This is a genomic window from Pseudoalteromonas sp. SR41-4 (assembly GCF_014163985.1).
In the GTDB taxonomy this organism is placed as follows: domain Bacteria; phylum Pseudomonadota; class Gammaproteobacteria; order Enterobacterales; family Alteromonadaceae; genus Pseudoalteromonas; species Pseudoalteromonas rhizosphaerae.
In genome coordinates, this window is sequence record NZ_JACJEI010000008.1 from 1 (window position 1) to 57,449 (window position 57,449).

The 57,449-nt window shown below is 40.2% G+C and carries 50 protein-coding genes and 4 tRNA genes; 19 read left to right on the top strand and 35 right to left on the bottom strand.

Translation table 11 applies throughout. From position 1 onward, the window contains the following. Positions 1-103 precede the first annotated feature (103 nt). Positions 104-188: transfer RNA gene (locus tag H5180_RS08230), tRNA-Tyr, on the bottom strand. 49 nt (positions 189-237) lie between these two features. After that, positions 238-322, bottom strand: a tRNA-Tyr gene (locus H5180_RS08235). 112 nt (positions 323-434) lie between these two features. On the opposite strand from H5180_RS08235, the gene H5180_RS08240 reads away from it, so the two are divergent. The 3 genes from H5180_RS08240 to H5180_RS08250 all read left to right on the top strand — a co-directional run bounded on the left by H5180_RS08240 (position 435) and on the right by H5180_RS08250 (position 2,569). Then, entirely contained in the window at positions 435-956 is a 522-nt protein-coding gene (locus H5180_RS08240; protein WP_182758044.1) for a VC2046/SO_2500 family protein, read from the top strand. Positions 957-1,115: 159 nt separating this feature from the next. Beyond that, a complete protein-coding gene (locus tag H5180_RS08245; protein ID WP_145241408.1) occupies positions 1,116-1,418 on the top strand; it encodes a DUF6172 family protein in 303 nt (100 codons plus the stop codon). A gap of 206 nt (positions 1,419-1,624) precedes the next feature. After that, positions 1,625-2,569: a general glycosylation pathway protein gene (locus tag H5180_RS08250; protein WP_145241406.1), complete on the top strand. Its 945-nt coding sequence runs from the start codon at positions 1,625-1,627 to the stop codon at positions 2,567-2,569. Between the two features lie 45 nt (positions 2,570-2,614). Here the strand turns inward: H5180_RS08250 and H5180_RS08255 are convergent, their stop codons facing one another. Together H5180_RS08255 and H5180_RS08260 are read right to left on the bottom strand one after the other, a co-directional pair. Continuing rightward, positions 2,615-4,234 (bottom strand): M28 family metallopeptidase, encoded by a 1,620-nt coding sequence (locus H5180_RS08255; protein ID WP_182735576.1) that lies wholly within the window; start codon positions 4,232-4,234, stop codon positions 2,615-2,617. A gap of 233 nt (positions 4,235-4,467) precedes the next feature. Further along, positions 4,468-4,707, bottom strand: coding sequence for an RNA-binding protein (locus H5180_RS08260; protein WP_145241401.1), 240 nt, complete (start codon positions 4,705-4,707; stop codon positions 4,468-4,470). Positions 4,708-4,840: 133 nt separating this feature from the next. Here H5180_RS08260 and H5180_RS08265 point away from each other — a divergent pair, with 133 nt between their 5' ends. Together H5180_RS08265 and H5180_RS08270 are read left to right on the top strand one after the other, a co-directional pair. After that, positions 4,841-5,368: a YdcF family protein gene (locus H5180_RS08265; protein ID WP_220493068.1), complete on the top strand. Its 528-nt coding sequence runs from the start codon at positions 4,841-4,843 to the stop codon at positions 5,366-5,368. A gap of 187 nt (positions 5,369-5,555) precedes the next feature. Next, entirely contained in the window at positions 5,556-7,220 is a 1,665-nt protein-coding gene (locus H5180_RS08270; protein ID WP_257325537.1) for an esterase-like activity of phytase family protein, read from the top strand. Positions 7,221-8,269: 1,049 nt separating this feature from the next. Here the strand turns inward: H5180_RS08270 and lipA are convergent. The 13 genes from lipA to leuS all read right to left on the bottom strand — a co-directional run bounded on the left by lipA (position 8,270) and on the right by leuS (position 21,026). After that, the gene (gene lipA / locus H5180_RS08280; protein WP_145240533.1) at positions 8,270-9,235 is read right to left on the bottom strand and encodes a lipoyl synthase; all 966 of its coding nucleotides are present in this window, start codon (positions 9,233-9,235) and stop codon (positions 8,270-8,272) included. Continuing rightward, complete coding sequence (gene lipB / locus H5180_RS08285) at positions 9,232-9,885, bottom strand: lipoyl(octanoyl) transferase LipB (protein ID WP_145240535.1); 654 nt, start codon at positions 9,883-9,885, stop codon at positions 9,232-9,234. Before lipB ends, lipA begins: the two co-directional genes overlap by 4 nt. 19 nt (positions 9,886-9,904) lie before the next feature. Next, positions 9,905-10,183 (bottom strand): DUF493 family protein YbeD, encoded by a 279-nt coding sequence (ybeD, locus tag H5180_RS08290; RefSeq protein ID WP_145240537.1) that lies wholly within the window; start codon positions 10,181-10,183, stop codon positions 9,905-9,907. Between the two features lie 221 nt (positions 10,184-10,404). Next, positions 10,405-11,565 carry a serine hydrolase gene (locus H5180_RS08295; protein WP_145240539.1) on the bottom strand — a complete coding sequence of 387 codons (1,161 nt, stop codon included), beginning with the start codon at positions 11,563-11,565 and terminating at the stop codon, positions 10,405-10,407. Between the two features lie 54 nt (positions 11,566-11,619). Beyond that, a complete protein-coding gene (locus H5180_RS08300; protein ID WP_145240541.1) occupies positions 11,620-12,393 on the bottom strand; it encodes a septal ring lytic transglycosylase RlpA family protein in 774 nt (257 codons plus the stop codon). Next, positions 12,393-13,499, bottom strand: coding sequence for a rod shape-determining protein RodA (gene rodA, locus H5180_RS08305; protein WP_145240543.1), 1,107 nt, complete (start codon positions 13,497-13,499; stop codon positions 12,393-12,395). The genes H5180_RS08300 and rodA overlap by 1 nt, the downstream gene beginning before the upstream one ends. Next, positions 13,496-15,364, bottom strand: a complete 1,869-nt coding sequence (gene mrdA / locus H5180_RS08310) for a penicillin-binding protein 2 (protein WP_145240545.1) — start codon at positions 15,362-15,364, stop codon at positions 13,496-13,498. The genes rodA and mrdA overlap by 4 nt, the downstream gene beginning before the upstream one ends. Positions 15,365-15,373: 9 nt before the next feature. Beyond that, entirely contained in the window at positions 15,374-15,844 is a 471-nt protein-coding gene (gene rlmH / locus H5180_RS08315) for a 23S rRNA (pseudouridine(1915)-N(3))-methyltransferase RlmH (RefSeq protein ID WP_145240546.1), read from the bottom strand. A 36-nt stretch (positions 15,845-15,880) separates the two neighbouring features. After that, entirely contained in the window at positions 15,881-16,198 is a 318-nt protein-coding gene (gene rsfS, locus H5180_RS08320) for a ribosome silencing factor (protein ID WP_145240548.1), read from the bottom strand. 53 nt (positions 16,199-16,251) lie between these two features. Then, positions 16,252-16,887: a nicotinate-nucleotide adenylyltransferase gene (gene nadD, locus H5180_RS08325; protein ID WP_182758045.1), complete on the bottom strand. Its 636-nt coding sequence runs from the start codon at positions 16,885-16,887 to the stop codon at positions 16,252-16,254. Positions 16,888-16,903: 16 nt separating this feature from the next. Beyond that, positions 16,904-17,941, bottom strand: a complete 1,038-nt coding sequence (gene holA / locus H5180_RS08330) for a DNA polymerase III subunit delta (RefSeq protein WP_145240552.1) — start codon at positions 17,939-17,941, stop codon at positions 16,904-16,906. Further along, positions 17,941-18,435, bottom strand: coding sequence for an LPS assembly lipoprotein LptE (lptE, locus tag H5180_RS08335; RefSeq protein ID WP_145240554.1), 495 nt, complete (start codon positions 18,433-18,435; stop codon positions 17,941-17,943). The genes holA and lptE overlap by 1 nt, the downstream gene beginning before the upstream one ends. Before the next feature lie 2 nt (positions 18,436-18,437). Then, positions 18,438-21,026, bottom strand: a complete 2,589-nt coding sequence (gene leuS / locus H5180_RS08340; RefSeq protein WP_182758046.1) for a leucine--tRNA ligase — start codon at positions 21,024-21,026, stop codon at positions 18,438-18,440. Between the two features lie 175 nt (positions 21,027-21,201). On the opposite strand from leuS, the gene H5180_RS08345 reads away from it, so the two are divergent. The 3 genes from H5180_RS08345 to H5180_RS08355 all read left to right on the top strand — a co-directional run bounded on the left by H5180_RS08345 (position 21,202) and on the right by H5180_RS08355 (position 24,629). Beyond that, a complete protein-coding gene (locus H5180_RS08345) occupies positions 21,202-21,660 on the top strand; it encodes a zinc ribbon-containing protein (RefSeq protein WP_145240558.1) in 459 nt (152 codons plus the stop codon). Positions 21,661-21,741: 81 nt separating this feature from the next. Further along, positions 21,742-24,150 carry a Lon protease family protein gene (locus tag H5180_RS08350; protein WP_145240561.1) on the top strand — a complete coding sequence of 803 codons (2,409 nt, stop codon included), beginning with the start codon at positions 21,742-21,744 and terminating at the stop codon, positions 24,148-24,150. A 2-nt stretch (positions 24,151-24,152) separates the two neighbouring features. After that, complete coding sequence (locus H5180_RS08355) at positions 24,153-24,629, top strand: FKBP-type peptidyl-prolyl cis-trans isomerase (protein WP_149980730.1); 477 nt, start codon at positions 24,153-24,155, stop codon at positions 24,627-24,629. Between the two features lie 46 nt (positions 24,630-24,675). Here the strand turns inward: H5180_RS08355 and H5180_RS08360 are convergent, their stop codons facing one another. The 3 genes from H5180_RS08360 to H5180_RS08370 are packed head-to-tail and all read right to left on the bottom strand — an operon-like array spanning position 24,676 to position 27,820. Next, complete coding sequence (locus H5180_RS08360) at positions 24,676-26,115, bottom strand: sugar porter family MFS transporter (RefSeq protein WP_220493069.1); 1,440 nt, start codon at positions 26,113-26,115, stop codon at positions 24,676-24,678. Positions 26,116-26,145: 30 nt separating this feature from the next. Further along, positions 26,146-27,255, bottom strand: a complete 1,110-nt coding sequence (locus tag H5180_RS08365; RefSeq protein WP_145240565.1) for a FecR family protein — start codon at positions 27,253-27,255, stop codon at positions 26,146-26,148. After that, positions 27,248-27,820, bottom strand: a complete 573-nt coding sequence (locus H5180_RS08370) for an RNA polymerase sigma factor (RefSeq protein ID WP_182758047.1) — start codon at positions 27,818-27,820, stop codon at positions 27,248-27,250. Before H5180_RS08370 ends, H5180_RS08365 begins: the two co-directional genes overlap by 8 nt. Positions 27,821-28,336: 516 nt before the next feature. On the opposite strand from H5180_RS08370, the gene H5180_RS08375 reads away from it, so the two are divergent. The 4 genes from H5180_RS08375 (at position 28,337) to H5180_RS08390 (ending at position 34,759) form a co-directional block, all read left to right on the top strand. Beyond that, positions 28,337-31,627, top strand: a complete 3,291-nt coding sequence (locus H5180_RS08375) for a TonB-dependent receptor (protein WP_182758048.1) — start codon at positions 28,337-28,339, stop codon at positions 31,625-31,627. Between the two features lie 78 nt (positions 31,628-31,705). Beyond that, the gene (locus H5180_RS08380) at positions 31,706-33,262 is read left to right on the top strand and encodes a tryptophan halogenase family protein (protein ID WP_182758049.1); all 1,557 of its coding nucleotides are present in this window, start codon (positions 31,706-31,708) and stop codon (positions 33,260-33,262) included. A gap of 35 nt (positions 33,263-33,297) precedes the next feature. Beyond that, on the top strand, positions 33,298-34,044 hold the full coding sequence (locus H5180_RS08385; RefSeq protein WP_182758050.1) for a SapC family protein: 747 nt from the start codon (positions 33,298-33,300) through the stop codon (positions 34,042-34,044). Further along, the gene (locus tag H5180_RS08390) at positions 34,037-34,759 is read left to right on the top strand and encodes a DUF6445 family protein (protein WP_259399555.1); all 723 of its coding nucleotides are present in this window, start codon (positions 34,037-34,039) and stop codon (positions 34,757-34,759) included. Before H5180_RS08385 ends, H5180_RS08390 begins: the two co-directional genes overlap by 8 nt. Before the next feature lie 165 nt (positions 34,760-34,924). Here H5180_RS08390 and H5180_RS08395 read toward each other — a convergent pair whose 3' ends face one another. After that, the gene (locus H5180_RS08395; RefSeq protein ID WP_145240576.1) at positions 34,925-35,554 is read right to left on the bottom strand and encodes a response regulator transcription factor; all 630 of its coding nucleotides are present in this window, start codon (positions 35,552-35,554) and stop codon (positions 34,925-34,927) included. Continuing rightward, positions 35,551-36,714: a sensor histidine kinase gene (locus tag H5180_RS08400; RefSeq protein ID WP_145240578.1), complete on the bottom strand. Its 1,164-nt coding sequence runs from the start codon at positions 36,712-36,714 to the stop codon at positions 35,551-35,553. Before H5180_RS08400 ends, H5180_RS08395 begins: the two co-directional genes overlap by 4 nt. 267 nt (positions 36,715-36,981) lie before the next feature. Between H5180_RS08400 and H5180_RS08405 the strand changes: the two genes are divergently transcribed. The 3 genes from H5180_RS08405 to H5180_RS08415 all read left to right on the top strand — a co-directional run bounded on the left by H5180_RS08405 (position 36,982) and on the right by H5180_RS08415 (position 39,654). Further along, positions 36,982-37,395 (top strand): DUF2141 domain-containing protein, encoded by a 414-nt coding sequence (locus tag H5180_RS08405; protein ID WP_145240580.1) that lies wholly within the window; start codon positions 36,982-36,984, stop codon positions 37,393-37,395. A gap of 10 nt (positions 37,396-37,405) precedes the next feature. Beyond that, the gene (locus H5180_RS08410; protein WP_182758051.1) at positions 37,406-38,902 is read left to right on the top strand and encodes a carotenoid oxygenase family protein; all 1,497 of its coding nucleotides are present in this window, start codon (positions 37,406-37,408) and stop codon (positions 38,900-38,902) included. A 224-nt stretch (positions 38,903-39,126) separates the two neighbouring features. Then, positions 39,127-39,654 carry a hypothetical protein gene (locus tag H5180_RS08415; protein WP_182758052.1) on the top strand — a complete coding sequence of 176 codons (528 nt, stop codon included), beginning with the start codon at positions 39,127-39,129 and terminating at the stop codon, positions 39,652-39,654. Between the two features lie 34 nt (positions 39,655-39,688). Here the strand turns inward: H5180_RS08415 and H5180_RS08420 are convergent, their stop codons facing one another. After that, positions 39,689-40,216, bottom strand: coding sequence for a CIA30 family protein (locus tag H5180_RS08420; protein ID WP_310736491.1), 528 nt, complete (start codon positions 40,214-40,216; stop codon positions 39,689-39,691). A gap of 202 nt (positions 40,217-40,418) precedes the next feature. Between H5180_RS08420 and H5180_RS08425 the strand changes: the two genes are divergently transcribed. Continuing rightward, complete coding sequence (locus H5180_RS08425; RefSeq protein ID WP_182758053.1) at positions 40,419-43,670, top strand: S41 family peptidase; 3,252 nt, start codon at positions 40,419-40,421, stop codon at positions 43,668-43,670. Between the two features lie 132 nt (positions 43,671-43,802). On the opposite strand, the gene H5180_RS08430 is transcribed toward H5180_RS08425, so the two are convergent. The 4 genes from H5180_RS08430 to H5180_RS08445 form a co-directional block, all read right to left on the bottom strand. Beyond that, positions 43,803-44,456: an NAD-dependent epimerase/dehydratase family protein gene (locus H5180_RS08430; protein ID WP_145240592.1), complete on the bottom strand. Its 654-nt coding sequence runs from the start codon at positions 44,454-44,456 to the stop codon at positions 43,803-43,805. 111 nt (positions 44,457-44,567) lie between these two features. After that, complete coding sequence (locus H5180_RS08435) at positions 44,568-45,239, bottom strand: hypothetical protein (protein ID WP_145240594.1); 672 nt, start codon at positions 45,237-45,239, stop codon at positions 44,568-44,570. Further along, positions 45,236-45,979 carry a hypothetical protein gene (locus H5180_RS08440; RefSeq protein WP_259397362.1) on the bottom strand — a complete coding sequence of 248 codons (744 nt, stop codon included), beginning with the start codon at positions 45,977-45,979 and terminating at the stop codon, positions 45,236-45,238. Before H5180_RS08440 ends, H5180_RS08435 begins: the two co-directional genes overlap by 4 nt. A gap of 26 nt (positions 45,980-46,005) precedes the next feature. After that, positions 46,006-46,590 (bottom strand): hypothetical protein, encoded by a 585-nt coding sequence (locus tag H5180_RS08445; RefSeq protein ID WP_182758054.1) that lies wholly within the window; start codon positions 46,588-46,590, stop codon positions 46,006-46,008. A gap of 227 nt (positions 46,591-46,817) precedes the next feature. Here H5180_RS08445 and H5180_RS08450 point away from each other — a divergent pair, with 227 nt between their 5' ends. After that, positions 46,818-47,534: an enoyl-CoA hydratase/isomerase family protein gene (locus H5180_RS08450; RefSeq protein WP_182758055.1), complete on the top strand. Its 717-nt coding sequence runs from the start codon at positions 46,818-46,820 to the stop codon at positions 47,532-47,534. A 67-nt stretch (positions 47,535-47,601) separates the two neighbouring features. Next, positions 47,602-48,588, top strand: a complete 987-nt coding sequence (locus H5180_RS08455) for an RDD family protein (protein WP_145240600.1) — start codon at positions 47,602-47,604, stop codon at positions 48,586-48,588. Between the two features lie 85 nt (positions 48,589-48,673). Here H5180_RS08455 and H5180_RS08460 read toward each other — a convergent pair whose 3' ends face one another. From H5180_RS08460 to miaB, 6 genes are all read right to left on the bottom strand, one after another. Next, entirely contained in the window at positions 48,674-49,900 is a 1,227-nt protein-coding gene (locus H5180_RS08460; RefSeq protein WP_182758056.1) for a hypothetical protein, read from the bottom strand. Between the two features lie 81 nt (positions 49,901-49,981). Continuing rightward, positions 49,982-51,562 carry an apolipoprotein N-acyltransferase gene (lnt, locus tag H5180_RS08465; RefSeq protein ID WP_145240604.1) on the bottom strand — a complete coding sequence of 527 codons (1,581 nt, stop codon included), beginning with the start codon at positions 51,560-51,562 and terminating at the stop codon, positions 49,982-49,984. Next, entirely contained in the window at positions 51,543-52,424 is an 882-nt protein-coding gene (gene corC, locus H5180_RS08470) for a CNNM family magnesium/cobalt transport protein CorC (RefSeq protein WP_145240606.1), read from the bottom strand. The genes lnt and corC overlap by 20 nt, the downstream gene beginning before the upstream one ends. A gap of 22 nt (positions 52,425-52,446) precedes the next feature. Continuing rightward, positions 52,447-52,905 carry an rRNA maturation RNase YbeY gene (gene ybeY, locus H5180_RS08475; RefSeq protein ID WP_145240621.1) on the bottom strand — a complete coding sequence of 153 codons (459 nt, stop codon included), beginning with the start codon at positions 52,903-52,905 and terminating at the stop codon, positions 52,447-52,449. A gap of 4 nt (positions 52,906-52,909) precedes the next feature. Continuing rightward, positions 52,910-53,971: a PhoH family protein gene (locus H5180_RS08480; protein WP_145240623.1), complete on the bottom strand. Its 1,062-nt coding sequence runs from the start codon at positions 53,969-53,971 to the stop codon at positions 52,910-52,912. A 50-nt stretch (positions 53,972-54,021) separates the two neighbouring features. Beyond that, a complete protein-coding gene (miaB, locus tag H5180_RS08485) occupies positions 54,022-55,467 on the bottom strand; it encodes a tRNA (N6-isopentenyl adenosine(37)-C2)-methylthiotransferase MiaB (RefSeq protein WP_145240625.1) in 1,446 nt (481 codons plus the stop codon). A 253-nt stretch (positions 55,468-55,720) separates the two neighbouring features. Here miaB and H5180_RS08490 point away from each other — a divergent pair, with 253 nt between their 5' ends. Continuing rightward, positions 55,721-56,890 (top strand): FAD-dependent oxidoreductase, encoded by a 1,170-nt coding sequence (locus tag H5180_RS08490; RefSeq protein ID WP_182735560.1) that lies wholly within the window; start codon positions 55,721-55,723, stop codon positions 56,888-56,890. 319 nt (positions 56,891-57,209) lie between these two features. Here the strand turns inward: H5180_RS08490 and H5180_RS08495 are convergent. Continuing rightward, positions 57,210-57,284 (bottom strand) — tRNA-Gln (locus H5180_RS08495). Between the two features lie 38 nt (positions 57,285-57,322). After that, positions 57,323-57,407, bottom strand: a tRNA-Leu gene (locus H5180_RS08500). Between the last annotated feature and the right edge of the window lie 42 nt (positions 57,408-57,449).

Consider the following 57,449-nt stretch of genomic DNA (forward strand, 5'->3'; position numbering starts at 1 on the left):
GAATAAAGTTCGAAGAATGAAGTTAGCGAGAATAAAGTTAGCGAGAATAAAGTTAGCGAGAATAAAGTTCGAAGAATGAAGTTTTGCTGATAGATAAGAAAAGTGGTGGAGGGAGCTGGATTCGAACCAGCGAAGGCTGAGCCGTCAGATTTACAGTCTGATCCCTTTGGCCGCTCGGGAACCCCTCCACACTAATTTTGTCGCATTTGGCCGCACTTAACTTAGCGGTAAGAAAAGTGGTGGAGGGAGCTGGATTCGAACCAGCGAAGGCTGAGCCGTCAGATTTACAGTCTGATCCCTTTGGCCGCTCGGGAACCCCTCCAATGCAACGGCGCTGATAATAGCAAAGTGAGCATTTAAGTAAAGAAAAAAGCTAAAGAAATATTAAATAAAGCCGATAAATATCTATTACTAACTGCAATCGGCTAAAGTCTATGCAAATCGATGATTTGTTAATCACAGAGAGTCAACTTAACAATCGTCTTGCCAAAAGTGTCTCAGAACACCGTCGTGGCGAGTTTGCATTATTATTGGCAATGCTTTCTCATGACGTGTTAGATTTTAGTCAATTTCATCTCCCTAAAACCCCATTTGATGCACATGCTTCAACACCAAATGAAGCGCAATTACGTGAACAATTAGGGGCAGGGCCTGAGCAAGCATTGGCTCCAGATGAATTTGATATGCTCATTGGCCAACATAATGCACAGCTATTACAACAAGGCAGCATGGCAGATATTCGTTTACGCTCGTGCCTTGCGCCGGAACCATTAGTGATCAGAGATGATAAAAACCATATTCCACTAATGGTGATTGATAATTGCGAACTTGTCGTGCGAAAGCGTCATTTAGATAAAGAAACACAGCTGGATCATCCGCAAATGGATGCGGCTGCATTTTACGATAGCCTTAATAATGCTGAGCTTCATCAACCCTTACACCTTGCCCAAGCGTGATATTAAGCTGTAATAATTATCGGTAAAAATATTTTATTTATTTTAGTGTAAAAAAAGCATCCACAAACTAAATGCAATTGCTATAATGACCCCAAATGGCATTTCCAATTTACTTGGTATTATTGCCATCATCATTAAATCAAGGTAATTAGGAACGTAATGAAGAAAACATTCACGCTGAATCACGAGAAAATCAAATACCCTCGCATGGTAGATGCTGCAAAGCATGAAGTAAAAAAGTATTTGAAAAGAGAGCGTAACAAAACGTTGCCAATTGATGCGGATTACTGGGCATTTGATTGTAAATTTGGTAACACTGCTGAAGATGCCCAAGTGGTGCACGTTGCTGAAATTAGCAACTCAATCAGCGAAATTGAAAAACAAGGCTTAGAGTCGTTTTATGTTGAAATCATTGCTAGAGCTGCACAACGTCAAGTGCAAGACTCTGATGATGAAATTTAAAAGTAATTGATTTAATGAAAGAATGGGCTAAGTAGCCCATTTTTTGTGCTTGCAAAAAAGTAAGTCCAGCACTTTATTTTGCACCTGGTTGGTGCGAAATAGATTTTTTATTTTATTTAAATAATACAACTAATTGATTTATAAGTTTTTGTAAAGTTGGTTCTGTAATTGCTATTACTTTTAATTATGCAGTTAGGAGCAAACACATGGCAAGAATGAGTTATATCAGTAGCGTCGAACGTTACCAAGAATACCAAACCGTGATCCACGACTTACTTGACTCAGTGCTAGCAAGCTTAGAAGACGGTGTTAAAAAACAACAAGATAATCGTTACTTAATCGCTCAATACCCATTTTTAGAATTACAATACTGTTTAGATAAAAATGGCGTGCAGCTAGGTAATAATGTCTGCTTTAAACGTCAGTATATGAAAACCTTAAATAATCGTGGCGATTCACAGGATTTGAGTGAAAGGCCGTATTTTCAAGGTATCCAACAGCAGCAACATACTCGTTTTACGCCGCCCTATATTTCGATCGCGACCAATCACTTATGTATTTCAGCAATAAAATCGTTACATGCTTCATATGGCGAAAATCGCTATTTAGTGATTGATGTATGTCTAACGCAATTAATCGAATTTATTATGGGGGATCGTACTCGCGCCACGATGACGCCATTTTTTAAAGCGGGTTATGGCATTATTGTCAGTTGCTTATTTATCTTAGTGTTATTTTTGCTTGGTCGGGTGTTTGGTGATATTTATAGCTTACTGTTTGTCCGCTCTATAGAAAATGATCCGCTCGAACCGTTTACGATCATCATTTTTATCACCCTCGCATTAGCAATATTTGATTTAGGTAAAACGATTCTCGAAGAAGAAATTTTAATGCATAAAGATATCTTTAGGCACAGTTCAACGCGGCGCACTATCACACGGTTTATTTCAACTATTTTAATTGCAGTGTCTATTGAAGCGTTATTAACGATGTTTAAGGCAGCGCTGGGGCAGTCGCAGTATTTATTACCGGCAATTTATATGATGTTGGCGGTTGTAGGGCTATTGATTGCGCTGGCTATTTATGTGTATTTAGGGGCAAAAGCCGAAACCTTATTATTGAGCGCACAACGCAATAAGAAAGGGCATTAATAAAAATGGGGTAGGCGATGAATGCCTACCCCAACTCAACTTAGTTTATTCTGCGCGGTCTTGGGCGCGACGAGTTTTAAAATCTGAATCGGCTTGCCATTTTGGCCAATCACCGTTGTTTGCCAATTGTGATGCGATATCAACAATTAACTCGATGTCTTGTTTTACACCACCTAATGACCACTGAGCAGAGTAATCATCAGCTTCTTTATGGTATTTATGAGCAATATAATCTGGATCTGTATCACCTAAACTCATAAACAGTAAACCAGGTACGCCTTGTTTAGCTAGTGAGAAGTGATCTGAACGGAAGAATAGGCCGTTTTGTGGCACGGGATCCATTTTTACATGACGGCCTTGTTTGCTTGCGGCTTTGCTAAGGTAGTCTTCCATTTGTGATAAACCTTTACCGTATTGCAGTATGTAATCGGTGCCATCTAGCACATTCATACCATCAATATTTAACAGAGCGACCATCTGCTTGGTAGGGATAAGTTCGCCACTGGCAAATTGCTCTGAGCCAATTAACCCTGTTTCTTCGGCGGTAAAGTTTGCAAAAATAATCGAGCGCTTAAACGGTTTTTGTTTATGCATGTTACTTAATATACGAGCGATTTCAATTGTGGCAGCACTGCCTGAGGCATTATCAACTGCACCATTATAAATTTTTGGCCCGCTATCAGTTTGCTTAGTGCCAAAATGATCCCAATGTGCGCTGACCACAATATATTCATCAGGCGCTTCACTGCCCGTTAATTGCGCAACAACATTGTGTGATTTAGCGTGTGACACTTCGTTTTTAAATGCAAGGTTTGCTGTTAAATTAAGCGCAGTAGCTTTAAAGTCGTCGTTAAGTGCTTGTTGCTTTAATTGTTGATAGCTCAAGTTTGCTGATTTAAATAGCTGCTCGGTTGCATCGAGTGTTAGCCAACCCATAACCGGTAGTTCTGATGCGTTTAGGTTGTTATCCATCAAGGTATATTTTGTGCCTGTATTTGAGCTTTCAACTACGCCCCAAGGATATGCAGCTGGCGCTGTTTCGTGCACAATAAATACTGCGGCTGCGCCTTGGCGAGCGGCTTCTTCGTATTTGTAAGTCCAGCGACCGTAGTAGGTCATGGCGTTGCCGGTAAATAGCGCATCGTTTTGCGTAGCAAACCCAGGATCATTTACTAACACAACAACCGTTTTACCCGTTACATCAATATTTTTATAATCATTCCAATTATACTCGGGCGCATTAATGCCATAACCAACAAATACTACCTCTGAATTACGAACATCAATAAGTGGCTGTAATTGTTTCGTTCGCGCCGTAAAATCTTTTCCAGCGGTAAAGCTCAAGTCGCCAATTTTTAATTGCATGTTTTGATCAGCGGTTACCATCGCCATTTTTACCGGCTGTAAAAACTTATTATTATATGCGCCAGTTAATCCAAGCGCTTGGTATTGGTCACTTAAGTAACCCACAGTTTTTACTTCACCGCGCGTTAATGGACCGCGTCCTTCAAATTCGTCTGAGGCAAGGGTTTTAATATGTTGTTTAATATTGCTTAAATTTACACTGGTTGTATTGTCAAGCGTTGCCTGTTCTTGAGTAGGCTCTGAACAGCCAGTTAAGCCCAATAATAAAGTTATACTGAGTGATTTAAAAAGAGGAGACATAATTGCAGGTTTTTAAGGATACATACTGTGACTATATGGGGTGTCGGTTTTGCTGTCTAGTTTTTTGCCATGAAGCGCAGATATTTTTATAAAATACAATTAGTTGATTTTGGATACTATGATTTAGTGATTGAATTAAATTTCGTTGGGTGAAAGGGACTGGCGCAGAAGTTGTGTGGGGAAAAGCTAAAAGCCAGCGAAGAGTGCTGGCCTTTTGCAACAAAATAACACGTTTAAGCGTCAGCTTTCTTTACGCGGATCTTGCTTTTATCAACAGTACTTTGATTCAATGCTTTTATTGCTACAGCAGCTTCTGCATCGTTTGGCATTTCTACAAAGGCAAAGCCTTTCGATTGGCCGGTTTCTTTATCTAGTACTAAATTACAATCGGCTACTTTACCGTGTTCAGTAAAAAGTACGCGGATCTCATGTTCAGTGATAGTACGTGATAAGTTTCTAACTAATAGTTTCATAAAGAACCATGTTTTAAAAATAACAGTGTGGATTGTCTCAAGGAAAAGCCGTTTGACCTAATGATTAATTGCAAACCGCAAAAATAGTTTTAAGCTGATAGCCAAAGAATAAAAAACAATTGAGAATCGCGTAATGAGAGCAGCGACGAATAGCGAAATTAAAACGGCACTGATTGTTTTAGGTGGGCCAAATAACAACGATGGTAGTTTATCAGTAATAGCAAAAAGCCGTTGTCAGCGAGCTTATCAAATATACCAAGCAAACCCCTCTGTTAAGGTATTGTGCACTGGCGGGTTTGGCGCACATTTTAATACCACTAACCACGCCCATGGTGAATATACTAAAAGTTACTTAATTGAACTTGGCATACCCGAATCTGCTTTTTTACCGGTGGCACTAAGCCGCTTTACCTTTGAGGATGCGTTACTCACTAAGCCAATACTTATAGCGGAACATATAACCGAAGCCATTTTAGTCAGTTCAGAATTTCATATTGCGCGAGTTCATTATGTATTTAGTCATGTGCAGCCTAATTTAGAGCTAACTCTGGTAAGTGCTAAAACGCCATTGTCAGAGATTAAATTAGCGCAGTTGTATGCCCATGAACGTCAGGCAATGCAGCGTGAGGAAGCGAATGTGCTTAAGCTGCTCAGCGCTTAAATAAGTCCGTTAGTTACTTGTAATCGATTGAAGAGCCTCTTTATTTGATGTTTATTCATAATCAACTATGAATTTGTCATGCAAGTTTCATTGAAAGTTCAAGTTAGTAATTATTAGGCATTAATTGCTGTCATTTTTACTGCTTACTATGACCACTCTAATTATAAAAAGTATAAATGGAGTTGTTGTGAAAAAATTTAAACTAAACCTATCGTTCGTTTTAGTAACAGTATTACTAGGCGCATGTAGTGATGGTAAAGACGGTGCTAATGGGACAGATGGCACGAATGGTAATGGCGGTATAGACGGTGCTGTTGGATTAAACAGCTTAGTTATGCAAACAGAGTTGAATATGGGCGATAGCAACTGTTGGATGGGTGGCATAAAAATTGATTCGGGTTTGGATGCCGACCGCAATGGTGCTTTAGCCACAACAGAGGTTACAAGTACGTCCTTTCTTTGTAACCCTGATAATTTTGGGACTACCGGTGAGCGTCTATCTTATACCGTAATGCGCAACGAACTAGAAAATTATTATTACCCAGGATCTACTTTTGAGGTACGCAATGGTGGTTACGGCTCTGATATGGATGGTCACCCGATGAATACGACACAATTTTATGCTTTAACTGATCGTGGTCCTAATTCTAATTATCGAACCTCTCAAGAGGGCGCACCTCACGGTAATGGTAAGAAGTTCCCAACACCTGACTACACGCCGCGTATTGGTTTATTTGCAGTTCAGTCAACGGGTGATATCGCTAAGATTAAAGATATTTTGCTCAAAGATCGTGATGGTAACAATATTAGTGGCCTACCAAATTCAGCTGCATTAGGTGGAACAGGTGAAGTACCGTATACGACTGATGGCGAAGTTATTCGCGCAGATATGACGCAGCCGTATGACGAAGTTACTAACCCTGCAGTTTATGATGATTATGGTTTGGATGCCGAAGGTTTAGCTGCTTTAAAAGATGGTACTTTCTGGGTTAGCGATGAGTATGGTCCACACATGGTGCATTATGATGCTAACGGTAAAGAAATTGGCCGTATTAATGCATTTACCGCAGACATACGTACAGATGCTATTAATACTGATTACGGTTTGAAGATTAACTTACCAGCAGAGTTTGCTAATCGATGGGCTAACCGTGGTATGGAGGGGTTAGCGATCACACCTGATCAGAAAACATTAGTCGGCATTATGCAATCAAGCTTGGATAATCCGAGTAAAAACCGTACAGATTTAACTCGTATTGTCACTGTTGATTTAGAAACTGGCAATATTTCGCAATATTTGTATCGACAGGTTAAAGGGTCGAATTCTAACTCAGCAATTAAAGCGCTTAGCAACACGAGCTTCTTAGTACTTGAACGTGACGGTGCTTTTTATAACAAAGGTGATGAGACAGCACAAAAGCATGTTTATAAGATTGATATCAGCGGTGCGACCGATTTAGAAGCAGTTGCAGCAATGGGGGATATTGAACAAAATAGCAATTTAGGTTTAATCATTGCAGGTAAAACAATAGAGCAAGTTATAAATGATGCAGTTGATTATGATGCAGGTTGGGCTGAACTAGCTGCAAAGAATATCTTACCAGTGACAAAAAGCACATCGCCAGTTGTTGATATGGTTAACGAAGTTTCTTACCCACATGACAAGATGGAAGGTTTATGGCTTATCGATAATACGCGTTTGGGGGTGATTAATGATGATGACTTTGCTACTTGGTCTGAAGCCACTATTGGAGGGCCGTTAGGGCAAAAGTATTTAGATACTAATAATACTGTCGTTGATGGTAATACCTTGTATATAGTTGATGGTCTGGATTTATCACCTATTCAATAATCATAATGAATTCAAGCCGATTCACGTCGGCTTTTTTTATTACAATTTATAAAGGTTAGTGATGAAACATAAAAGCGAATTTGTCAGTGGTTTGTCATTATTATTAATTTGTAGCGCTGTTAGTGCCGATAATCCTGATGTGATTTCTCGATAGTATAAGGGTTTACTCGAGCCTAGCAAACTCACTTATAGTAATGAGTCGGCTAACGTAGACAGTTATTTTAGTGCATTTAAAGCCATAGTAGAGACGGCAATCTTACGATGTAAATGGCTCATTATCACTTGATAAGAACCGTACAGTTAAGTTTTTCGATACTCTAGGTAGCTGTCAGCTGCAAAATTTAGGTTATTCGTTTCGTGAACGAATCGAAAATGGTAATTCAGAAGTGACATTGAAATTTCGCAGTCGGGATCGCTATACCGCTAATTTCGAAGATTTATCATCAGCGACTAACGGCACCAAGACTAAGCTAGAGGCTGACTGAGGAATAACTAATTCTGATTACCAAGTAGTTTATAGTCATTCAACTAAAGCACCAAATACTCGTAAAATCAATGGCTTTAAAGATATAAATACGCATGACTCTGGCTTTGAATTAGAGTTTAGTTTTAATGATAATTTGATGCTGGCACAAGTCGGCAACTTAACTATTTACGAGCGTGTTTATAAAGGAGCACAAATTGACTTAGGCATCAATTGATGCACAAGTCAGTGTAACACTATGGTACAGCGGTATTCCCTCGGCTGGTCAACAGCTAATCATCGCGCAGCCATCGTTTAAATATGAAGACTTCATGGCTAATTATACGCAAAAAGTAGTGCAACGAGCTTTGATTGCGTTCGATGGTATGAATAGTTTAAGTAGTTGGAACCTCACAGGGGGGGCTGACTAAATCACAAGCCGTTTATCAATATAATCCTAGCTTTAGTAATTAAAGACATGCGAGATGAGTGTCGGTATCGATATAAATTGCACGTGATTAAGAAAACAAAAAGCCGTTAGTGATTTAATCCATTACTAACGGCTTTTTCAATTCTGTAAAAATGATTACTTCACTTCTTTACCCGCAGCTTGTTGATCAGCATGGTAGCTTGAACGAACAAATGGACCTGATGCGGCATGAGTAAAGCCAATTTCATCAGCGTACTCTTTAAGCGCGTCAAACTCTGCTGGTGGCACGTAGCGTTTTACAGGTAAGTGATGCTTTGATGGCTGTAGGTATTGGCCAACCGTTAGCATATCGACATTATGCGCGCGTAAATCACGCAGTACTTCTTCGATTTCGCTAATTTCTTCGCCAAGACCAACCATTAGGCCTGATTTAGTTTTCACTTCAGGGTGTGCTTCTTTAAAGCGACGCAGTAATTCTAATGACCATTTGTAGTCAGCACCTGGGCGCGCAAGTTTATATAAACGCGGTGCAGTTTCAAGGTTATGATTGAATACATCTGGTGGCGTTTCTATTAAGATTTCAAGCGCTCGGTCCATGCGACCACGAAAATCAGGCACTAAAATTTCGATGGTGATTTTTGGGTTATACTTGCGAATTTCACGAATACAATCAGCAAAATGTTGTGCGCCGCCATCACGTAAATCATCACGATCCACAGAGGTGATCACCACATAGCTTAACTTCATATCGCGAATAGTAAGAGCCAACTTTTCAGGCTCTGCGGCGTCTGGTGTTAACGGACGGCCATGGGCAACATCACAAAATGGGCAACGACGAGTACAAATTGCGCCTAAAATCATAAAAGTTGCTGTACCGTGATTAAAGCATTCTGATAAGTTAGGGCAAGAGGCTTCTTCACACACTGAATGCAGTCCGTGCTTACGCATGGCTTGTTTAATGCCATCAATCCGCTCGGTTGATTTAGGTAAGCGAATTTTTAGCCACTCTGGCTTGCGTAACATTTCGTTTTTTTCAGTGGGTAATACTTTTACTGGGATCAACGCCATTTTTTCAGCGTCGCGTAGTTTTACCCCTGGTTCCATCTTGACTGGTTTATTCATTCGTTTTCAAACCCTTCAGTATACTTAACCTGTGTCGCATTAAGTTTTTTAATCATATGTTTTACGAGACCAGCACCTGCTTGCGCAAGGTTTTCTGGGCCGTTCAAGTCGGTTGTTTGCACCATGTTCATACCGGCGTAACCACATGGGTTGATACGTAAAAACGGACTCATGTCCATGTTTACATTCAATGCTAGACCATGAAAAGAGCAGCCACGGCGAACACGAAGTCCTAATGATGCTATTTTGCTATCGTTAACATAAACCCCTGGGGCATCTGCTTTTGCGTAGGCTTTAATACCGTAATCATTGAGTGTATCGATAATACACTCTTCAAGCCATGTGACCAATTCTCGTACGCCAATTTTCAAGCGACGTAAGTTAAATAATACGTACATCATTTGCTGGCCCGGTCCGTGATAGGTTACTTGACCACCTCGGTCAACCTTGATCACTTCTATGTCGCCAGGGGCAAGTAGGTGTTCATCTTTACCTGCTTGGCCTTGCGTGAATACTGGCTCATGTTCAACGAGCCATATTTCATCCGCATCATGCTCAGTTCGAACATCAGTATAGTTTTGCATTTGTTGCCAAATTGGCATGTAACGCTGTTTACCAAGTTGACGGACGATTAAGGTATTTTCGCTCACAGCTTACTCCGCTTAGCGTTTAAAGCATGTGTCGTACGTCATCAATCGCACTTATCACGTTATAAATTTCTTCAATATGAGTGCCGCTGGTCACGGTAACGACTAAGCTAACTGACTCATAATTACCTTTGCTGCTAGGTTTAACTTTTGGCGCGTAATCGCCAGGGGCAATAGGTTGTAACTTAGTTAGAATTTGGTCAGTTAAGTTGACGTTTGCCAACCCCATTACTCTAAATGTAAAAGGGCAAGGGTATTCTAAATATTCATCAAATTTAGTATTTTTTACCGGTGTAGCCACGACGTTGACTCCTCATACTTATGTGCGTTTAGTACTATTTTACTAAACAATAAACCGATTAGATAACCTGTTCTCGACCTTTATAGCAATTGAATTAATCGCTTACGTAAGACAATTGGTATTCTGGTTATTTGCGGGTTAGATATGGGGCGCATTCTACCATCTTTAAAGCAAAAAAAAACGCCTTGCTTTGCAAGGCGCTTATATTATTTGGTAGCGTTTTACATTATTTGTAAACGTAGGTAATCATAAATTTTACTAAAGAAGCTACCTTCTTCAACTTCTTCAAGCGTTACCAGAGGATACTGAGCAATTACTTCGCCTTCAAGTTGTAAAGATAAAGTACCTACGGTAGAGCCTTTCGCTAATGGCGCCTCTAAAACTTTATCAAGTTTAAAGTCGGCTTTTAAATTTTTACGTTGGCCACGCGGAATAGTGATCGGCGTATCAACTAAAATGCCTAACGATACATTTTCTTTGTTACCCATCCAAATACGTTGCTCGGCAAAACTGTCGCCGGCTTTGTAAGGTGTGATTGTTTCAAAAAAACGAAAACCATAGTTAAGTAATTTTTTACTTTCTACTTTACGTGCACGTTCACTCGAAGTACCCATAACCACGGCGATTAAACGCATATCATCTTTAGTCGCTGAACTTACTAAGCTGTAACCGGCTTCCGATGTATGACCGGTTTTTATACCATCAACGTTTAAGCTTTCATCCCATAACAGTGAGTTACGGTTGTATTGCTTAATGCCGTTAAAAGTAAATGATTTTTGTGCGTAAACTGCATACTCGTCAGGCACATCACGAATAAGTGCTGCACCTAAGGTGGCCATATCTCGAGGGGTTGTGAAGTGTTCGTTGGTATCTAAGCCATGGCTGTTAATGAAGTGGCTGTTACTCATACCTAATTTCTCAGCATGGGCATTCATTAAGTCTGCAAATGCGCTTTCGCTACCGGCAATATGTTCTGCCATAGCCACACAGGCATCATTACCTGATTGAATAATTATACCGTGGTTTAAATCATCGACAGTGACCTGCTTACCGACTTCGATAAACATTTTTGATGATTCAGGAAAGTTTTTAGCCCACGCTTTTTCGCTCACTGTGACCATATCGGTTGGGGCAATGTTACCCGCTTTGATTTCGGTACCAATTACATAGCTGGTCATCATTTTAGTTAAACTGGCAGGTGCTAGGCGAGTATCAGGTTCACCTTCAGCTATAATTTTACCTGTAGTAAAATCAACAAGAAAATAACCTTTTGCATTAACTTGAGGTGGGGCTGGGATGATTTGGGCGGTCGCAGAAAAAACGGCAGCAGAGCAAACAACGCTACACACACCGCTAATAATTTTGGATTTAATAGATTTCATCATACTCATTAATGGTTAAAGTTAAAGATTCGCGTTTACCTCATTCTAAAGGTGTTATTCACTATAAAGCAAGAACGCGTTTTGAAATTGATCCTGTTTTAATTTTTCAAGTACTTGCTGAGCTTGCTCAGCATTTTTAATTGGCCCTAAACGCAGCCTATAAATAGCATCTTTTTCCACAATATTAGTGGGTAATTGATATTGCTGGCGTAGGGTGTACGCTAATGCTTCAATATTTTCTAAGGTACTGCCTGCAGCGACTTGAATATAACTCAAACGCGCAGTCGAATCAGGCATTGTGATAGCCTCAAGCTTAACCTTGGCTGTACCATGATGATAGTAACCAAGTTTATACGCTGCTGCATAGGATAAATCGATTAAGCGGTCATCATGAAATGGGCCACGATCATTTACACGGACAATCACAGACTTGCCATTACTGGTGTTGGTTACTTTTACAAAGCTTGGTAAGGGTAACGTTTTATGAGCGGCAGTCATCGCGAACATATCATATATTTCGCCATTTGAGGTGTGGTAACCATGAAATTTGCGCCCATACCATGAGGCGATACCTTCTTCGCTATAGCCAGTTTCATCCAGCATCGGAGTATAGTTTTTGCCATTAACGGTGTAAGCGCGGCCAGCACTGGCACTTTTGGTAACTTTAGTGACTATGGCATCTTGCATTTCTAATTCAGTTGGCGCGCGAAGTGGTGCAGAATCATGGCGCATACTATACCGGTCACTGTGATTTATGCCTGAGGAACTACAAGCGCTTAAAACAATCATTAACCATGAACAACTGAACAACTTTAGACAGTAACGCATTACTTTAATAGCATCCTTTTATCAGTTGCGATAGACATAATAATGCCAAATCCAGCCATTAAGGTAACCATCGATGTACCGCCATAACTTATTAATGGCAATGGTACACCCACTACAGGCAGTAACCCTGATACCATGCCAATATTTACAAATACATAAACAAAAAAAGTCAGGGTCAGTGCACCTGCCAGTAATTTACCAAATGCATCTTGGGCATTAACCGCGATATATAAACCGCGACCAATAATGAATAGATACATGCATAATAAAACACATACACCAAAAAGACCAAACTCCTCACTAAGTACAGAGAAGATAAAATCAGTATGGCGTTCGGGTAAAAATTCTAATTGTGATTGGGTGCCTTGCAACCAACCTTTACCTTCAATACCACCGGAGCCGATAGCTATTTTTGATTGAATAATATGGTAACCAGAGCCAAGAGGATCGCTTTCTGGATTGAACAAAGTTAGTACCCGCTGTTTTTGATAGTCATGCATACCGTAATGCCAAAAAGGCCACGCAGCTAAAGCAACCAAAGCGCTCAAAAAGCCGATTAATCGCCAGCTTAGACCAGACAAAAATAATACAAATATCCCTGAACTGGCGATTAAGATAGATGTGCCTAAGTCGGGCTGCTCTTTGATCAGGAGTGTGGGAACCATAACAATGGTAAAACCAACAACTAAGTGTAGTGCTCTAGGCGGTAAATGATTACGGCCAATATACCAAGCCACCATCATAGGCACGGCTATTTTCATTAATTCAGCAGGTTGAAAACGGGTAATACCTAAATCTAACCAGCGCTGAGCGCCTTTGGAGCTGACGCCAAATAACAGCACCGCAACTAGCATCAGTAATCCAGCACAATATAAAGGAATAACTAAACGCTTTAAGGTCGCTGGTGAAAATTGCGCCAAAATAAGCATGCCTAAAATTGCGCCGCCCATCCTGGTAATATGGCGGATCATCATTGCCGGGTCTTGACCACTGGCGCTATAAACAACGGTTACACTGCCTGCCATCATTAATAGCAATGCCAGTAGTAGCGGCAAGTCAAGATGCATACGCACCCAGATTGAACGACCATCATGTAGAGTAGTCATGGTGTGTTATTCCTGGCAAGATTAACGGGATTTGCAGCAAAGTAGTAATCCATTAGTTGGCGAGCAATTTGCACACCGCCATGATTGTTTTCTAGAACAACAGAAACAACGATTCTGGGATCCTCATAAGGTGCAAAGCCTACATAGATAGTGTTATCACGTTGACGCTCTTTGAGGGATTTTGCATCGTAGCGTTCACCTTGAGCAATACTGACTATTTGTGCGGTGCCTGTTTTACCTGCTGAATCGTAATTTGTTCCTTTAAATGCTTTGTGAGCGGTACCAGAGGCTTTTTGTACTGTGTTATGCATAGCATCTAAAGCGATTTGCCAATGGTGAGGTTCTTTTAAAAAAATCGGGGGTTTTTCTTCATTATTGATTTGTGTAACTTCATCGTCTTTTTTCACAACTTGTACTAAGTGTGGTGGGTGGTTAATTCCACGGTTCACTAATATATTCATCGCGTTTGCGATTTGTAGGGGGGTTGCGGTCCAATAACCTTGGCCAATGCCAACTGAGATTGTATCGCCACGCCACCATGATTCTTTAAAACGGCCTTCTTTCCATTCTTTTGAGGGCAAAATAGCCGTGGTTTCTTCATGAATATCAATGCCGGTTAAATCACCGTAGCCAAACTGTGCCATAAAATCACTGATTTTTGTGATCCCTAATCGATAAGAGACATCATAAAAGTAGGTATCGCACGACTCTTCAATGGCTTTGTAAACATCAACATGACCATGGCCCCAACGTTTCCAATCTCGCCATTTATGATCAACATTCGGAATTTGAAAGAAGCCAGGATCCCACATTGACGTTTGCTCGGTAACGAGACCTTCTTCAAGAGCAAGAACTGCCATGTGAGGTTTTACCGTCGATGCTGGTGCATAACGTCCTTGTGTGGTTCTATTTATAAGAGGTCGGTCAGGGTTTAATAGGGCTTTATAGTTTTTACTGCTAATACCGTGAACAAATAAGTTCGGATCATAACTGGGATTAGAATACAGCGCTAACACGCCACCGTCTTTAGCGTCCATGACGACTACAGCGCCACGCATATCTTTAAGTGCATGTTGGGCAATCTGCTGCAAGCCAACATCAAGGGTGAGCACTAAATCATTACCTGGTTGCGGAGGAGTCATGCTTAAGGTACGAATGACACGACCACGATTATTGACTTCAACCCGCTGCGAGCCTACTTGGCCATGCAGCAGTTGTTCATAATATTTCTCAATACCGAGTTTACCAATATCATGGGTTGCACGGTAATTAGTACCTTGCTCTTGTGATTCGAGCTGAGCCAGTTCTTTTTTATTGAGTTTAGCGACGTAACCTAACGCATGAGTTAGGGTGTCTGCAAACGGGTAGTAGCGTGCCAAACGTGCTTCGATACTAAACCCAGGGAATTTATACTGATTAACTGAAAAACGCGCTACTTCTTGTTCGTTTAAACGTGCTTTTAATACTTGGCTCTTAAAGCGACGGTTATGCTTTATATCATCAAGAAAATCGTTTTTTTGTTGCTCTGAGATATCAATAAATTGTGTCAGTGCTGACAGTGATGCATCAAGATCGTCAACTTCTTCAGGAATGACTTCTAAATTATAAACCGGTTTATTTTCAGCAAGCAACACACCATTGCGGTCATAAATAAGGCCTCGGTTAGGAGCAATAGGAATAACTTTAATGCGATTGTCGTTAGAACGTGTTTGATAATCTTGGTGATCATCAACTTGAATGGTATATAAATTGGAAAGTAAAACCGCGACTAAAATAGTAACAAATACAAACCCCACAAAGGCGCGACGAGCAAATAGGTTAGCTTCTGCTGAGTGGTCTCTAATTGTGGGTCTGTGTTTGCGCATGAGTAAATGTTACTCGCGATGATACGGGTGGTTATTGTTTAAGCTCCAGCCTCTATATAGACTTTCAGCAACAATAATACGCACCAATGGATGTGGTAGGGTCAAATTTGATAATGACCATTTTTGCTCTGAGGCAGCAATACATTCTGGTGCTAAGCCTTCAGGGCCGCCAATTAGCAAACTTACATCGCGGCCATCCAGTTGCCACTTCTCCATGTCTTTTGCTAATTGGTGAGTATCAAGCGCTTTGCCTGTTACCTCAAGCGTAACAATACGATTGCCTTTAGGGATAGCGGCTAAGGTTTTTTCGCCTTCAATATGCAAAATACGTTTAATATCTGCATTTTTACCACGTTTACCTGCGGGAATTTCAATTAACTCCAGCGCCATATCTTTTGGAAAGCGGCGCTGATATTGTGCAAAACCCGTTTCTACCCACGCTGGCATTTTGGTGCCAACGGCAATCATCTGTATTTTCACGTGTTACATCCAAGCTCTAGTAAAATTAGTGAGCAATTAGCTCCATAGTTTTTCGAGGTCGTAATAGCTACGTGCTTGATCTTGCATTACGTGTACGATTACATCGCCTAAATCAACCAGTGCCCATTCACCATCGCTTTGGCCTTCATAACCTAGAGGCTCTTGACCTGCGTGACGAGCTTCTTTTGCTAAATGATCAGCAATTGACAATACATGACGTTTCGAAGTACCAGAGCACACGACCATAAAATCGGTGATGTCTGAGCTTGCGCTTACATCAATATTAACCACATCACGTGCTTTCATATCGTCAATTTTGTCTATTGCAAAGGCGAGTAGTTGTTTCGTATCCAAGGTGTTATCTCATTTAAAAGTGAATAGCTGTTATTTTATCACGCAACTGGTATTTATTCATCACTTAGATAAAGTTGCTGTGATTGAATATACTGACTCACGCCAGTAGGAAGAAGTTCATTGTAATCTATGGCATTTTTAATCGCCTTGCGAATATCGCTTGAGGCAATAGCCATTTCTTCGCCAGCTAAAAAATATAATTTTCCACCAGCTTGCGTTGTAAGCTCTGCGCTATTACTACATTCTGCGGCTTGTTGGTATGCGAGTAACTCGCCATGGGCAGTGCATTTTAGGCCCGGGCGTTGAAATACCACAATATGACAAAGCTGAGTAATTGTTTGCCACTCAAACCATTTATCTAAGTTATTAAACGAATCCATGCCAATTAAAAATAATAATGGTTGATCTGGAAATTGTGTGCGGATCTCTTGCAGGCTTAATAATGAATATGACGGGCCACTGCGATTGAGTTCGCGTAAATCGAGTTGAAAATATTGGTAAGGTGCAATCGCTGCATTGAGCATTGCGATGCGATGCTGCGTACTTATCCCAGGTGCAGTCTTATGAGCTGGAATAGCACAAGGCATAAAGTATAAAGTCGCTAAGTTAAAGTGTTTTACACAGTGCTTCGCCATATTTATATGGCCTAAGTGAACGGGGTCGAAGGTGCCACCAAACAGTGCAATCATTATAAACGCCTAATAATTAGTTAAGTGGGTGCGCAGGCAGTGGGATCACCAATGGCTGACAAAACACCAAACAAATATGTGCCAAAGCTTGATAAGGCTTGATTAAGTTACCTTGTTTATAGCTGGCATCAAATTGTGCGAGCAACTGGGTGATTTGCTCTAAAGTATGTATCGACAAACGATTAAGTGCTTGTTGAATCGGCCCTTGCTGATTTTTCCAGATGGCTTTTTGTTTAAATAGCGTTGCCAGTTGTTCACCTTGTTGTAAGCCTAATTGTAGGCTTAGTAAGGTATTTGCTTCTTTAGTAATGGTCCATAAGATACTCACAGCTTCAGTGTTATCGCCAGCGAGTTTATTTAATACTTTAATTGCTTGGCGACTATTACCTTGGAGCAGTGCATCACTTAAATCAAAAATATCAAACTTGGCTTGATTAAGTAGGCCTTGTAAAACCTGCTGTTGATCGATCATAGCAGTGCCATGCAATAACGACAGTTTTTCGAGCTCTTGAAAACACGCTAACAAATTACCTTCAGTAGCATCAATTAGGGTGCGTTTGGCATCTGCTTGCATATTGATTTTTAAGCGCTGGCACTGCTCATCAAGCCAACGGCTTAAATGATTGCCGGTCAGGGGGTAGCAGGGTACAAATACGCCCAGTTTATCTAACGACTTAAACCAAGCACTGCGCTGAATATCTTGACTGGCCTTGGCCCCTTTTACAATAAGTACGGTGTCGGGGTTATTTAGTGCTACGAGCTGTTTAAACGTTTGGCTACCAACAATACCTGGCTTTTGAAAATTAAGATCTAGCTCGATTAAAGTGCGAGCACTAAATAACGACATACTTTGATATTGCGCTATTAGCTCTTGCCAATCAAAACCGGGCATTAAGGTAAATTTAACAACCTCATCAAAACCTTGCTGTTTCGCAATCTGACGAATTTGTTGAGCGCATTGTGCTACTTGAAAGGGTTCTTCACCAAATACTAAATAAAAAGGCTGTAAGCCTTTTTTTAATTCATTGGGTAATTGATTCGCATAACAGCGCATTATAGTTGCGACAGCTCTCTAACAATACGACGACTAGCTTGCATGCGAATTTCATTCAGTAGCAACTCTAACTCTTTTGCTTTTGCTAAAGCGTTATCTGGGTCGTCTTGATAATTACGATAAAGCTCAAAACGTTGTTCAATTGCTTCTTTGCCTGGGCGCTTGAGTAAGTAGCGAACACTATAAGCTAACTCGTACTCGGCAACCTGACCATTTTTAAATAATGATAAGGTTTGGCGTTCAAGACGATCTTTATATAAATACAGCTGAGCGACGTTTTTCTTAGGCGTGTCGAGTAACTCAACTTTGCTCAATGTGAGTTCTTTGCCAAGCATCGCAAATAACGCTGATTTTTCATCATCACCGTTTAAAGTTAAGGTGGCCAAGTCATCAGGCAGACTTGAGGCTTTTTTAAGGTGAAAGCCGCAGCTAGATAACAAAAAACAGACTAGCGCTAAGGCTAGTCCGTTTTTAATGGCATGAATAGCAGCCATAATTAGTTAGCAACCACGTTAAGTAGTTTACCAGGTACGTAAATAACCTTACGGATTGTTACGCCATCAGTGAACTTAGATACGTTAGGTTCAGCAAATGCTAGTGCTTCTACTTGCTCTTTAGTAGCATCAGCTGGCACCGTTAATTTTGCGCGTAGTTTACCGTTAACTTGCACGATGATCAGTTTTTCATCTTCAACAAGGGCAGACTCATCAACCACGGGCCAAGACGCATCTAAAATATCGCCTTTTTTACCCAGTTCTTGCCACAATTGATGTGACAAATGCGGCGTAATTGGTGCAAGCATAATTAACAGCGCTTCAAGCGCTTCGTTGGCAATCGCTACATCTTGTTTGTCAGCTAAAGGTGCTTTTAACAATTTGTTTGAGATTTCCATGATTGCCGCAATGGCAGTGTTGAATGTTTGACGACGTTCAACATCATCAGTCACTTTTGCAATTGCTTTGTGCAGCTCACGACGAAGCACTTTTTGCTCGTTGTTTAATGCTGATTTGTCTAATGCTTGGAAACCAACAGTGTTCACATCAACCGCATATTTCCATACACGTTTAATGAAACGATGTGCCCCTTCAACACCTGAATCAGACCATTCAAGCGTTTGCTCTGGCGGTGCGGTAAACATCATAAATAAACGTACCGTATCAGCGCCGTATTGAGCGATAACTTGTTGCGGGTCGATACCGTTATTTTTTGATTTAGACATTTTGCTCATGCCTGATGAGAATACTGGCTCGCCGTCAACTTTATGCCATGCTTTAGTCACGCGGCCTTTGTCGTCTGTTTCAGTATTTACATCACTAGGGGAAATCCAAATGTCGCCACCTTTTTCATCTTTACGATAAAATGTTTCGGCAAGTACCATGCCTTGGCATAATAAGCGGTCAAATGGCTCATCTGAATTAACTAAGCCAAAATCACGTAATAATTTATGGAAAAAGCGCGAATACAATAAATGTAAAATAGCGTGCTCAATACCACCAATGTATTGGTTTACTGGTAACCAGTAGTTTGCCGCAGCTGGATCTAGCATACCTTTGTCATGGCGTGGACTACAGTAACGTGCGTAGTACCAAGATGATTCCATAAACGTATCAAAAGTGTCAGTTTCATGAAACGCAGGTGCGCCATTAACTGTGGTTTTAGCCCATTGTGGATCTGCTTTGATTGGCGATGTTACACCGTTCATTACCACGTCTTCTGGTAAGCGCACCGGCAGCATATCTTCAGTCGCAGCAAGTTCGTTACCGTTTTCATCGCTTAACATTGGGATTGGTGAACCCCAATAACGCTGACGGCTAACACCCCAATCACGTAAACGGAAGTTTACTTTACGCTCACCAACACCCAGTGCTTCAAGTTTGTCAGCAATAGCCTTAAATGCGCCATCAAAATCAAGGCCATCAAATTCAGCTGAATTTACCAGCACACCTTTTTCAGTGAATGCCGCTTCATTTAGGTTTACTTCAAGATCTGAACCTGCGACAGGTGCAATGACTTGTTTGATGTCTAAACCGTAAGCGGTAGCAAATTCAAAGTCCCGTTGGTCGTGCGCGGGTACGGCCATTACAGCACCTGAGCCATAATGCATTAATACAAAGTTGGCAACCCAAATTGGTACTTGCTCACCGGTAAGTGGGTGAGTAGCAAAAAAGCCCGTTGCGATGCCTTTTTTCTCCATCGTCGCCATATCAGCTTCAGCTACTTTGGTGTTTTTGCATTCATCAACAAAGCGTGCCACAGCGTCGCTATTTTTAGCTGCTTCTTGTGCGATAGGGTGTCCGCCTGCAACAGCAACATAAGTCACACCCATAAAGGTATCAGGGCGAGTGGTATAAACGCTGAATGTTTCGTTGTTATCGGTGCGTTTAAACTCAATATCTAACCCTTCAGAGCGACCAATCCAGTTGCGCTGCATGGTTTTAACTTGCTCTGGCCAATCTTCTAACTTGTCTAAGTCGTCAAGTAGCTCTTGCGCGTAGTCAGTGATTTTAATAAACCACTGTGGAATTTCTTTTTGTTCAACTACAGCACCTGAACGCCAACCGCGACCATCAATAACTTGCTCGTTAGCAAGTACTGTTTGGTCTACTGGATCCCAGTTTACCGTTGACATTTTTTTGTACACTAGGCCTTTTTCGTAAAGCTTAGTGAAGAACCACTGTTCCCATTTGTAATATTCTGGATGGCAAGTTGCGATCTCACGATCCCAGTCATAACCAAAACCTAATTGCTTAAGTTGGGTACGCATGTAATCGATGTTCTCGTAGGTCCATTTTGCTGGCGCAGTTTTATTTTTAATTGCCGCATTTTCAGCCGGTAGACCAAACGCGTCCCAACCCATAGGTTGCATTACGTTTTTGCCTTGCAAGCGTTGGAAACGAGAAACAACATCACCAATCGTGTAGTTACGCACATGACCCATGTGGAGTCGGCCGCTTGGGTAAGGGAACATAGAAAGGCAATAATACTTTTCTTTGCTCTCGTCTTCAGTGGCTTTAAATACTTGGTTTTCTTCCCAGTAGGCTTGGACTTTTGACTCTATGTCTTGCGGGTTATATTGCTCTTGCATCTACGGTTCCAGACTTCTTGCAAACTAATAAAAAATTGCCGTTAGGATACCCCAAAAAAAGCACTAATCACAGCGTCAAATCAGTGGATTTTATATGAAATTAGTTTTCAGGGCAGGTTAACCTATACTTGTGTAAGGTATAGGTTCGCTAAACACAGTTCTGAAGGAGTAAACAATGGCTGATTATAAGACGTGGTTAACAGATTTGAGCACATGGTTAAAAGACGTAAAAGATCATGAGCTAAAAGATGCGATGGATAAGTTTATTGAATCTGAACAAGCGCTAAAAGATTTAGGACAAGAAAAATTAACTTTATACAGTGAATATTTAAAGCGCGATATTGAGCACATCCAAGAGCACGATCAACACTATGGTTCCCTTGCATGGCAAGAGCTTAAAGAGTCTTTGTGGTTTGAACTTTCACATATCGAAGACAAAACTCAACTTGAGTGGCAAGCATTAAATCAAGATTTTAAGCACAATGGGGTATATCACCAAGGCGAATGGATAGCCATGGGCACATTAGTATGTAAGAATTGCCAATATAGTTATGATATTTACCACGCTACGCAAATTACAGCGTGTTCGCAATGTGATGGTATCTACTTTAGCCGAAAGGCACTACAACCTTAAATAGTTAGTGAACAGTGCCTTTTAGTGCACTGATGCCACCTTACAAAATCAACGAATATGTTGGTATAAAAAGAAGTTAGAATGACGAAGAAACTGCTGCCTTTATCTGTGTCGGCCCTTGCGCCGACAATTTCACTTAATCATGTACAAACGTGCATGAACAATCCATATCCTGAAACCTTGACTTTCATCGGTCAACAGCGGGCGCAAAGTGCGCTTGATTTCTCGTTAGGGATGGAATTACCTGGTTACAATGTGTATGTAATGGGGGAGGCCGCGCATGGTCGGTTTACCTTAGTCAAAGATAAACTTCAAGCACACAGCAAAGGCCGGCCAACACCAAATGAGTGGTTATACGTTAATAATTATGACGACCACCGCGAGCCTATCGCAATGTTTTTACAAGCAGGTCAAAGTAAACAGTTAGCTGATGATATTGACTCATTTATTGATGAAGTACTCGACACCTTTCCTGCAGCGTTTGATAACCCAGCGTACCAGCGTAAAAAGAAAAAAATCGACCGTGAATTTAACGACGCTTACGATAGCGCAATTACTGCTGTGGAAATTGCCGCGCTTGAGCAAAGTGTTGCCTTAATTGAAGAAAAAAGTGTGGTTGGATTTGCCCCGCTGATTGATGGCAAACAACTAAGCGATGCTGAATTTGCTGAGCTTGATGATGAATTGCGTGAACAATTTTATGAAGTAATTGAAAAACTCGAAGATGCACTCATTGAGGCACTGATTGAGTTGCCACGTTGGAAACGTGAATCATCTGAAAAACTCCGTAATTTAAAAAAATCCACCGCAGAGCTGGCTACTAAGCCATTACTAAAAGATCTTGAACATAAATATGCTGCGCACATTGGAGTATTACGCTATCTAAAAGACATCCGCGTGGAAATTATTGATGCGGTACTTGAGTGGCTCGATGATGAAGATGTTAGCGACGAAAACAAAGAAGATTTTGACCGTAAAGGGATGCTTACCGACTTTTTTGCACCTAATATTTTAGTTGAATTTAAAGAAGGTGATGCTGCCCCTGTGGTGTATGAGCCAAATCCTACCTTTGGTAATATTTTTGGAAAAATTGAATATGCTACTTCACAAGGCTCATTGATCACCAGTTATCGATCGATTCAGCCGGGGGCACTGCATCGCGCTAACGGTGGTTATTTGATTATGGACGCTGAAAAAGTGATGGCTAATCCACAAGTGTGGGATGGTTTAAAGCTGTCATTAAAAACTCATCAAATCAAAAATGATTTACCGTATCAAGATAGTGCTGTTGGCAGTAGCTTTACCTTGCGTCCACAGTTGATCCCGCTTGATGTAAAAATTATTTTACTCGGCTCGCGTGAGTTGTATTACACCATCGGTGAATATGACGAAGAGTTTGCTGAGCTGTTTAGAGTGTTAGCCGATTTTGATTATTACCTGCCAAGCAGTGATAAATTACAGTATCAATTTATCACTAAAGTGATAGAGTACTGTGAGCAGACGCTAAAGTGTAGTCTAACTGAGTCAGCGATGGCACGATTACTGAAATTTAGCTACCGCCAAGCAGAACATCACAATAAGCTTTCAGCTCGTTTTGCTGATGTGTTAGAGCTAGTGGCAGAAGCCAGCTTTTATACCAAGCAAGATAACTTAACTTTAATTGATGCCCATCATATTGATGAAGCGATTGAAGGCAAGCAATATCGTACTGGGCAAATTAGCGAAAATATGCTCAGCGATATCAAAGAAGGGCATACCTTAATTGCCACCGACGGTCATGCTGTAGGTAAAGTAAATGGTTTAACAGTATTACACATTGGCGATACTTCTTTTGGTACTCCGGCACGGATCACCGCCACGGTTTACGCTGGTGCGGATGGGGTAATTGACGTTGAGCGCGAAGCTGAGCTGGGTAAAGCCATTCACTCCAAAGGTGTCATGCTACTGACTGGCTATTTAGGTAATAAATATGCGCAGCAATTTAGTTTAACGCTCAGTGCTAATATCGCCATTGAACAAAGTTATGGCTACATTGATGGCGACAGTGCGTCATTAGCTGAGTTGTGTGCGCTTATTTCTGCAATTACTAGCTTACCTATTAGCCAGTCAATTGCACTGACTGGTTCAATTAACCAGCACGGTGACGTGCAAGCCATTGGCGGTGTAAACGAAAAAATTGAAGGGTTTTTTAAGCTTTGCAAAATGCGTGGTTTAACGTCTGCGCAAGGAGTAATAATTCCTAAATCAAATCAAGTAAACTTAGTGCTTGATGACGAGATCCTCAATGCAGTAGAGCTTGGCAAGTTTCATATTTATGCAGTTGAAACGGTTGACCAAGCGCTTAATTTACTGATGGATATTGCAGCAGGCGAGTTGAGCGACGGGCAATATCCTGAAAACTCAGTTAACGGCATTGCCTTAGCCCGTTTAAGTGAAATTGCAGATATCGTTAATGGCGATAACGACGAAAAAGAACACGAGAAAGAATAATCATGATCAACATTATTTTGGCGATTATCATCGCCATTTTATGCTTTTTGATTTTTCAAAATAGCAAAAAAGTAAAGCAACAAGCGGTCGCTAATGCGCAAATCGAAGCCGACTTTTTAGTGGCAAACAGCAAGGTTGAAGGGGTTATTGAGACCGCATCTGGTCTGCAATATAAAGTTGTTAGCAGCAGTGGTAGTGAGGCAAGACCAAGCCCAACTAGCATGGTGAATGTGCATTATCACGGTACTTTGCTAGATGGCAGTGTATTTGACAGTTCTGTTGAGCGTAATAGCCCAATCAGTTTTGGTTTAAATCAGGTAATAAAAGGCTGGACTGAAGGCTTACAACTGATGAGTGAAGGCGATAAATACACCTTTTATATCCCTCACCAATTAGCTTACGGTGAAAAACGTGTTGGCAGTATTCCTCCAGCCTCTTTACTTATATTTGAAGTTGAATTACTTAAAGTAGAGTCTTAGTTGAAAAAAATGGCGAAATAAATACATTCGCCATTTTAAACAACTTTTACATGGCTTCTAGCTTGATACCACGTGTTTCTTTTATATATTTAACAATAAAAAATACGCTAATAAAGGCCGAAATAGCATAAAACCCATAGGCACCAGCTAAACCAATACTACCGAGCATAATCGGGAAGGTCATGGTAATTGTAAAGTTGGCAAGCCATTGCGCACTTGCTGCAACAGCTAAAGCAGCCCCTCGAATACGATTATTGAACATTTCGCCTAATAGTACCCATACAACAGGTCCCCAGCTTAAGCCAAAAAATACCACAAAGAGATTAGCCATGATAAGTGCAAACGTGCCCATACTGTCAGTTAATGCAAGTTTACCTGCCGCATCGAGGCCTGCGCTACCAAAGGTATAAGTTAATGCACTTAAACTAATAAACATACCAATACTACCTACTAGTAATAATGGTTTTCTGCCTACTTTATCGATAAGCGCAATTGCTATAAAAGTAGATAAAATATTGGTAGTACCCGCTAATACATTGATGAATAAAGATTGTGATTCATCAAAACCCGCTGCTTGCCAAAGCTCAGAGCCGTAATAAAAGACCACATTAATGCCTACAAATTGCTGAAAAACAGACAAAGCGATACCAACCCATACGATTGGGTGTATTTTCTTTTTACCGTCAATAAATAAGTCACGAATACTTGGTTTTTTATCGCCATGAAGTGACTGCTTAACATCGTTTATTTGTGATTGGGCATCATCATTAGATATTTTTTTAAATACAGCTTTGGCTTTTTCTAATTGGCCTTGGGCAACTAAATAACGCGGCGACTCTGGTATAAATAATACTCCCAACAGAAATAATCCTGCAGGTACAAGTTCTGCCCAAAACATCCAGCGCCAAGCCGCCAGCTCAAGAATAAAAATACCTTCAGCGCCGTTTGCCGCCGAAGCGATCAGGTAATTACTTAAAAAAGCAGCAAATAAGCCAAGTACAATCGCTAATTGTTGCAGTGTTGCTAATCGTCCACGCAAAGCCGCAGGTGCGACTTCAGCAATGTAAGCGGGTGCCAATACAGATGCAGCGCCAATACCGAGACCACCAAATAGACGATAAAAAATAAATTCAGCGGAGCTGTCTGCAATGCCTGAACCAAACGCGCTAATGGCAAATATTACTGCAGTGATGATCATAATTGAGCGGCGGCCAAATTTATCAGCAAGCGGGCCCGCAATCAGCGCACCAAGAGCACAACCCAGTAAAACCGACGCAACATTAAACCCTGTTGCGACGCTGCTTGAGTTAAATGTTTTGCCAAGCGCCGACACAGTTCCGTTGATAACCCCGGAGTCAAAGCCAAATAAAAAGCCACCAATTGCTGCAACGCCAGATATAAATATAACGTAAAGTAGAGAATGGGTGTTTGTTGATAAAGAGTGATTCGGGCTATTAATCTTGCCCGACGATAAAGGTGTTGTCATGGTGATATACCTGGTTATTGTTGTAACGAATTATATAGTAGTGTGAGGCGACGCATATTTTAACATGATTTTATCGGGGCTGACTCTTTCATAACTAATATTAAAGTTATTATTAAGCACTTCGAGTAGACCTTTAACATCGCCAGTTTTGAACATGCCTGCAACGTGTACTTGCTTCAAACGTTCGTCATCAGCAAGCTCAAAGTTAATATTGGTATAGCGGCTAATTTCGGTCATTGCGTCGCTAAGTGATTCGCCTCTGAAAATGATACTCCCTTGACGCCAAGATAAGTTTGCTGCCACATCAATCGCGTCAATTTTTTCAACTTTTTTGGTAATTTCACCCTTAAAGTCTAAATTGAGTTTTTCACCCTTTGATACCGGCGTGGAATGCAGCGATACATCTTTTGCAACTCTAGAAGTGCCATTATTGGAGAGGTTAGGTACAGCGGTTGTATACTGCTGAGCAACTAATACTTTTCCATCGGTAACAATAAGTTCTATTTGTTTATTGTTTACCTCTACATTAAACGCAGTTCCAACGGCTTGGATTATTTTATTACCAGTGACGACACTCAAAGGCCGTGAGGTATCATGTGCGACATCAATATGGATCTCACCACGAAGAAGATTGATTACTCGGGCTGATGGAGTGTATTTAATATGGACAAAACTATTTGTATTGAGTGTTATTTTACTTTGGTCAGGCAAAATAATATCTTTACTTTCTCCAATCGCAGTTTGAAAGTTTAATTGTTTTGCTACTACCGCAGATTTATTCGCTTGGTTAAACAGCGAAAAATTAAATGTTTCTTGAAAAAAGCTAAGCGCAACAGCCAATAAAATGGATGCTGCTATTGCGCCTAACCACACAGGGAGTTTTTGTTGTTGTTTTGATGCTTGTGGAAATAAGTCTGATAAACGACTTAACTCACTCATTTTATCCCACAATTGTGCAACTTCTAGCAGAACCTCAACATTTTTGTAAGAATCTCCAAGCCAAGCTTTAAGTGCTTCTTTTTCATCGCTGCTAAGGTTTCGGTCAAGTTTGGCTAGCCACTCACTCGCTTGATCTAAGCGTTCATCTTCAACTTGATTACTATCTTGGGAAGATTGATGGATCTGATGAATGTTACTCATATTTGCCTCCTGCACTGAGGTTTGCTGAAGGGGCTGGCTCATTATAGGTGCTTTTATTTGATTGACGCATAAACAGCGTACATCTTTTCATGCCTGTTGCAATATGCTTTTCCACGGTACTTTCACTAAGCTCCAATTGTGCAGCTATTTCACGCTGCGAATAGCCATACACTTTTTTTAATACAAATACTTTTCGACACTGTATCGGAAGCAATCTTACGGCTTCACAAAAATTCGAAAATTCATTATCGGTAAGTGTGCTCTCATACATCTCATCTTTGTATTGTTCACACAGAAGTTGCTCAAGCGCTTCCATATTATCAATACCGTCGACCAAGCGTATATTGGCCTGTTTTTGATAATCTAATGCTAAATTACGCGCAGTTTTATAGATAAATGACTTGGGAGAGTTAATATTGTCGCTGTTTTCAATTTTGCATATACGCACATACGTTTCTTGCACAATATCTTCAATTTCATGAGGTGGCACAATTTTAGCCACAACTCGCGAAATGCTTTTTCTTGAGACTAAATAAACCTTGTGAAGTAGTGTGTCTTTCGTCATTAACGTTTTCTCATCGGATTTAGCTCTGCTGTTATTATTTTTATGCCAATACTTAGTAAGACGATTGAGATAAAAAAATCCACTAGGCAAAAACCATTTAATCGCATTTTTTTAATATAACGTTACCCATTGCCCTTTACCGATCTATTTCTCGTTTTGCTTAAAGCTTGTAATTACAGTGTTAATTGTACTACAGTTTTTAGCAATCAAGAGTTCGGGTCTTGGCGCTAAGCTACTTAGCATCGTATGGTGCTTCTTTGGTTGTTAAAAAAACAGCGTACAAATTATCTTAATTTACATCACTAAGTACTTAGATATTTACACCCAGATAGATACTTTAAATACGATTTAAACTTTTTAATTACTTGTTCTAATTGACGATATGCAGCAATTTTAGAAATGGGTTTAGCGGATAAAAACAGCAATTACTTTGCAAGCGAAACATTATTCAAAATTGAATATTTCGCCGTTGTATTTTAGTAATAATAAAAACAAAAAGGCTTAGCAATTTTCAGTATGACTAGTCAAAAATATATATTATTTGTAAATAATCGAAAATATTTATGGGGGAAAATAAAAACTCACTCGTCTTTGTTTTGTGTATGGCGAAAAACCATGCACATGAAATATCAAACATCTCAGCTTCATTTTTGTGTACTGGTTTTGGTTTTTACTTTGTTTAATACAGAGGCTCAAGCAAATACCAAAAATGGCAAGATTATGTTTGATATTCCAAGACAAAGGGCTGATCTATCGCTGATTAATTTTGCAGAGCAAGCTGATATTACCTTGTTGTTTCCGTTGGATAAAATCCAACAGTTGCAGACTAATAATATTACTGGTGAGTATTCAATAATAACTGCATTAAATAGTTTACTTGCAGGGACAGGCTTGCAATCACATGTCAGCGAAGATGGGCAAATATCTATTTCGATAGATCCACGCTTCGAGAGAAATGACAACATGACTAATTATAAAAAAAACGGGGTGGCGAGTGCCGTACTCGCAGTGCTTAGTAGCGTTACACTACCTGCAGTAGCCGATACCGCAGAACAAGGACCGGAAATAATTGAAGTAAGAGGAATAAGAGGATCACTTGGACGCGCAATGGATGCTAAACGTGAAGCGGGTGGAGTCGTCGATTCTATTTCAGCAGAAGATATTGGTAAATTCCCCGATACTAACTTAGCTGAGTCATTGCAACGTATCACCGGTGTTTCGATTGACCGTTCCGGCGGGGAAGGGCAATTAATCACGGTACGGGGATTCGGCCCGCAATTTAATACCGTGTTAGTCAATGGCCGCCAAATGGCATCTGAAAACCAAAGCCGAGCATTTAGTTTTGATACTATCGCGTCGGAGCTGGTAAAGAGTTTAGATGTATTTAAAACATCAACAGCAACAAAGCAGTCAGGCGGTATAGGCTCAACAATCAATGTAAATACCGCTCGTCCATTTGCTATTAATGGCTTTAAAGTAGCCGGCAGCATAAAAGGTATTTATGACGACAATAGTGAAGAAACAACGCCAGAGGTATCAGGATTAATTAGTAATACATTTAATGACGATACCCTAGGTTTGTTATTCGCTGTTTCACGTCAAGAACGTAGAACCCGGTTAAATCAAGCACAAGTAGATGGCTGGTTAGAAAATGTTGGCGTGCCTAAGCCGCAAACACAAAGCGGACAAGCTTATACTGGCAATATTTTTTCTCCCCGTAATTATGATCATAAAGTAACCACAGAGACGCGCACTCGCACCAATGCTAATTTAGTTATTCAATATGCCCCGTCTGATGATGTAGTGATTACTGGCGATGCACTGTATTCTGATTTTGATGTTGAAGCCGATACAACGTCTTATGGACACTGGTTTACTGCACCCAATTTAGAAGGGTTTGGTAATGCTGATGGACCAACTGTTGACGAAAATGGCACGGTGATTGATCTTTATCAAGAAGTTGGGCTTGCAACGGATATGCACGCTAAAAAATTCGATCGTTTAACAAACTCCAGTGCGCTTGGGCTTAATTTACAATGGCACGTAAACGATAATTTAAAAATGAATTTTGATTTAAGCCATTCAAAGGCTGAGCGTGAAGCAAATAATGGCCGAGGTGATCAGTTATCTTTGATTGGTTATGCAAACCGTGTGCGCTTTCAAGTTGATCAAGGGATCTTACCTTATGCGAGTGAGTTTGCATCGGCTGATGACAGTATTTACAGTGGTCAACAGGAGCTAGATGGCAGCGCATATAACCCGGCAATTAGCCCTGATGGGGTCTCAAATCATTTAGATCCGGCAAATAGCCGAGCTCATGTTATGTTGCGTCGTGGCTGGGCGGTCGAAGATACCGTTGATCAATTTCGTTGGGATAGTACATGGTACAACGATGGTTATACGGGTCTTGTAGCCGTAAAATTTGGTGCAATGTATTCATCCGAAACTAAAAGTCTTGAACGTTGGGATAATGAAGGTGTAGGTATACATTGTACTTTCTGTGGTTACCCAGATATGCCTAGTATGGACGGACTCGCACAGTTTGTATTTGATGCCGGCGATGACTTTTTAGATAACGTCAGTGGCAGTGGTCGTATGCCAACATCTTGGCTTGCACATGATGGTGAAGCAAACTTTGCTTATCTTGAGCAATATGCCGCTGCAAATGGGCAGCCAATTAGCTTTGATGCAGTAAAGCGTAACAAGTCATTTGAAATAACAGAAGACACAATTGCTTTATATAGCGAATTTGATTTTGAATCAGAGCTTGCGGGTATGCCCTTGTTTGCCTCAGCTGGGTTTAGGTATGAAACGACTGATGTTGAAGTGAACGGAAGCGATGAACCAGTTAACTCATTGTCAATTTTAGATAAAACAGAAATGTTAGCTAATTATGGCAATGTTCAATCTATTTCAGCTAATTCTGACTATGAAGCCATTTTACCTAATTTTAGTCTTAAGCTCGAAATCAATGATGACTTAATTGCCCGTGCTGCGGTATCACAAACAATCACTCGACCGACGCTCGATAGTATGTCACCGGTAACAGTGATAGAAACAACGCGGCAAGGTGGCAATTTAACATCCAGCTCTGGTAATCCAGCGTTAGCTCCTTTTACTTCTGATAACTTAGATCTATCTCTTGAATGGTACTACGGCAATGCAAGTTATGTATCGGCAGGTTATTTTAGAAAAAATGTTGCTAATTTTATTATCAATACCACTGAAGACTTAACCTTTGAACTGCCCGGTGGCGGTCTACTTACTGATCCTTCCACAGGTAATGATGTTGATAGTCCAGATCCAGCAGACACCACGGCGGTGTTTACCAATACCATACCAAATAACAGTGAATCAGCAATTGTTGATGGGTGGGAGGTTGCTCTACAGCATACTTTCGACAGTGGCTTTGGTTTTATGGTTAATGCCACTATTGTAGATAGTAACAAAGAGTTAGATGCTGCAGATATTACTCAAGTGTTTGCTCTTACAGGCTTAAGTGATTCATATAATGTGGTAGGTTTTTATGAAAATGATTCTTTTCAAGCTCGCTTAGCTTACAACTGGCGAGACAGCTTTGTGCAATCGTTAAGTCAACTTAATGGTGATGGTGTAACTATTGTAGAAGACTATGCACAGCTTGATGCGAACATTAGTTATGATTTAACAGAACACGTCACAGTCTTTATTGAAGGCATTAATCTAACTCAAGAGTATGTTCACAAACGAGGTCGTTTTGCTAATCAAATGCTACAAATTGAAGACAGCGGTCGACGTTTCATGTTCGGTATTCGCGGTAATTTCTAGGCATTAATCGGGTAAATAAAGTGACTTTTATGTATTGATTAAAAGTCACTTTTAATTGTAATCCACGCGAGTATTAAAATGAAACAACAAGAAAAAAGCATAAACACAGTGATTGTCGTGGGTGGTGGTATTGCGGGTTGGTTAACTGCGGGGCGATTGGCTGCAGAGCATAAGAGTAATACGGACGTTGGCGTCAAGGTCACGTTAGTTGAATCGCCAAACGTACCAATTATTGGCGTTGGTGAAGGTACTTGGCCAACAATGCGCAGCACTTTAATCGCTTTGGGTATTAGTGAAATCGACTTTATCCGTGAGTGTGACGCTAGTTTTAAACAAGGTGCTAAGTTTGCACAATGGGTGGATGGTGGCGAAGATGATTATTATTATCACCCATTGGTTTTACCGCAAGGATTCACTAAAACAGATATGGCAGGATATTGGTTAAACGATGGCGAGCAATCATCATCGTTTTCTAATGCGGTATGTTTTCAAGAAGCACTTTGCGAGCAAGGTCTTGCGCCAAAGACGATCAGAACGCCTGAATATGGCGCTGTCGCCAATTACGCTTATCATCTAGATTCAGCTAAATTTGCAGTGTTTTTACAAAAACACTGCATCGAAAATTTAGGTGTAACCCATATTTTAGCTGATGTTACTAAAGTTAACAGCATCGAAAATGGTGATATAGGTAGTTTAACAACAAAGCAGGCCGGAAATATAAGTGGCGATTTATTTGTTGATTGCAGTGGTTTTTCATCGTTATTGCTCGGAGGTCATTATCAAGTGCCGTTCAAATCTTATCGTGATGTTTTATTCATAGATACGGCTTTAGCAGTACAGGTACCCTATGAAAATGACAGTAGCCCAATCGCTTCACATACCATCTCGACGGCGCAAGAAGCAGGTTGGATCTGGGACATAGGTTTACAACATCGCCGTGGTGTTGGTTATGTGTATTCGAGCAAACACAGTACTGAATCACAAGCAAGGGCAAGACTTGCCGACTATATAGGCGATAAGATTGATTCACTGACAATCAGAAAAATTCCGATAGAAAGTGGCCATCGCAGTCACTTTTGGCAAAATAATTGTGTTGCTGTTGGATTGTCTGCTGGCTTTTTAGAGCCACTTGAAGCGTCTGCTCTTGTGTTAGTTGAGATGTCAGCGCAAATGATTAGCGAGCAATTGCCACCGACTCGCGAGGTAATGGATATTACAGCGAAACGCTTTAACGATACATTTCTCTACCGCTGGGGGAAAATAATCGACTTTTTAAAGCTGCACTATATTTTGAGTAAGCGCACCGATAATGCGTTTTGGATAGATAATCGCGATCCACAAACGATCCCACAAAGCTTGCAAGATTTAATGCAACTTTGGCAATATCGCGCTCCTGCTGATTATGATTTTGCGAGTAATAATGAAGTGTTTCCTGCTGCAAGCTATCAGTATGTCTTGTATGGAATGGGCTTTAAAAGTGATTACAGCAACTCACCTCACTTATTAAATGATAAAACATTTGCACAGAGTCAATTTGCTAAAAATAAACATATGATTCAGCAAGCAGTTTCAACATTACCTAGTAACAGAGAGTTACTTGATAAAATTAAGCTGCATGGGCTTAGTGCAATTTAATTGTGCTGTGAAATATAAAGAATAAAGAGAACAATATGACTAATTTAGTTGCAATTAATTACAGTGCTCACAAACATTTAAAAATTGATATCGCGAAAACTCAAGAACACAGTGCCACGCAAAATATGCTTCCCGTTGTGGTTGCTGAATTTAGCCAAGTATCTGTGCAACATCCGATCGTACTTGCTAAGAGTGGTGAAACAGGCGAATTTACCTTAACGGCATTATTAGGTTTTGAGCAACATGAAAATTTATTTTCGAAAGACGGTCAATGGCAAGGAGTTTACATACCATTACAGTTACAAAGGCAGCCATTTTTTGTCGGTGAAATACAAGCTGAAGAAGCGGGAGATTATGCGGTTTGTATAAACTTAGACAGCCCATCGATAGTTCGCGACTCAGCGCAAAATAACGTCAATGACATCCAGGTATTATTTACTGACAGCGGTGAAGATAGTGATTATTTTGTTAAAATGAAACAATGCTTAGGGTATTTATTGCAAGGCGAAATAGAAAATAAAGCACTGATTGACACATTGTTAGCACTTAATTTAGTGCAGCCTCTTTCCCTTGACGTTACCTTTTGCAATAAGCAAAGTTCACGTTTAAACGGTCTATATACGGTAAGTGAAGAGAAAGTAGCGGCACTAGCTCCTGAACAAATAGGGCGTTTACATAAAGCACAACAGCTTAAACCAATCTACACGATGATCAATTCATTGGGTCAACTGTATCCACTTATTGAACGTAAAAATCAGCAGTTTGTTAGTGTACATGACTAGTGCTACTTTTTTAAACCCGGCAATGAAAGTTACACGCTTAGTTGTTGGTAATGAGCGCATACCTGTTTTAGTGATTGATGATTTAAGTTTAAACTATAATGAACTCATCGCCTGTGCTTGTGAAAACGTTAATCATAGCTCGGCATTTACTGCATCTAATGGAGATTTATACCCAGGGGTTCGCAAACCATCACCGGCTAACTATAGTGAGCAACTTAAAGAGTTACTCCCTATCTTAAAATCGTCGTTCAATTTTATCGATAGCAATGGCATGAAAGTGGTTTTTTCTGCGTTTTCAATTGCCACAACACCGGTAACAAAATTAAGGCCCATTCAAATGTTGCCTCACTTTGATACTCCTAGTGTTAACCAGCTTGCTGCTGTGCATTTTTTATGTGCAAAAGCATATGGTGGAACGTCCTTGTATCGGCATAAAGCATCTGGCTTTGAACGTATAACACAGCAGCGACTCGCACCGTATCGTGCAATGATCAAACAGCAAGCCATTGCTCAAAGGCTCCACGAACGTCCTAGTTATATTTCCAGTGATACAACATTGTTTGAGCAAATAGCCTCACTAGAGGCGAAACCGAATAGGCTTATTGTATATCCAAGTAATGCCTTGCATTCTGGTAATATTAATCCTGATTTAGGACTATCTAGTAATCCATCAACTGGCCGTTTAACCATTAGTAGCTTCCTAGTCTTTGGGTAATAACAAATACTAGGAAGCTAAAGTAACCTGAGCGCAGATTTAGTATTTTGATTGAATGGCTGAGTTTGTAGATGTTATATCTAAAGTAGAAATATAAGTTATATCGTTTGTTTATTGGTAATACTGTAAAATAAACATGTACTTAAAAAGCTTGTGTAAGATAATTCATATAATTTTCGCGCTCAATGCTTTAAGTACTGCGCGGGTTCTATCGCGGGTATTGAGCTTTGCCAGTAAGCTTGATACATGATTCTTAACGGTTCCTTCAGCTAAAAAAATGGCTTGAGCTATTTCTTTATTAGATAGTCCAGCTGCGATCAGTTTTAAAATATCAGTTTCGCGTTCACTCAGCGGTTCAATTTCATTATCCCCAAAGGTCGACAGCTGTGCTGCATTTAGCTGATTTAATAACACTGGCTCTGCTAAGGTTTGTCCGTTGTACACACGATGGACTGCATGATGAAGCTTTTCGGTGTCGACATCCTTGAGTAAGAATCCATTAGCTCCTGCTTGCATTGCATCGACAAATAACTGCGGATCATCAAAAGTTGTTAAGATAATTACCTTGCAATCAAAATGCTGTTTGCGAAGTTGGGTTAGTGCTTCGATACCATTGACGCCAGGCATCCTAATATCCATTAATAGTACATCAATGGGATCAGAGGATAGCTGCTCGCATACTTTGATGCCTGAGTCGAGTTGCCAACAGACGGTAAATTCGTCCGCTAAAGAGAGTAAATTGGCGATCCCCTCGCGGATCAGTGCTTGGTCGTCGACAATGGCTAGTCTGATCATAATGTGTCCTTAAGGGGGAGGGTGACATGTAAGCAAAAACGCTCTGGCGTTTGCTTGATTTCCATACAGCCTTGATATTCACTTACCCGCTCTTTGATTGAGTTTAAACCACAGCCGAAATTCAAATCACTTTGTTGGGATTGCTGATTAATAATATCTAAGGCTAACATTTTGTTGGTCTGTGATAGTCGCACTTCAATGTGTTTAAATTGGCTATGCTTAATCGCATTGGTAATTGCTTCTTGACACACTCTTAATATACATTCGGCTTGCTTATGGGAATGGATCTGCAGCGCATTGTCGATGTTAACAGCAAAATTGTAACCAGGTAACCGATCTGCAATTTCATTGAGTGCTGTTTTTATATCAATATCACCGTCGGTACGAATACTGCGAACCATGTTGCGGATCTCACTCAGTAATGCTTTTGCTAAGTCGCGTGATTGGATCAATGTAGCATGAGAAGAGTCATCATTTGAGTTGGCTGTTTGCTGTGCGGCAAACTCTAAATTTAAAATTAATGCGGTAAGTTGATGGCCACAAATATCATGCAGGTCACGACTGATCTCAAGGCGCTCACCATGACGAATACTATCGGTTAGTAAACTTCGTGTAGAAGCAAGGTGTGCATTCATCAGTGTTAATGCTTTATTTGTTGCAGCTTCTTTGACGGCAACTTTACTGGCGGCAAACGAAAAAATCTCAAAAGCCAAGTAGACACTACTTAGTGTTAATTCATGCCACAGAGAAATAGCATTTTCTTTACTAAAAAAGAGCACCAGCACAAGTGAGCTATGAGCAGCAACCATCGGGACTAAAGCGTATCTCGAGCTAAAAATGAAAGGCAGTTGCCCTGCTATAATCACCAATAAAATATAAATTAATGGGGTGTGTAATATCCAGCCTAATATTAAAGTTGCCAGTATTTGTAAAAATATAAAACAGCTTAAACTGCGAGGATTTTGGTTTACACCATTTGTCAGTGTAATCACTAAAAAGCTTAGTATATACAGCATATAAGCGAGAAAACTGCTTAATAGCGATGTGGCTTGACTAGTTACTAAAGTAAGCGTCATAACTGTGGCGCAGCCTAGTAAGCCCGCTAATGTTAGTTGCCAGTTAATAGGTTTTTTTAGTGTCAATAAAGAGGGCGACTGCATTTCGCTTCCAGCAAAAAAACAAAGTGCTTTAGTTTACGTTAGCTTGTCTTTAAATAGCAATAAAACAGCAATGACTCATTAATTTAAATCAATAAAACAGTATGCGGGTTTTTAAACGCGATGTTAATAAATTTGCTTAATACTAAGACATAAACAAACTAATTTCAAAAAACATGACTTTTGGCACCTGTATTATATGTGGGACTTTTCTACAGTAGCTACATCAGCTTAGCAATAGGTGTTAAGCCACATTAGAAAGAGCTTGTTATGTTTAAAAAATTAGTTTTTACCAGTGCATTTGCAATCAGTAGCTTAGCTGCACAAGCTGCCGAATTAACGGTCGATATTGCGGGGATCACACAGCTTGAAGGTGATATATATGTGGTGCTTTATGACTCAGTCTCTGCTATGGAGTCAAATAAAGCCACGCTAGCATATAAAGGGGCCGTGACTAAGTTACAGACTACAGTAACATTTAGCGATTTAAGCGCCGGTGATTACGCCATTTTGGCTTACCAAGATTTAGATAATAATCAAAAGCTCAATCGTAATATGATTGGTATTCCTAATGAGCCATATGGTTTTAGTAATAATCCTCGTTTAATGGGGCCGCCAAGTTTTGACAAATTACGCTTTGCTGTCGGTGATGTTGATCACACTATTCAAATTTCGATTGATTAAGGATATTGCTATGTTACGTCGTGAATTTTTAAAAAAATCAACATACTTAGGCACATGCGCAATTATCGCTAGCCAATGCCCTGCGGTATTTGGAGCAAATGCAAAGCCACAGCCAAATCATTCTTCTGCTATACAGTCTTCTTTTTTAGGTTGGCAAGGGGTAACGGATAATATTGATCCACATTTTGAACCTTGGCAAGGTGAGCTACCCGTTCAGTTACAAGGTATGACATTTTTCCGCAATGGCCCGGGTATGCAAGAGCGGGCAGGGCAGCGTTATAGCCATTGGTTTGATGGCGATGGGTTTGTTAATCAATTTAAATTTTCACAGCACGGTGTCACTCATCAAGGAAAATTTACACAAACACAGAAGTTTGTCGAAGAGAGTAAAGCAGGAAGGTTTTTATATAATGGTGCAGGCTCAATAATTACTAATGCAAAACCGGCAAAAAATACCCAAGTATTCAATACTGCAAATACGGCATTGTTACCAATGGCCGGTGAGCTTTGGGCTATGTGGGAAGCGGGTACGCCGTATCGCCTTGATCAAGAAACACTCGCAACCAAAGGACAGGTTGATTTTGGGTCTGAATTAAATGGGGTTCCTTTTTCAGCTCATCCTCATGCTGATAGCGATGGTACGATTTGGAACTTTGGCGATATTTCTTTTACAGGTAAACCTTGCATTGTAGTGTATCAACTGACGGCGCAAGGAGGCATAAAACGCTATAAACTTTTACCACTGCCACATCATAGTTATATTCATGATTTTGCAGTGACAGAGCAGTATTTAATATTTTATTTGCCGCCCATGTTACAGCAACTGGGAGAAACTTATATAGAACGATTTAAATGGCAAAAACAATTAGGCAGTCGGGTATTAGTGGTTGATAAGCATAGTTTGCAAGTCGTTAACCAGATGGAGCTTGAAGCTGGATTTGTTTTTCATTTTGGAAATAGTTGGCAACAAAATAATGAACTAGTTGTTAACTTATGTCTGTATCCAGATGCAACTGTAATGACTGATGTAATGGCTAATATAGACAATCACCAAAATCGTATTGCGCATGAACCAGCTAAAGCAGCGCAGCTTAGGCTTAATCTTGTTACTAACAAGGTATCGATTAACTGGGCTGAACCATATATGGAATTTTTGCAATTTGATAAGCGTTTCGCTGCTAAGTCATCGGCTTTGCAGTATGGCGTAGGAATAAGCAAAAATAATCCACATAAAGAATTTAATGCAATCACAAGATTGAACACGCAATCAGGCCAAAGTCAAAGTTATAGTTTTGGTGATACAGCCCATGTTGAAGAGCCTTTATTTATAGCCAAAACAAATAGTAATAGAGAAGGGCAAGGTTATATCATTAATACGTGGTTGGATTATGGATCGGCTAAAAGTGGTGTTGCTGTTTTTGATGCGGAGAAAATAGGTCAAGGGCCGTTGGCTTCAATGCAATTACCCTATCATTTACCGCTGGGTTTTCATGGAGCAATAGTATAGCAAAAGCTAATTTACAGTTTGCAAAGCAAGTGTGTTTAATTGTTGCTTGGAATCTAACGGTAAAACTCCTTTGCCAGTGAGTTTAATACCGGCGCTTAGGTGCTTAACCATTAGTAGCTTCCTAGCCTTTGGGTAATAACAAAGGGTAATATTTTTGGAGAAGAAAGCTAAAGTCTTATTATTTTGTGCCGATATTATTACCAGGATAATTTTAAGGATGAAATATGAAGATCTTACCTGTTATTACTATTCCTGAAGCTCATGGGTTTCAAAGTAAATACGAAAAACGACTTGAAGAACAAGCAGCGCAAACAGAACAGCCTGAATATATTTTGTCTGAGTTTTTAGATGCTAAAGCGCAAGAGTATAGCGAAGATGATGTGAATTTTGCTGAACAGTATAACAATTTACAAAAAGTGTATGAAGATTTCGCTCAAAAGATCATCGTGCTACAAGAACAAATTAATAAATTAAAACAAGATCCAATTCAGCGAAATCTCAAGCTTGAAAGCCACAATAGCAACTTTATACAGCTGGAAAAAAATACCGAAGCGCAAAATTTAAAAATAGATCCTGAGCATACTGGTGCGAAAAAATACCGAGATTCTCAACAGCAAGAGCAAATTGATATATTAGTTCAGCAACTTAATGAGCTAAAGTCCAACCACGCAGAAATAAAGAAACAGATGATAGAAATGGTTATCACAGAGCTTAAAAAGCGAGATAACGAAGAATATGATTTTAAAAAATAATTTTAATATTTCCAATATAGCCGCTTAATTTACGCTATTTATGCTCAAAGTTAATATGCGCTAATTCAAGTTTAAAATTACCTTGCTGCTTTTTGGCGATCATAAGGCCCAATTGTTGTACATCTTTGAACGTTAACTCTGGTTGCTGCTCTAAGGTTTTACCACGGTAAGTGAGACTAAAGTCAGTTGGTGAGAATGTAACGACTTGCCATTGATCTTTTATCGTTTCAAATGAGGTTGTATACGCTGGTCCGTCTAGGTACTGACTCGTTCTTAAGCGAAGTTGATACGTTTTACCATCTCCTTTGAACCGTAAAGATATGAGATTGGCGTTTTCTTTATTAGTGTTTATTGTTGTGCGTATTGAAGCAAAGCCTCCATTATTTTCAAGAGAAACGTTGCCTGTAAAAATTAAGCTATTGTCCTTCTCATAAGCTTGGCTGGTCGATAAACCGCCCATTACTGAGTCATTAATGATGTACCAACTTTGCGCGGCGTTAAGCAAACCTGAAGGTAACAGCAAACTAACTGCTACAGCGGATGCAATATGGGTTATTTTCACGTGTATTCCTTAAAACTTTAACGATAGACTATTTAATACGTGTGGTTGAGAGAATTGTTCAATCATTTTTAAGTTCATGGCAAATATATAAATGTTTAGTCTATTATTGTGGTGATTATTTACACTCTGTTACAGTTATTCGCCGAACAAAGCTGCAATCCATTTTTATGTTGTTATGATGATATAAAATAACAACATAAGGATGGTTAAGTTGAAATTACGTACTTTTTTAACCGCAATAGCGATTGCGGTTGCGCCTACATTCTCACCCATAGCCGCGGCTTATGATACTCAAGATACGCGATTATTACGTTTTCCTGATATTCATAAAGAGTCGGTTACTTTTGTTTATGCCGGTGATATTTATATAGCAAATATCAAAACGGGTAAAAGCACGCGCTTAACAGATCACATTGGTTTTGAAACATTCCCTAAGTTTTCTCCAGATGGGAAAAGAATCGCTTTTTCAGCACAGTACAATGGTAGCCGCCAAATATATGTAATGAATCGCGATGGCAGTGATCTAAAGCAACTGACTTACTATAATGATGTTGGTGTGATGCCGCCTCGTGGTGGCTATGATTACCGTGTCCTTGATTGGACGCCTGATGGTAAACATATAGTGTTTCGAGCAAACCGTACACCTTATGGTAAGCGTGTGGGACGTCCTTACATGGTGCCTGCCGATGGTGGCTTAGAGCAGCCATTGGCCATACCTGAAACGGGTGGCGGCATGTTATCGCCTGATGGTAAGCAATACGTATATACACCAATTGATCGCGAGTTTCGTACTTGGAAGCGCACGCGAGGGGGCCGCGCACAAGATGTATGGATCTATGATTTAGAGCACAACAAGTCTACGCAGTTAACTACCGATAGAGCCACAGATCAGCAGCCTACTTGGGTGCATGACAATATTTATTATGTCTCAGACAGAGCATACACCTTAAACTTATATAAGCATCAAGACGGCAAAGCACCAATAAAAGTGACCAATCACACGGATTTTGATGTGCTTTGGCCATCGGCAGGCCCAGATGCCATAGTGTATGAGAATGGTGGTTATTTATACCGTTTTGACGATGCAACGCAGCGTGAAGAAAAGCTGACTATTAACGTACAGGGAAATCGTGAAGATACCATGCCTTATAGCAAAAATGTGGCTGGTTTTATTGATTCGATGGATGTATCCCATGATGGTAAGCGCGTGGTTTTTAGTGCCCGTGGAGAGCTGTTCTCAGTACCCGTTAAAAATGGCCCAACACGCAATTTAAGCCATACGCCTAAAGGGCGTGAAATTGCCGCTTCGTGGTCACCAAATGGCCGTTATATTGCCTATATGAGTGATGAAAGTGGTGAGTACGAAATTTATATCCAAGACCGAGCTAATAACAACAAGGTTAAACAACTGACAACTAATGGCACTATTTGGCGTTTTGACCCTGTTTGGTCTCCGGACAATAAAAAGCTATTGTTTGCAGATCTAAATCACACCTTATGGTGGCTTGATATAAAAACCGGCAAGCAGCATAAAATTGATACCGCCAAGTATGAAGAAGACGGCTTAACTACGTATATTTGGTCACCTAATAGTGAAGATGTTGTATTTGTTAAAAATAACGAAAATCGTTATGCCTCATTATGGCATTATAATTTAAAAGATAAACAAGTTACACGTCTGACCGACGATATGAGCAGTGAACGAAATCCGGCGTTTTCTCCTGATGGTCAGCAATTGTATTTTACTTCAGAGCGCGACTTTAACTTAACTTTTAGTAGTTATGAATTTGACTACATGTTTAATAATGCCACGCGAATTTATGCTGTTGCTGTCAATAGAAAAATCAAACCGCTGAATACGCCACTGACTGATGAAATAAGTATTGTTGACTCGAAAGCGGATAAAGACGATGACAAGTCAGCTAAACCGTTAAGCACTTATATTGAAAGTGATGGTTTTATGGATCGCGTTGTCGCTCTAAATGCTCTGGCCGGAAATTACAGTGCTTTAACTGCTGTAAAAGATGGCGTATTAACACTCTCTGCGGGTGAGCTAAAATTAATACCTATTGCCGTCGATGGCGAAATTGCCACCGTAGCGAAGGGGGTTAATAGCTATAAAATATCAGCGAATGCGCAGCATATCATTGCTCGCTCAGGTGATAATTACAGTGTAATTAAGCCAGCCGCTGAGCAAGATTTAAAAGCCACCCAGTTAGACTTGCAAAATATGATACTAAAAATTGACCCGCAAATAGAGTGGGCGCAAATGTATCGTGAAGGCTGGCGGACATTACGTGATTGGTTCTACGATGAAAATCACCACGGCCAAGATTGGGATGCTATTTTAAAACGCTACCAACCAATGGCTGATGCAATCGCACATCGCGCCGACCTTGACTATGTGCTAAGCGAAATTGCCGGCGAGATTAACTCCGGGCATATTTATGTCAACTCTGGCGATATGCCAACTGCAACACGTTTACAGCATGGTTTATTAGGCGTAGAAATTAGCGCGCATAAATCCGGTTTTGTAAAAATCGAAAATATCTTTAAAGGCGAAAACTGGCACGAGAACTTCCGCTCACCACTCAACGAGCCGGGCGTTAACGCAAGCGTTGGTGACTATATTGTTGAGGTAAATGGTCGTTCAGTAAAAGATGTGGTTAACTTTTATGAATTACTTGAAAACACCCAAGGTAAATCGGTTGAGTTATTGCTTAGTAAATCCCCGAGCCTGAAAAAAAGTTGGAAGGTAACAGTTAAACCAATCGCAAGTGAAACCGGCTTACGTTATTTACAATGGACGCATAGCCGTGCTGAATATGTAAATAAACTATCCGACGGTCGTATTGGTTATGTACATTTGCCAAACACACATTACGAAGGTAATCGTTCGTTATTTAAAAACTTTTTACCGCAAACTAGCAAAGAAGCAATGATCATAGATGATCGCTACAATGGCGGTGGTTTTATCCCAGAGCATATGATCACTTGGCTGGCACGTAAACCGCTTAACTACTGGAAGCGTCGTGGCGTTGAGCCAACTAAAACACCACAGTTTGCCCATGATGGACCAAAAGCCATGCTGATCAACGGCTACTCCAGTTCAGGTGGTGACGCACTACCGTATTACTTCCGCCAAGCAGGTTTAGGTAAACTAATTGGCACTCGCACTTGGGGTGGGTTAATAGGTATCTCTGGTAACCCAGGGCTTGTGGATGGTGGTTCAGTTATTGCTGCCACCTTTAGAATACTCGACAATGACGGTAACTGGATCATCGAAAATGAAGGCGTAAGCCCAGATATCGAAGTGATTGACCGTCCAGAGCTTATTCAAGCTGGGCAAGATCCGTCGATTGAGCGTGCCGTAAAAGAGCTGTTAAAAGAGCTTAAGGCAAACCCGAAAAAACCCTTGATTGTGCTGCCAGCTCCAACAGAGTTTGGTAAGTAGTAAGGTTAATAGGTATTAAAAACTGAGCCAGCATTTGCTGGCTTTTTTATAGCTTTTTGCGCTGAAGTTCGTACTTAAATTTGTCGGTCGCCATTTATGGTGAAAAGGAACGTATAAGATATGTACTGAATTTTAACTGTTAAATAGTTCATCTAATCTAAAATATTCAACACCATCACCTGATTGTTTACTGATATTACACATTTTTATGGCAACTTGTTTGCCCGTGATAGGGCGATACTTTCTTAAACCAGGCAGCATACATAAAATTGGTAACAATACACTGCCAAGCTTTTCACCAATACGAAATTCGTTATTACGCTCGCCAAGTAATAACGATGGCTGAATAATACTAATGCGTTTAAATGGCAGTTCTTTGACAGTATTTTCAAGTTCACCTTTCATTTGTAAATATGCGTTACCACTATTGGCATTTGCACCACTGGAGGATACTAGCAAGTAATGGTGTACTTCGTGTTTTGCAGCAAGTTCAGCGACTTTTAACTGATAATAAAAATCAACCTTACGCTGAGCGGCTATAGAGCCAGCTGCTTTTTTTGTCGTGCCTAAACATGAAAATAATATATCCGCTTTAAAAAGCGCAGCGTGTTGAGCTAAATGGTTAAAGTCCACTACATGATTAACGACTTTGTCACTGTTATAACTAATAGGGCGACGCGTTAGGGTGATAACTTTACTGATATGAGTTGCCACAATTAATTCTTCAACTAAGTGACTGCCCACTAAGCCAGTTGCACCGACAACAATAGCGACTTTATTAAGCATAAGTATCCTCAAGTATTAATTTTATTTGTGAGAACTGGGGGTGATTATAATATCACTTATCAAAAGTCTAATAGTGGCTAAAGTTATAGCTTACTATTAGACTGATAACTATTAGATTTCTTTTTTTAACAAGACGATAGGGGATAAAATATGTTTTATCACTTGTTCATATTTACTGTCATCGGTTAAATCTGGGGCATGAAGATCTAGACCAATTTCAAAGTCATAATTTTTGCCATCAGGAATGTAGTACTGTACGGCAAGGCTTATTACCGGCCTAAATTCGACTGACTTTTGAGGTATTGTTACGATATGTTGCTCAACACCATTCCAATTAGCAGTGCCATCAATAACTTTTATTGAGGTTTCTTGCGGCTGAATAACTAACAGAGTATTAATATTTGGATATGCGCTTTTAACGTTATTAAACGTGTATTGCATTGCTGTTTGTATTAGTTCTAAGTTAAGTTTACCTGTTTTTGTGTTGAAAGCACCGCCTTGTTTCATAATAAAACTATCAAAAAATCTTTGTGCCTGCGGATTTAGGTTAGTTAAATTATATTTTTTTGAGAAGTTGACCACGTTATTGTCAAATGCTTCTCGGTATAATACTTTGCTACCGGTATTGGAGGTTGGCAACCATATATAGGCAAGATCGCTATGGGTAGGTGCGTTGACTAATGTGATTGCACTAATCCTCACTTCAGGATCGCTATTATATTGAATCAGTTTACACCCGACTAAATTTAGTAAAGTCATGATGATTAAAAAAAGCTTCATCATTTTTTTGTTTTCCAAGTGTCAATTGTCTTTAGTGCAAATTGTAACGCGTTGTCTAATTTTGTAGGATCTTTAAATAATTTATCAGCATCTTTAACAATAATTTCTTCATCGCTGTTAAATTGTGCAACTAATTCAATACCCCCAGAACCTGTTGTTAACAGTGTATCGTGTTCATCTCTAATACGGATATATAGTCGGCTCCCAGGAACATAACCTTCTTCGTTCTGAAATAACGATACAAATATATCTCCACCATCAGCGCCGCCTTCAAGGTAAGACTCTTCCTGACCATACCATTTTGCCACATGTCCTAATAGAATACTGTTAGTAAATTCTGCTCTAACAGTATCTACGCCCGCAAATACAAACGCACTTATACCTAATTTAGCTTTTGTTTTAGCAAGCGCTTTTTTCCAGATTTCATTACGTAGGTTTTCATTTTCCTGACCTGTAAGAGGGTCGTACAAATTATCAGCATTGTCTAATAACTGATAATAAAGATCATAAACCTCGCTGGCATCGACTACTTGAAATCCGCGATCTTCAAGTGCTTTTTTTATAGGTGTTTTATAATGATCTGCCAACTGTTGTTCAAAATAACTGAGCTCTTCTTCAACATAAAAACCACCAAGCCCAAGTATCTGATGGTTTGATTTTAGTTGTGCAGTATTCATGTAATTGGGTGAAGAGTTACACCCACTTAATGTTATAAGGATAAAAATAGTATAAATATATCTCATAATAATTCCTGAAAATGAGTGTTAAGTTAAAGTAATTTGATTCCGATTTTAGCGAACGAGGTGAGGGTCAGGTATCTATATTCGCTACCTCCAACTTGCGAACGCCAGTTGATCGTAGTTTTTTTATTATTCAAACCGCTATCAGTATAAAAAATTAGGTATTTTGCCTCGCTTGGCAGAGTAAACTGTGTTTTGTAGTAAAGCTTACCGTCCAAACCTAAGATTGTTGGTAAACCATTTTGCCATGCTTCATAGGGTTTGAGGTGTTGAATAATCTGTTTTGACTTATCCAAAAGCAATAACTGAGGATAGACAAGCGTTGCATTTTGAATAAATACGCCATTAGCGTAGCTAAAAACTTGGGCAAAACGACTATCGCTAGGTTTTTCAATTGCAATAAATGGACTTTTCTCATCGCCAAAAAGTCTTACAGGCTGCTTTTTCAAATCAAAATGAATAAACTGCTTTGTTTGTTGCGCTACGAATGTAATATCGTTTAAGTTAATACAACATACCGTGTGATTCTTTAATATTGCGAGATCATTTTTAGCCGAATTCGCGCAGCCTGATAACAAAAGAAGTAAGAGCAATACAATTGTTAACTTTTTCATAAGTATTTTAATTATTATTAGTATATAGATAGTATCTAATATGCAATAAGACTGAAATATATAAATTGCTAATATGTGACACAATGTAAATGAAATGAAAGGTGATGAATTTAAACTGGTTTATTACAGGCTCAATGGTTTGTAATTAAACAGATAAACTAAACATCGGTCTGCGTTTAAACGAGCAATAATCTTTTTAAAAAACTATAAAATTGAAGAGGGACTTTATGAGTATCATCTCCTTAACCACTCAACATAACGTTGCGGTGTTAACCTTAACAAACGGCGAAAACCGCCAAAATCCACATTTTGCACATCAACTAAAACAAGCGTTAGCAGAGGTTGTTGAAAACCAAAACCACAAAGCGCTAGTCATCACCTCAAATGATGATAAGTGTTGGAGTTTAGGCATTGATACTGATTGGTTGTTACCTGCTATGCAAGCAAAAAAGGCCGATGAAATACGTGGTTTTATGTACGACATGGACGATGTATTTAAAACCTTACTGCTTTTTCCTATGCCAGTGATCGCTGCCATTAATGGTCATGCTTTTGGTAACGGTGCAATTTTAGCGTGCGCGTGTGACTTTAGATTTATGCGCAGCGATCGCGGCTTTTTTTGCTTCCCTGAAGTGGATTTATCAATCCCATTTTTACCTGGCATGATCGCCTTTGTGAAAAAAGCGATCCCTTACTATCGCTTTAACGAAATGAAACTGACAGGGCGTCGCGTTTCTGGATCAGAGCTTGCAATTGATCACGTTATAGAAAAAGCCTCAACAGACCAAGATAGCCTATTAGCGGACGCAATGGCGTTTGCCGCTGCATTTGATAAAAAGCGCGCCATTTTTGCTGAGCACAAAAAACGTTTACACAAAGAAATAATTCGTGTGATAGATGAAGAAAATAAACCATTTATAGATAATCTAGCCTTGATGGTTTGAGCTATAAGCTGCTCTCAATAACAATCTAAATAAAGATGCTTATTTAATTTTAAGGATAAAGGCGTAAATGAAAGCGAAACAAATAGAACAATTAGCATTAACAGCTGCTGAAACTAAGGAAGTTATTACGCCCTATGCATTTAAAATAGATCAAGCGCTATTGGGACTACCACTTGCTTCACCGACTCGCCGCGCGCTCGCGATGGTAATCGATGTAGCGCTAATTTTTCTCGCGGCTAAGATCAGTGCTGCTGTAATCGCATTTGTAGCTGCAATGGCTTTTTATAAAGGCACAGCGCAAAAATACTTACCAACAATGTCGACTGTTTGGCGAAGAGTATTAAAAATAACTGCTGCCAGTATATTATTTATAAGTTCACTCTCAGTGCTTGCAATCGCAATCGATTTTTTTGAGGATGATACTGCGATTCAAGGGATAAGAATTAAACGCGAAACACCATTAAATGCAGAGGAAAAACAACAGATAAATACTTATTTAACGCAAACAGCACCAAGTCAAAATTGCAATCAGACTTGTCAAAGCAATGCACTTGCCAATTTAGTTGCTCAAGTGCCACAACTGGCTGAAATAGATGAGTTTGATAATGCTCAGGTTGCCCGGTTGTTATTGAAAGTAATGGTTGAAGCTGATGAGCAGACGGCTGAACCTGAAGACGCACCGGTTAAAGCTGCACCTGTGAATAGTATTTTACAGTGGGGCAAAGGAATCATTCAAGATTTAGGTCTTGGCTTTGGTTGGGCCGCGGTGTACTTCACATTATTTTCGCTTTTGTGGCGTGGCCAAACACCGGGTAAAAAACTATGCAATATCCGAGTTGTCGCACTTAGTGGCGAAGATTTAAGTTTATGGGATGCGTTTGGCCGATACGGCGGCTACGGCGCAGGGTTTGCAACTGGTTTACTAGGTTTTTTACAAGTTTATTGGGATCCGAACCGCCAAGCCATTCAAGATAAAATATCAGCAACTGTGGTTATTAAAGGCAGTATAAATCAGCTAATAACTGAAGAGACAGTTAAAGCGATTGTTAAATAGATAGTTAGACTCTAAGCAAGTTTTATAGAAAGGATTAATATACAGAAAATGCCCTATTTATGATAAATAGGGCATTTAGGGAGGTTCACAGTCCTAAAAACTCTAAATAAGGCATAATAACATCGATATTTGATTTTATGAGTGCGCTAATACCGGCAAAAAACAGCGCGAATAGTGTACACGCTGAAACATAGCTAATATGTTTATAAATCAGACGATAAAACTTGTCCAAGAAGTTCCACATCAAAAATAATGCGGCTATCCAAAACATGGTATCAAGTTTATATAACAGCGCAATTGTGACTACCGCTATTTCACTAATTAAACCGATAAGCTCAGCGCTAAAACTTAGCCAAGGTTTTTCTTTCAATAAGAAAAAGCTAAGTTGGGAGATCCCTGAAAAATAAGCAAGTGGCAGTAAGGTGAGCATACCAAGTTCAAAAGATTGCAGAGGCTGTCTTAATTCGAGTAAAGGTGCGAACCAATCGGTATAAAATACTAACCAAGCTAATAGAGTTAACGTAAAACTAAGCGCCGTTAAATAAACAGATTGTGCAACGCGTTCATCTTGGCTGCCGACGGTTACTCTGCCTGGAGCAACTAATATCATAAAACCAAAAGTTGATAACAAAGCTAATACACTGCAAAACCCAAATATGCTGTTATCAAATATTAAGGTTAGCGCAGCAAATGTAATTGCTAAGGGCCATCCTACCCATTTAGCTTCTTCTTTATCGTCACTAATACGACTTAGCACTGAATAGCTAATAACGCTGCCTAAAGAGAATCCTGCAACCAGTAACCAATATTCGTAATGTAAAAAAATGAGTGAAAAAATAGACGCGCCGTAAATCAAAAGTTCGTTGAGTAATGGTGGGAAATGTGACATCACTTTGCCAATTAAGGCCAATAATAACAAAGCTGAAATAGCATATAGCGCGGTGGTGAAACTATCAATACGCTGCTCGGTGTCAGATATTAGTGAAAGTTGTTTGCTAATTTGATGGGCATTACCAATCGGTATGTCGGAGGTGTATGTTCCACTATCTAAGTCAAAATGAAAGTTCGTTTGCGCTTGTTGATGTAAAAAAGTAGATTTTTCAGTATACACATTCTCTGAAACAGCATTTTCAGCTTTTAACTCTAGTAATAACTGATATTGAGCTTGTAACTCATTCTTTGAACTGACTTCATATTGAGCGGCTAAACCCAAGGAGGGGATAATAAGCATCAATACGAACAGAATAAAATGCCTGATTCTGACCATGTGCTGTGTAATTGATTGTTTGCATTGGGTGTTAATTAACAACATACAACTTCCTTGTTATTATGTTTACGACAATTGATGTAGATGAAATATATCAATTGTGTGATTACTTTTTAGTGAATATATTTAACGGTGATTATCTTTATATTTAAATTTTACGATTAATGCTGCGATTGTAATGCTAAAAATAAATAACCACACAGGCAAGTTACCGTATTGACTATAGATGCTGTCGCCTTGGATTAGCTTGATATTAACTTTAAGTGTGTCGGCTTTAAATTGTGGCATGCGGACTTGAATTTGACTGATTGGGTCGTATACGCCGCTAATGCCATTGTTGGTCACACGAATAAGCGGGCGTTGTAATTCAAGGGCACGCATACGGGCTATTTGCATGTGCTGGTGGGGACCGTGGGAGGCACCAAACCAGGCATCATTACTTACAGTAAATAAAATATCCGAATCATTGTGGTAATTACCACGCACTAAATCAGCAAAAGCGATTTCGTAGCAAATGGCCGGTAATATATTTAAGCCATTAGCACGTAAGTTATTTTGAACTTGGTCGCCGCGAGTGAACGATGACATGGGTAGGTCAAATAATGGCGCGATTGGGCGCAATATATCTTCGAATGGCACAAACTCACCAATGGGTAGTAATTGATGTTTTTGATAACGATTTTTACCTAAGTATTGATAATGACCGTGCTCGTCGCTGTGCTCTTTATTGCCAAGTACAATAAGGGTGTTAAAAATAGTTTTGGTGTCGAGTTGGTAATCAACAATACCGGTGATAAGTGCGGTGTTGTTAAATGACGCTGCGCTATCGAGGCCGGCCAAAAAGCTGTCGGCAAGGGCTTCAATTTCAGGAATAGCTGCCTCGGGCCAGACGATCAAGTCTGCATCCCAGTGGGGGCGAGTCATGTCTTGATATTTACTCATAGTGGTCCAAAACTCACTAGGCTCAAAACGCAGGCTTTGTTTGATATTACCTTGCACTAATAAAGCACTAATGGTTGTTTCGCTGTATTGATTGCTGCGGCTAACAACACCCATACCGCTGATAACAGCGATGATAGCTGCGGTTGCTATCGTTAGTTTAAAGTCTTTTGCAATAATAAGCCTATAGAGTGCAAATGCGATGGCTATGCACACTAACGTTAAGCCAAATTCACCGATCAGCGGCGCTAAAAAGTTAAGTGGGCTATCGGTTTGAGTATAACCAAAGCTTAGCCAAGGGAAGCCGGTGAGTACCACACCGCGTAAGTATTCGGTGACAGCAAAGCCTGAGAGTAATAATAAACCGTAGCTACTAGGGCCGCTGGCAAAGCGTGTGGCAAACATAAAGGCTAAAGCCGGGTAGATAGCTAAATAAGCACATAACAGCACCATCAGTAACACTGAGGCTACCAGTGGCATACCGCCGAAGGTGGCAATGGAGACATGCACCCAACTGATACCTGCGCCAAACCAACCGAGGCCAAATATAAAACCATATTTGGCGGCGCGTTTACTGGCTAGTTTGCCATATTGCTGCCCAGAATTATGTGTGTGGGTACTGTATATCGCTAATGCTAAACAGGCGAACGTGAGGGGCCAAATCTCAAAAGGGGCATAACACAAGGTTAAAAAGAGGCCCGCAACCAGTGCGAGCCATGCTTTTTTATCTTTTGCTAAATGCAGGCAGTTAGTCAGAAGTGTCTTCACTGTCGTTATCATTAGCCTTTGGCACTGTAACCTGTAATTGCAATAATCGACGATTATCGGCATTGGTTACTTTAAATTGTAAGCCATCTATATCAATTATTTCACCACGGCCAGGCATATGCCCAAAGGCGTGTAAAACAGTACCACCGATGGTATCAGCGTCTTGCGTGCTGTAGCCAGTTTTAAAATATTCGTTAAAATCATCAACAGGAGTAAGTGCTTGAACAACAAACACATGCTTTGCAAGTTGACGAATATCTAGTTGCTCTTCTTCGTCGTGTTCATCTTCAATTTCACCGACGATGAGCTCAAGAATATCTTCAATGGTTACTAAACCAGATACACCGCCGTATTCATCAATGACTAACGCCATATGGTAACGCTGTTGGCGAAACTCATTAAGTAGCGTATCAACACGCTTACTTTCAGGCACAACAACGGCTGGGCGTAAATAATCACGTAATGATGGCAGTAGATCATCTTTATTGAGGATCAGTGGTAATAGATCTTTTGCTAGTAAAATGCCTTCAATGTGGTCTTTATCTTCACACACCACTGGAAAACGTGAATGCGTTGAATCGACCATCATTGGAATGAGTTCTTCTAGTGGCGCTTCCACTTCGAGCGTGATCATTTGTGAGCGCGGGATCATAATATCTCGCACTTTTAACTCTGACACACCGAGCACACCTTCGATCATCTCTTTGGTTTCAGGATCAATGACATCCCGAACTTGCGCATCGGCAATTACTTCAGCCAGCTCTTCTCTATTCTGGGGTTCCCCTTGCAACATTTGGGTAATTCTACCCAACCAGGTCTTGCCAGAAGAACCCTGGCTAGTCTGCGAGTTATCGTCGCTCATTGCGTCTACTTGCTCCGTAAATTTAAATATCGTCCCGATATGGGTCTGCTATGCCTAATTCGGCAAGCAATTGCTTTTCAATGCTTTCCATTTCTGTCGCATCTTCATCCTTTATATGGTCAAATCCAAGTAAATGCAAGCATCCGTGGATCACCATATGGGCAAAATGGTCATGAAATGACTTTTCTTGCTCTATTGATTCAGCTAACACTATGGCTGGGCAAATAACTAAATCACCCACCAAAGGTAGCTCTATACCTGCTGGCGCTTCAAATTCAAACGACAACACATTGGTTGGTTTATCTTTACCACGGTAGTCATTATTGAGTTGTTGGCTTTGCTCTTCATCTGCAATAACAATACTCAGCTCTGATTCATCACGGTATTGACTAAGCACTTTATTAGCCCACAGCGCAAACTGCTCAAGACTAGGCAAGTTATCAAACTCGCAGGCTATTTGTAAATCAAGTTCAGTGTTCACGGCATCACTCTTTAGTCGAAGGTTGCGCTTGCTCTTGGTTTGCGAGCAAGTCTTTAGCACGTTGTTTTTCGGCGCGTTTGAGTCGTTCTGCTTCATCGTTACGTTCGTAGGCTTCAACAATGCGTGCCACGACAGGGTGGCGTACCACGTCCTGTGATTGGAAGAAGTTAAAGCTTATTTCGTCTACATCGCTAAGTACTTCAATGGCGTGACGAAGCCCTGAGCGCGCACCACGGGGTAAATCTACTTGGGTAATGTCGCCAGTGATCACTGCTTTTGAATTAAAACCAATTCGGGTTAAGAACATTTTCATTTGTTCAACCGTGGTATTTTGGCTTTCATCTAAAATAATAAAGGCATCGTTAAGTGTGCGACCACGCATAAAGGCAAGTGGAGCGACTTCAATGACATTTTGTTCCATCAGCTTTTCGACTTTTTCAAAGCCGAGCATTTCAAATAAGGCATCGTACAATGGGCGCAGGTATGGGTCGATTTTCTGACTTAAATCACCTGGTAAAAACCCCAGTTTTTCACCGGCTTCAACAGCAGGGCGGGTCAATAAAATACGCCGTATTTCTTGACGCTCTAAAGCATCAACTGCTGCGGCGACAGCTAGGTAGGTTTTACCTGTGCCAGCAGGCCCTATACCAAAGGTGATATCGTGACGAAATATATTCGATACATAATGACCTTGATTGTCGTTACGTGGTTTTATTACGCCACGACGAGTTTTGATCATCACCTCTTTGCCATATTCGTTTAGCTCATCTTGCTCTAATGCATTTGACTCACTAATGGCTAAATGTACGGTATTTGCTTCAATTTCAGTAATAACACCGCGTACTGGCTGAGTTTCGACATATAAGTCTTTGAGGATTTCCATCGCTGCAAACGCGCTGGTGGTTTTACCGGTGATTTTAAAATAGTTATCGCGATGAGTAATTTCAACACCTAAGCGGCGTTCAATGTGTTTGATGTTTTCGTCAAACGGGCCACATAAAGATGAAAGACGTTTGTTGTCGGAGGGTTCTAAATAAATCTCTAATTTTTTTAATTGATTACTCAAAATTGCTTCCTGTTTTGATGTGCCAGCGAGGCTGGCACAGTAAGTTTCGCCTAAGGAACGAAAGTTGCAACACCTAATTCATCAGGTGTGGCTTGCGGCTCTGGTTGTGCTGCTTTACTTAAAATATCAGCAGGAGCAACCGCACGGCGTAAGTTCATTTGGGATTCTGTACGAATTAAGTCACCGCGTAAAGAGTTTGGCAGTGCCTCAGTTATACGTACATCAACAAACTGACCGATCACTGTGTGTGGGCCAATAAAGTTTACTACGCGGTTGTTTTCAGTACGGCCACGTAGCTCCATCGGATTTTTCTTGGATGGACCTTCAACTAGGATGCGTTGTTCAGTATCAAACATTTGACGACTGATCTGTTGCGCCATTTGAGTAATACGGTTTTGTAGTAGGTATAAACGCTCTTTCTTTTCTTGCTCGCTGACATCATCAGGCAAATCAGCCGCTGGCGTACCCGGGCGTGCGCTGTAGATAAAGCTAAAGCTCATATCAAAACCAATATCATTGATAAGGTTCATCGTCGCTTCAAAGTCAGCGGCGCTTTCACCTGGGAAACCAATAATAAAATCTGACGACATACTTAAATTAGGGCGAATTTTACGTAATTTACGAATCGTTGATTTGTACTCAATAGCAGTGTGACCACGTTTCATTAAATTAAGAATACGATCCGAACCGCTTTGTACAGGTAAATGTAAGTGATCGACTAATTCAGGTACGTCGGCATAAGCGTCAATGATGTCTGGTGTAAACTCTACCGGGTGCGACGTGGTGTAGCGAATACGGTCAATCCCGTCGATAGCTGCAACATAACGAATTAAATCTGAGAAGTAACAAATTTCACCATCGTGAGTTTCGCCGCGATAAGCATTTACGTTTTGACCTAGTAGGTTTACTTCACGAACATTTTGCTCTGCAAGTTGAGCAATTTCTAATAATACATCATCAAGCGGGCGGCTGACTTCTTCACCGCGCGTGTAAGGTACTACGCAGAAGGTACAGTATTTAGAGCACCCTTCCATAATAGATACAAATGCAGAAGGACCGTCTGCTTTTGGCTCTGGTAAACGGTCAAACTTTTCAATCTCTGGGAATGAAATATCAACCACAGAGCTGCCTTTGTTACCTTGCACTTGTTTGATCATTTCAGGTAAACGGTGCAATGTTTGAGGGCCAAAAATAACGTCAACAAATGGTGCGCGTTGGCGAATTGAATCGCCCTCTTGTGACGCAACACAGCCACCAACACCGATGATCAGATCGGGTTTGTCATCTTTGAGTAATTTCCAACGGCCTAGTTGATGGAATACTTTTTCCTGCGCTTTTTCGCGAATTGAACAGGTATTGAGTAGGATAACATCTGCATCCCCAGCTTCATCAGTTAACTGGTAGCCGTTGGTTGCATCGAGAAGATCAGCCATTTTCTGAGAGTCGTATTCATTCATCTGACAACCCCAGGTTTTAATATGCAGCTTTTTACTCATTGAAATATAGCCTCGTTTTCAATTCGGTAGTGGCACGGTTGTGCGCTAAACAGGATAAGCGGCACTTTCGCTTACTTAAAGGACGCGTATTTTAGCTGGATACCCGTCTAGATCCAAGTATAGTTTTTATGTTTGTGAATTGAAGTCAAACAAAGTGCGTTTTATGGTTGATTAAGATGAAACTCACTCGCACTTGTAAACAGAAGTACGATACAATCAAGCGCACTGAAAATAACCAAATTAGTGACTAAAAATGATGAAAAACAAGGTTATTGTTGTTGGCGGCGGCATGGTTGGTGCAGCCACAGCAGTTAAACTCGCTAAACAAGGATGCCAAGTAACAGTGATTGAGCAGCAGATAATTGATGCTGATGCTGTATTGGCAAGTGAAAAAGTTGATATTCGTGTATCTGCTATCAATCGTTTTTCAGAAAACTTATTAGATGACTTAGGCGCTATGCCTATTTTACGAGTGCATCGACATGCCCCATATCAACAGCTCGAAGCGTTTGAACGAACGGGCGATAACCTTTTGTTTGATTGTCACGATATTAATACCACTCATTTAGGCCACTTAATTGAAAATAATTTAATTCAAGCGAGTATCTGGCAACAGTTTGCACAGCACAATATCGAAGTGATTGAAACACCTCAATCATTGTCCGCAATTGAGCAAAGCGAACAGCAAGTGACATTGCATTATGGTGAGCAGCAATATACAGCTGATTTAGTTGTTGCTGCAGATGGTGGGCAATCGTTATTACGTCAACAGGCAGGTATTGGTGTTACGGGTTGGCAATATGGTCAGCATTGTATGGGAGTATTAATAAAACTAGACGCTGCGCAACAAGTTAAAACATGGCAGCAGTTTAAGCCCACAGGTCCGGTAGCTTTTTTACCTATGCAGGCGCCATACGCCAATTTAATTTGTTACCACGATGCAAAGCAGTTAAAGCAATGGCAGCAACTCTCAGCAAGCGAATTAAAACAGCAACTGCTTGCACATTTCCCGCCCTTAGCTGGGGATTTTGATATCATAGAGCATGCTGTTTTTCCGTTAGCCCGCCAACATGCCAACAGCTATTCAGATGGCCGTATCGTGCTGGTTGGTGATGCAGCGCATACGATTAATCCGCTCGCTGGGCAAGGGGTTAACTTAGGTTTTCAAGATGTCGTAGCGCTTGCTGATATATTAAAAAATGCAGACGATATAGGTGCTGCACAATATCTTAAACAATATGAGCAAACTAGACGCAAAGCAAATTTGTTAATGATGAGTATGATGGACGCTTGTTATTTTGGTTTTTCTAATCAACTAACTCCATTGCAGTGGGCACGCAGTCAGTTTTTGAAAATGGCAAATAAAACCGGACCGGTAAAGCATTGGGTATTAAAATATGCGATTAGCGGTGAAATCAGTTAAGAATTCTCATTTTATTAAAAATATTATTATCATAGCGAATTATACCAATCGTGTTAAGTTACTGACCATTTATAGCGACAGATAAATGGAGTGATAACAAGGCGTAAATTTTGACATGTAGTTGTTCTACTTGAAAAAATTAGAACGCAGTTAGCGCTTTATTTAGCTCGCTAGAATGGTTAAATATTTAAGTCGATTGGTATCAAATAGCTAACTAATTTAATGTAATTGGTATTAATAGAATGGCTAGGGTGGGCGAAAGCTCACTCATATAATTTTTTGATAAAAGACAAAAGATAGAGAAGGGAATTGATAAAATTGGCTGGGATACCAGGATTTGAACCTGGGAATGCCAGGATCAAAACCTGGTGCCTTACCGCTTGGCGATATCCCAACTTTAAATTTTATTAGTTTTAGTTCTAGGTAAGAACATGGTGCGGAAGGAGAGACTTGAACTCTCACATCCTAAGATACTGGAACCTAAATCCAGCGCGTCTACCAATTCCGCCACTCCCGCATAGTCTGTATAATTATATACGTTTTTGCTGTTTATACTCGT

What these genes read in the sequence shown, in the direction of transcription:
- holA (WP_145240552.1), bottom strand. Translation starts at nt 17,941, where the DNA reads ATGCGCTGTTATGCGAATCAATTACCCAATGAATTAAAAAAAGGCTTA.
- corC (WP_145240606.1), bottom strand. Translation starts at nt 52,424, where the DNA reads ATGAGCGACGATAACTCGCAGACTAGCCAGGGTTCTTCTGGCAAGACC.
- H5180_RS08380 (WP_182758049.1), top strand. Translation starts at nt 31,706, where the DNA reads ATGAAACAACAAGAAAAAAGCATAAACACAGTGATTGTCGTGGGTGGT.
- H5180_RS08255 (WP_182735576.1), bottom strand. Translation starts at nt 4,234, where the DNA reads ATGTCTCCTCTTTTTAAATCACTCAGTATAACTTTATTATTGGGCTTA.
- H5180_RS08430 (WP_145240592.1), bottom strand. Translation starts at nt 44,456, where the DNA reads ATGCTTAATAAAGTCGCTATTGTTGTCGGTGCAACTGGCTTAGTGGGC.
- mrdA (WP_145240545.1), bottom strand. Translation starts at nt 15,364, where the DNA reads ATGCGCAAACACAGACCCACAATTAGAGACCACTCAGCAGAAGCTAAC.
- H5180_RS08345 (WP_145240558.1), top strand. Translation starts at nt 21,202, where the DNA reads ATGGCTGATTATAAGACGTGGTTAACAGATTTGAGCACATGGTTAAAA.
- H5180_RS08375 (WP_182758048.1), top strand. Translation starts at nt 28,337, where the DNA reads ATGACTAGTCAAAAATATATATTATTTGTAAATAATCGAAAATATTTA.
- H5180_RS08460 (WP_182758056.1), bottom strand. Translation starts at nt 49,900, where the DNA reads ATGTTGTTAATTAACACCCAATGCAAACAATCAATTACACAGCACATG.
- H5180_RS08355 (WP_149980730.1), top strand. Translation starts at nt 24,153, where the DNA reads ATGATCAACATTATTTTGGCGATTATCATCGCCATTTTATGCTTTTTG.
- H5180_RS08405 (WP_145240580.1), top strand. Translation starts at nt 36,982, where the DNA reads ATGTTTAAAAAATTAGTTTTTACCAGTGCATTTGCAATCAGTAGCTTA.
- H5180_RS08455 (WP_145240600.1), top strand. Translation starts at nt 47,602, where the DNA reads ATGAAAGCGAAACAAATAGAACAATTAGCATTAACAGCTGCTGAAACT.
- H5180_RS08440 (WP_259397362.1), bottom strand. Translation starts at nt 45,979, where the DNA reads ATGAGATATATTTATACTATTTTTATCCTTATAACATTAAGTGGGTGT.
- rodA (WP_145240543.1), bottom strand. Translation starts at nt 13,499, where the DNA reads ATGACTACTCTACATGATGGTCGTTCAATCTGGGTGCGTATGCATCTT.
- H5180_RS08265 (WP_220493068.1), top strand. Translation starts at nt 4,841, where the DNA reads ATGAGAGCAGCGACGAATAGCGAAATTAAAACGGCACTGATTGTTTTA.
- H5180_RS08410 (WP_182758051.1), top strand. Translation starts at nt 37,406, where the DNA reads ATGTTACGTCGTGAATTTTTAAAAAAATCAACATACTTAGGCACATGC.
- H5180_RS08385 (WP_182758050.1), top strand. Translation starts at nt 33,298, where the DNA reads ATGACTAATTTAGTTGCAATTAATTACAGTGCTCACAAACATTTAAAA.
- H5180_RS08415 (WP_182758052.1), top strand. Translation starts at nt 39,127, where the DNA reads ATGAAGATCTTACCTGTTATTACTATTCCTGAAGCTCATGGGTTTCAA.
- H5180_RS08490 (WP_182735560.1), top strand. Translation starts at nt 55,721, where the DNA reads ATGATGAAAAACAAGGTTATTGTTGTTGGCGGCGGCATGGTTGGTGCA.
- H5180_RS08245 (WP_145241408.1), top strand. Translation starts at nt 1,116, where the DNA reads ATGAAGAAAACATTCACGCTGAATCACGAGAAAATCAAATACCCTCGC.
- miaB (WP_145240625.1), bottom strand. Translation starts at nt 55,467, where the DNA reads ATGAGTAAAAAGCTGCATATTAAAACCTGGGGTTGTCAGATGAATGAA.
- H5180_RS08425 (WP_182758053.1), top strand. Translation starts at nt 40,419, where the DNA reads ATGGTTAAGTTGAAATTACGTACTTTTTTAACCGCAATAGCGATTGCG.
- lptE (WP_145240554.1), bottom strand. Translation starts at nt 18,435, where the DNA reads ATGGCTGCTATTCATGCCATTAAAAACGGACTAGCCTTAGCGCTAGTC.
- nadD (WP_182758045.1), bottom strand. Translation starts at nt 16,887, where the DNA reads ATGATTGCACTGTTTGGTGGCACCTTCGACCCCGTTCACTTAGGCCAT.
- lipA (WP_145240533.1), bottom strand. Translation starts at nt 9,235, where the DNA reads ATGAATAAACCAGTCAAGATGGAACCAGGGGTAAAACTACGCGACGCT.
- H5180_RS08295 (WP_145240539.1), bottom strand. Translation starts at nt 11,565, where the DNA reads ATGAAATCTATTAAATCCAAAATTATTAGCGGTGTGTGTAGCGTTGTT.
- H5180_RS08445 (WP_182758054.1), bottom strand. Translation starts at nt 46,590, where the DNA reads ATGAAAAAGTTAACAATTGTATTGCTCTTACTTCTTTTGTTATCAGGC.
- H5180_RS08360 (WP_220493069.1), bottom strand. Translation starts at nt 26,115, where the DNA reads ATGACAACACCTTTATCGTCGGGCAAGATTAATAGCCCGAATCACTCT.
- leuS (WP_182758046.1), bottom strand. Translation starts at nt 21,026, where the DNA reads ATGCAAGAGCAATATAACCCGCAAGACATAGAGTCAAAAGTCCAAGCC.
- H5180_RS08450 (WP_182758055.1), top strand. Translation starts at nt 46,818, where the DNA reads ATGAGTATCATCTCCTTAACCACTCAACATAACGTTGCGGTGTTAACC.
- H5180_RS08395 (WP_145240576.1), bottom strand. Translation starts at nt 35,554, where the DNA reads ATGATCAGACTAGCCATTGTCGACGACCAAGCACTGATCCGCGAGGGG.
- H5180_RS08300 (WP_145240541.1), bottom strand. Translation starts at nt 12,393, where the DNA reads ATGCGTTACTGTCTAAAGTTGTTCAGTTGTTCATGGTTAATGATTGTT.
- H5180_RS08240 (WP_182758044.1), top strand. Translation starts at nt 435, where the DNA reads ATGCAAATCGATGATTTGTTAATCACAGAGAGTCAACTTAACAATCGT.
- H5180_RS08365 (WP_145240565.1), bottom strand. Translation starts at nt 27,255, where the DNA reads ATGAGTAACATTCATCAGATCCATCAATCTTCCCAAGATAGTAATCAA.
- H5180_RS08250 (WP_145241406.1), top strand. Translation starts at nt 1,625, where the DNA reads ATGGCAAGAATGAGTTATATCAGTAGCGTCGAACGTTACCAAGAATAC.
- H5180_RS08400 (WP_145240578.1), bottom strand. Translation starts at nt 36,714, where the DNA reads ATGCAGTCGCCCTCTTTATTGACACTAAAAAAACCTATTAACTGGCAA.
- H5180_RS08390 (WP_259399555.1), top strand. Translation starts at nt 34,037, where the DNA reads ATGACTAGTGCTACTTTTTTAAACCCGGCAATGAAAGTTACACGCTTA.
- H5180_RS08350 (WP_145240561.1), top strand. Translation starts at nt 21,742, where the DNA reads ATGACGAAGAAACTGCTGCCTTTATCTGTGTCGGCCCTTGCGCCGACA.
- H5180_RS08435 (WP_145240594.1), bottom strand. Translation starts at nt 45,239, where the DNA reads ATGATGAAGCTTTTTTTAATCATCATGACTTTACTAAATTTAGTCGGG.
- H5180_RS08260 (WP_145241401.1), bottom strand. Translation starts at nt 4,707, where the DNA reads ATGAAACTATTAGTTAGAAACTTATCACGTACTATCACTGAACATGAG.
- H5180_RS08370 (WP_182758047.1), bottom strand. Translation starts at nt 27,820, where the DNA reads ATGACGAAAGACACACTACTTCACAAGGTTTATTTAGTCTCAAGAAAA.